Annotated in this window: 42 protein-coding genes (1 of these 42 running past the window's edge); 16 read left to right on the top strand and 26 right to left on the bottom strand. The window is 35.0% G+C overall.

What is annotated here, in order from left to right; genetic code table 11:
- Positions 1–410 carry the start of a DNA polymerase IV gene (gene dinB, locus G6053_RS11395; protein ID WP_206531929.1) on the bottom strand. 742 nt of this gene lie to the left of the window's left edge, so 410 of the gene's 1,152 nt are visible here — the first part of the coding sequence; it begins with the start codon at positions 408–410; its stop codon lies off the left edge, out of view.
- A 70-nt stretch (positions 411–480) separates the two neighbouring features.
- On the opposite strand from dinB, the gene G6053_RS11390 reads away from it, so the two are divergent.
- From G6053_RS11390 to G6053_RS11365, 6 genes are all read left to right on the top strand, one after another.
- Positions 481–1,284, top strand: a complete 804-nt coding sequence (locus G6053_RS11390; protein WP_165306503.1) for a LexA family transcriptional regulator — start codon at positions 481–483, stop codon at positions 1,282–1,284.
- Between the two features lie 63 nt (positions 1,285–1,347).
- Complete coding sequence (locus tag G6053_RS11385; protein WP_165306502.1) at positions 1,348–1,704, top strand: hypothetical protein; 357 nt, start codon at positions 1,348–1,350, stop codon at positions 1,702–1,704.
- Between the two features lie 66 nt (positions 1,705–1,770).
- On the top strand, positions 1,771–2,592 hold the full coding sequence (locus G6053_RS11380) for a hypothetical protein (RefSeq protein WP_165306501.1): 822 nt from the start codon (positions 1,771–1,773) through the stop codon (positions 2,590–2,592).
- A 192-nt stretch (positions 2,593–2,784) separates the two neighbouring features.
- Positions 2,785–2,988, top strand: coding sequence for a hypothetical protein (locus tag G6053_RS11375; protein ID WP_165309618.1), 204 nt, complete (start codon positions 2,785–2,787; stop codon positions 2,986–2,988).
- Positions 2,989–3,029: 41 nt separating this feature from the next.
- Complete coding sequence (locus tag G6053_RS11370; protein WP_165306500.1) at positions 3,030–3,803, top strand: DNA-formamidopyrimidine glycosylase family protein; 774 nt, start codon at positions 3,030–3,032, stop codon at positions 3,801–3,803.
- Between the two features lie 92 nt (positions 3,804–3,895).
- On the top strand, positions 3,896–4,105 hold the full coding sequence (locus G6053_RS11365) for a hypothetical protein (RefSeq protein ID WP_165306499.1): 210 nt from the start codon (positions 3,896–3,898) through the stop codon (positions 4,103–4,105).
- A gap of 30 nt (positions 4,106–4,135) precedes the next feature.
- On the opposite strand, the gene G6053_RS11360 is transcribed toward G6053_RS11365, so the two are convergent.
- The 5 genes from G6053_RS11360 to G6053_RS11335 form a co-directional block, all read right to left on the bottom strand.
- A complete protein-coding gene (locus tag G6053_RS11360) occupies positions 4,136–4,963 on the bottom strand; it encodes an SOS response-associated peptidase family protein (protein ID WP_165306498.1) in 828 nt (275 codons plus the stop codon).
- A 1-nt stretch (position 4,964) separates the two neighbouring features.
- Positions 4,965–5,210: a hypothetical protein gene (locus G6053_RS11355; RefSeq protein ID WP_165306497.1), complete on the bottom strand. Its 246-nt coding sequence runs from the start codon at positions 5,208–5,210 to the stop codon at positions 4,965–4,967.
- Positions 5,211–5,671: 461 nt separating this feature from the next.
- Positions 5,672–6,226 (bottom strand): restriction endonuclease, encoded by a 555-nt coding sequence (locus G6053_RS11345; RefSeq protein WP_165306496.1) that lies wholly within the window; start codon positions 6,224–6,226, stop codon positions 5,672–5,674.
- A gap of 70 nt (positions 6,227–6,296) precedes the next feature.
- Positions 6,297–8,753, bottom strand: a complete 2,457-nt coding sequence (locus G6053_RS11340; RefSeq protein WP_165306495.1) for an AAA family ATPase — start codon at positions 8,751–8,753, stop codon at positions 6,297–6,299.
- Positions 8,750–8,944, bottom strand: coding sequence for a hypothetical protein (locus tag G6053_RS11335; protein ID WP_165306494.1), 195 nt, complete (start codon positions 8,942–8,944; stop codon positions 8,750–8,752). The genes G6053_RS11340 and G6053_RS11335 overlap by 4 nt, the downstream gene beginning before the upstream one ends.
- Before the next feature lie 349 nt (positions 8,945–9,293).
- Between G6053_RS11335 and G6053_RS11330 the strand changes: the two genes are divergently transcribed.
- The 3 genes from G6053_RS11330 (at position 9,294) to G6053_RS11320 (ending at position 11,744) form a co-directional block, all read left to right on the top strand.
- Entirely contained in the window at positions 9,294–9,956 is a 663-nt protein-coding gene (locus tag G6053_RS11330) for a hypothetical protein (protein WP_165306493.1), read from the top strand.
- Between the two features lie 197 nt (positions 9,957–10,153).
- Positions 10,154–11,149 carry an RES family NAD+ phosphorylase gene (locus G6053_RS11325; protein ID WP_165306492.1) on the top strand — a complete coding sequence of 332 codons (996 nt, stop codon included), beginning with the start codon at positions 10,154–10,156 and terminating at the stop codon, positions 11,147–11,149.
- A 376-nt stretch (positions 11,150–11,525) separates the two neighbouring features.
- Entirely contained in the window at positions 11,526–11,744 is a 219-nt protein-coding gene (locus G6053_RS11320; RefSeq protein WP_165306491.1) for a hypothetical protein, read from the top strand.
- Between the two features lie 172 nt (positions 11,745–11,916).
- On the opposite strand, the gene G6053_RS11315 is transcribed toward G6053_RS11320, so the two are convergent.
- Positions 11,917–12,159, bottom strand: coding sequence for a hypothetical protein (locus tag G6053_RS11315; RefSeq protein WP_165306490.1), 243 nt, complete (start codon positions 12,157–12,159; stop codon positions 11,917–11,919).
- A gap of 128 nt (positions 12,160–12,287) precedes the next feature.
- Positions 12,288–13,196: a hypothetical protein gene (locus G6053_RS11310; RefSeq protein ID WP_165306489.1), complete on the bottom strand. Its 909-nt coding sequence runs from the start codon at positions 13,194–13,196 to the stop codon at positions 12,288–12,290.
- A 781-nt stretch (positions 13,197–13,977) separates the two neighbouring features.
- Here G6053_RS11310 and G6053_RS11305 point away from each other — a divergent pair.
- The 3 genes from G6053_RS11305 (at position 13,978) to G6053_RS11295 (ending at position 17,679) form a co-directional block, all read left to right on the top strand.
- Positions 13,978–14,118 (top strand): hypothetical protein, encoded by a 141-nt coding sequence (locus tag G6053_RS11305; protein ID WP_165306488.1) that lies wholly within the window; start codon positions 13,978–13,980, stop codon positions 14,116–14,118.
- A 74-nt stretch (positions 14,119–14,192) separates the two neighbouring features.
- On the top strand, positions 14,193–14,582 hold the full coding sequence (locus tag G6053_RS11300) for a hypothetical protein (protein ID WP_165306487.1): 390 nt from the start codon (positions 14,193–14,195) through the stop codon (positions 14,580–14,582).
- Between the two features lie 139 nt (positions 14,583–14,721).
- Positions 14,722–17,679 (top strand): lantibiotic dehydratase, encoded by a 2,958-nt coding sequence (locus tag G6053_RS11295; RefSeq protein ID WP_165306486.1) that lies wholly within the window; start codon positions 14,722–14,724, stop codon positions 17,677–17,679.
- Here G6053_RS11295 and G6053_RS11290 read toward each other — a convergent pair whose 3' ends face one another.
- Together G6053_RS11290 and G6053_RS30585 are read right to left on the bottom strand one after the other, a co-directional pair.
- Positions 17,680–18,384: a LytTR family DNA-binding domain-containing protein gene (locus G6053_RS11290; RefSeq protein WP_277603211.1), complete on the bottom strand. Its 705-nt coding sequence runs from the start codon at positions 18,382–18,384 to the stop codon at positions 17,680–17,682. It lies immediately after the preceding gene.
- Positions 18,377–19,483 (bottom strand): histidine kinase, encoded by a 1,107-nt coding sequence (locus tag G6053_RS30585; RefSeq protein WP_206531928.1) that lies wholly within the window; start codon positions 19,481–19,483, stop codon positions 18,377–18,379. The genes G6053_RS11290 and G6053_RS30585 overlap by 8 nt, the downstream gene beginning before the upstream one ends.
- Before the next feature lie 577 nt (positions 19,484–20,060).
- Between G6053_RS30585 and G6053_RS11280 the strand changes: the two genes are divergently transcribed.
- From G6053_RS11280 to G6053_RS11270, 3 genes are read left to right on the top strand one after another with little or no spacing between them, the layout of a single operon-like run.
- Positions 20,061–20,759 (top strand): alpha/beta fold hydrolase, encoded by a 699-nt coding sequence (locus G6053_RS11280; protein ID WP_165306483.1) that lies wholly within the window; start codon positions 20,061–20,063, stop codon positions 20,757–20,759.
- Positions 20,740–23,199, top strand: a complete 2,460-nt coding sequence (locus G6053_RS11275; protein WP_165306482.1) for a penicillin acylase family protein — start codon at positions 20,740–20,742, stop codon at positions 23,197–23,199. Before G6053_RS11280 ends, G6053_RS11275 begins: the two co-directional genes overlap by 20 nt.
- A 6-nt stretch (positions 23,200–23,205) precedes the next feature.
- Complete coding sequence (locus G6053_RS11270) at positions 23,206–23,592, top strand: hypothetical protein (RefSeq protein ID WP_165306481.1); 387 nt, start codon at positions 23,206–23,208, stop codon at positions 23,590–23,592.
- A 218-nt stretch (positions 23,593–23,810) separates the two neighbouring features.
- Here G6053_RS11270 and G6053_RS11265 read toward each other — a convergent pair whose 3' ends face one another.
- From G6053_RS11265 to G6053_RS11190, 16 genes are all read right to left on the bottom strand, one after another.
- A complete protein-coding gene (locus G6053_RS11265) occupies positions 23,811–24,488 on the bottom strand; it encodes a 4'-phosphopantetheinyl transferase superfamily protein (RefSeq protein ID WP_165306480.1) in 678 nt (225 codons plus the stop codon).
- The gene (locus G6053_RS11260; RefSeq protein ID WP_165306479.1) at positions 24,478–25,425 is read right to left on the bottom strand and encodes an aminoglycoside 6-adenylyltransferase; all 948 of its coding nucleotides are present in this window, start codon (positions 25,423–25,425) and stop codon (positions 24,478–24,480) included. Before G6053_RS11260 ends, G6053_RS11265 begins: the two co-directional genes overlap by 11 nt.
- Entirely contained in the window at positions 25,426–27,486 is a 2,061-nt protein-coding gene (locus tag G6053_RS11255) for a TonB-dependent receptor (protein WP_165306478.1), read from the bottom strand.
- A gap of 307 nt (positions 27,487–27,793) precedes the next feature.
- Positions 27,794–32,194 (bottom strand): non-ribosomal peptide synthetase, encoded by a 4,401-nt coding sequence (locus G6053_RS11250; protein ID WP_165306477.1) that lies wholly within the window; start codon positions 32,192–32,194, stop codon positions 27,794–27,796.
- Positions 32,191–33,294, bottom strand: coding sequence for an ATP-binding cassette domain-containing protein (locus G6053_RS11245; RefSeq protein ID WP_165306476.1), 1,104 nt, complete (start codon positions 33,292–33,294; stop codon positions 32,191–32,193). Before G6053_RS11245 ends, G6053_RS11250 begins: the two co-directional genes overlap by 4 nt.
- Before the next feature lie 626 nt (positions 33,295–33,920).
- A complete protein-coding gene (locus tag G6053_RS11240; protein ID WP_165306475.1) occupies positions 33,921–35,111 on the bottom strand; it encodes a pyridoxal phosphate-dependent aminotransferase in 1,191 nt (396 codons plus the stop codon).
- Between the two features lie 151 nt (positions 35,112–35,262).
- Entirely contained in the window at positions 35,263–35,928 is a 666-nt protein-coding gene (locus G6053_RS11235; RefSeq protein WP_165306474.1) for a serine acetyltransferase, read from the bottom strand.
- 3 nt (positions 35,929–35,931) lie between these two features.
- Positions 35,932–36,585 carry a hypothetical protein gene (locus G6053_RS11230; protein ID WP_165306473.1) on the bottom strand — a complete coding sequence of 218 codons (654 nt, stop codon included), beginning with the start codon at positions 36,583–36,585 and terminating at the stop codon, positions 35,932–35,934.
- A gap of 24 nt (positions 36,586–36,609) precedes the next feature.
- Positions 36,610–37,296 carry a methyltransferase domain-containing protein gene (locus G6053_RS11225; RefSeq protein WP_165306472.1) on the bottom strand — a complete coding sequence of 229 codons (687 nt, stop codon included), beginning with the start codon at positions 37,294–37,296 and terminating at the stop codon, positions 36,610–36,612.
- A gap of 82 nt (positions 37,297–37,378) precedes the next feature.
- Positions 37,379–37,975, bottom strand: a complete 597-nt coding sequence (locus G6053_RS11220) for an NAD(P)H-dependent oxidoreductase (protein WP_165306471.1) — start codon at positions 37,973–37,975, stop codon at positions 37,379–37,381.
- Between the two features lie 218 nt (positions 37,976–38,193).
- Positions 38,194–39,204 (bottom strand): SUMF1/EgtB/PvdO family nonheme iron enzyme, encoded by a 1,011-nt coding sequence (locus G6053_RS11215; RefSeq protein ID WP_165306470.1) that lies wholly within the window; start codon positions 39,202–39,204, stop codon positions 38,194–38,196.
- Between the two features lie 12 nt (positions 39,205–39,216).
- Positions 39,217–40,938, bottom strand: coding sequence for a WD40 repeat domain-containing protein (locus G6053_RS11210; RefSeq protein ID WP_165306469.1), 1,722 nt, complete (start codon positions 40,936–40,938; stop codon positions 39,217–39,219).
- A 2-nt stretch (positions 40,939–40,940) separates the two neighbouring features.
- A complete protein-coding gene (gene ribA / locus G6053_RS11205; RefSeq protein ID WP_165306468.1) occupies positions 40,941–41,543 on the bottom strand; it encodes a GTP cyclohydrolase II RibA in 603 nt (200 codons plus the stop codon).
- 25 nt (positions 41,544–41,568) lie between these two features.
- The gene (locus tag G6053_RS11200) at positions 41,569–42,909 is read right to left on the bottom strand and encodes a pyridoxal phosphate-dependent aminotransferase (RefSeq protein ID WP_165306467.1); all 1,341 of its coding nucleotides are present in this window, start codon (positions 42,907–42,909) and stop codon (positions 41,569–41,571) included.
- A gap of 53 nt (positions 42,910–42,962) precedes the next feature.
- On the bottom strand, positions 42,963–52,934 hold the full coding sequence (locus G6053_RS11195) for a non-ribosomal peptide synthetase (RefSeq protein ID WP_165306466.1): 9,972 nt from the start codon (positions 52,932–52,934) through the stop codon (positions 42,963–42,965).
- A gap of 976 nt (positions 52,935–53,910) precedes the next feature.
- Complete coding sequence (locus G6053_RS11190) at positions 53,911–54,639, bottom strand: recombinase family protein (RefSeq protein WP_206531927.1); 729 nt, start codon at positions 54,637–54,639, stop codon at positions 53,911–53,913.
- Between the two features lie 170 nt (positions 54,640–54,809).
- On the opposite strand from G6053_RS11190, the gene G6053_RS11185 reads away from it, so the two are divergent.
- The gene (locus G6053_RS11185) at positions 54,810–57,551 is read left to right on the top strand and encodes a tetratricopeptide repeat protein (protein ID WP_165306465.1); all 2,742 of its coding nucleotides are present in this window, start codon (positions 54,810–54,812) and stop codon (positions 57,549–57,551) included.
- Positions 57,552–57,671 lie beyond the last annotated feature (120 nt).

Raw genomic sequence — 57,671 nt, 5'->3', positions numbered from 1 at the left:
ATAGGTAGCCCGGTTTCTTTAATGATAAGCTGTCTTAGTTCCTGGGTCATTTTCCAGGTACCAAAAAATTTATCCATACCGGACATGTCAATATAATGCTCGTCAATACTAGCTTTCTCGACTAGCGGAACCCGCTGTTCAATGATCTCTGTGACGATATTTGAGTACTTCGAGTAAAGATCATGGTCGCCCCTCACCAAAATTGCCTCCGGACATAATTGCCGTGCCAGCCGCATCGGCATAGCAGAATGGATACCATAAGTTCTGGCTTCGTAACTACAGGAAGCAACAACACCGCGGTCAGAGCTGCCGCCAATTAAAACCGGTTTACCGATAAGATCGCTATTTAAAAGTCGCTCGACCGATACGAAAAAGGTATCCAGGTCGCAATGTATTATTTGCCTTTCCATCTCCACAAAAATTTACTACATTTGTCATTATTAGTAACAAAATGAATGTCACTAATAATAACATTACAAAATGAAAGACGCAAAAGTTTTTTTCCACAGTAATTTAAAATTGCTACGGACACGCCGGAAATACAGCCAGGCGCAGCAGGCGGAACTGTTGGGATTCACCCGCGCCAAGTATACAGCGATGGAAAACGGTAAAACGGGGAATCCACCATTGGCAGATCTTTTAAAAATTGCTGCCTTTTTCAAATTTTCTTTAGATGACCTGGTCAAATCTGACCTTACCCAATGGAGTGATTTTGAATTACGGGAGCGGGAGACTGGCGGTTTTGAATATGTCTCAGGAAAGAAATTGAGACTTTTGGCGGTAACTGTAAATGCGGAAAATAAAGAAAACCTCGAATATGTTCCAATCAAAGCAAAGGCCGGATATTTAGCCGGTCATGCCGATCCGGAATTTATCGCGGCTTTACCCAAATTTACTTTACCGAATCTACCCGGCGGGACGTTTCGTATGTTTCCGATAACTGGGGACTCCATGCTGCCGCTTCCCTCCGGCTGTGAGGTAATTTGTAGGTATGTGGAAGATTGGCGCGAAATTAAGCCCCAAACGCCCTGTATTTTGATTTTAAATGATGCCCAGGACTTCGTTTTTAAATTTGTAACAATGGAAGAGCACCTGTTCTTGCTGGAATCCCTTAACCCGGAATTCAAGCCGTACACAGTGGAGATTCCCGATGTATTGGAAATATGGCAGTTCCACAGCTACCAGAGCAAGAAGATGCCGGAGGCGACCAGCGATATTAAACAAGTTCAGACGCTGATCAACGAGATTCGAAACGACGTGAAATATTTGAAAGGGAAAATATGAGTAGATCTTGGTTTGTAAGCTACTTAAGTTTCCTAAATTTGACTATCTAAATTATCGAGAAACGTGGGAATCCAAGACTATACCAAGCCAGATTTTTTACTTTGCGAAATCCCTGTAAAAGATGGATCGTTTCATGATCAACGTACCTGGGTTTACGCGGTAAATGCGCTATCCCTTATAGAGTTTTTACTTATTGATGATTTTGAGGATTTTGATCTGGACAAGAAGAGTAATCTTTTTATACACGCCAGGAATGACCAAGAAGAAGAGCATTGGGTCGGCATATTTACGCAAGACAATTGTGGAATTCTTGGACTTAATCCTACGGAAGTTATGAATGCAGCTTGGATATTTTTTAGTGGGTATTTAGCCTGGGAAAACAATAACATAGATAAAGACCATAGATCGAGAATAAATTAGTACATCTTCACTTGGAATTCCTGCACTTTCATTTACATTATTTTTAATCCCATAAAACTGTTAACGATGGAGCGCTACCTTTTTGTATTTCTTTTGTTTTTAACGGTTGACGTATACGGACAAAAAAGTTTTATTGTCGAAGGAAAAGCTATTCCTACAGGAAGTATTACAAAGTGGTATTCGTTTACCTATGGATACGGGGATAGCCTAATAGTATATTTTAAAGATAGTACGGTTGTCTTTAAGAACCCTAAAGCAACGATTGTAAAAAGTGTATCCAGATCAAAGTACAGCAATAACCAATATACGAACATTCAATATTTCGGTGATAAAGGAAAAGATAGTGTATCCAAACACTTTGATGGTAGAAAATTAAGTATGATTTACAGAACCCTATACGATAGCTTGGAAAGGCCCCGATATTATGGGATGAAAGATTACCGAGCGACTAATACATATGATGACAGTTTTGAATGGTTTTATGAATACAAAGACAGTGTAGTAGGTAATGAAATTATAGATATTCAAACAGTTTATATAAAGGATCGCGCTGGGCTTAAACGTTTTCATTTTAATAGGAAAATGAAGAGAAGCAAAGAGGGCAAAATAAGTTATCAGTACAAACAAAACTTACCATCATCGAAACCAGACAATAGTAGATGTTTCTTTGAAACAACAAAAGAAATAGGCGACCTAACTTTTTCAGCAGCTAAGAAATTGATCGAATCGTCAATAAAAGAAAATAAAAAGAAAATCGTTTCTGAAGAATGTCAAGATTTCGTGAGAACTTATTGTTCGGCTGACAGGAATTCCAAACTTATTATTACCAAAGTTAGGCCTTACCACGAAGGCAGAACTGCAAATTATACTTTTTCAAAAAATTTTTAAACAGTGGAATGATTTTTTGAGCGAATAATACAGTGTCGGTTTAAGGTCAATCAATAATGAGAAAATTTGTAGGACATTGGAAATTTGTAGGTACAATTTACGATTTCATGCTTACGGCACTAGTACACTATCCAACTACTATATTTAAACCAATCTTTATTGAAAGTTGTTCCCCTTAGAAAAGGAGGAACTATGCCTTGGTACAATGGAGATTATCCACCTTCCTATAAAAATCAGCCTTTGAAAATCCGGGAAAAGGCGACAGAAATTGCAAACGCATTGCTGGAGGAAGGTATGGAAGAAGGGATTGCTATTGCGACCGGTCTGAAAAGAGCAAGAGAGCATTTCAAAAAAGAAGCGGAAAACAATAAAGGGAGGCAGCAATATAAGGAGTGATTTTACGACCTACATTATGACCATATTTTAAACGAAACCCTATGCCAGAGTTACCAGACCTACAGGTTTTCAGCAAAAACCTTACAAAAATGCTTAAAGACAAAGCCCTTGAAAGCATCGTTCTCCATAACAAACAAAAAATAAAAGTGAGCGAAAAGGAACTGCAATCATTGGTCGATAAAAAACTGGCCAAAGTTTATAGGGAGGGCAAGCGGCTGTTTTTTGATTTTGGCAAAGATTCCGTTTTATCGGTGCATTTAATGCTACACGGAAAATTGGTTTATTCGGAGGATAAAAATCCAAAATACGCATTGGTATCGCTTAAATTCAAAGGCGCTCAAACGCTTTCCATTACCGACTTCCAAAAGATGGCCAATATTGAATTAAACCCGGGAACCGCAGAAGGTATTGATGCGCTTTCGTCTAAACTTACAGAAAAGTACCTTTTCGAAATTTTACAGGCGAGTAAAGCAAAAATAAAATCATTACTAATGGACCAAAATCTTATCGGCGGTATCGGTAATGCCTATGCAGATGAGATTCTCTATGCTGCGGGAATTTCACCGCTTTCGGTCGCCAACAAAATACCTGCAAAGCAAGTTCATAAGCTGGCAAAGGTGATGAAGGATGTACTTGAAAATGCAGAAAAACAAATCTTAAAAGAGCATCCCGATATCATAAGCGGCGAGATCAGGGATTTCATGAAGGTTCACAATAAAAACGCAAAGACTGATAAAAAGGGGAACGAGATTTTGCAAATGAAAGTTGGTGGCAGAAGCACTTATTATACAAGTGAGCAGGAACTTTTTAATTGATGCCATACCTGGCACGATCGCTGTTGTTTTTTTTGACATCACAGAATAAAACAATTCACAATCGAACAAAGTTATACTCAAAAAAAGAATCTATGGATTATTTTGAAGTAACCGTAAGAAGTACGGCCTATTTAATAAAACCACACATTGAAGAGGACAGCCTATTCTTTACAACAGAAGTTGAGGGAAAAGAAGTTCTTTTCGGCGGCACAGGAAATGGATTAGAGGCAATAGATCCTCCAGATGTAGAACAGGAACTTTTAGAGGAAATTGCTTCCGAAATTGATTCGTATCTGGCTTAACGCCGTGGCATAGTGCCACGGCGTTTTTATCTATACTTCATAAGTAAGCTCAGGTACTTCGGCGTATACAAATGCTTTCCCTGGAGTTCCGGTGGTTTTGAAATCTTTTTCAACAGTATAGGCCTCCATTTCTTTTGCACTGATCTGATAAGTTGCCAATTCCGTAATCCTTTCTTCCGATAAATCTTCCATCATCCATTCCCAGGCTAATTCATCCGGCAGCATGGTCGGCATCCGATTTTTGCTGTTATGAATTTGCTTCATTAATGAGTTCGCATCAGTTGTCACCAGAGCAACGGTATCGACGGTCTCGCCGGTTTCCTTATCGGTCCAATTCTGCCATATAGCTGCAATGAAAAAGTATTCCTTGTTTTTTAGCCCGATATGGTATGGATATTTGTCCGGTGTTTTAAGATCTTCTCCTGTACGTTTGTTTTTACGATAGATATGCTGCCATTCGTAGAATTCACTTGAGAGGATCAAGCATCTCCTATCTAAAGCAGCTTTCCTATAAACTTTTTCTTTACCAGTAGATTCGTCAATCTGCAGCAACTCATTTCCTCTTGCATTAAGTGTAATATAGGGTTTGTGCCATTGGCCACGAGTATCTTTATAGCCATTACGCATTTTTGCAACCTCCTCTCTGTTTTTAACGTAGGACGGGATGAACCCCCATTCCATCTGGACGATATCAAAGTTGCATTTATCTTCTGTTGGTCTTAACACTGCGATCTTACCATAGGAAAATCCATCATGTAATTCCTGATCTAAAAAATCGTAGTTCATCACAGCTTTCTCCAATGCCATCAGCCGAATAAACTCCGCGCGTGATACTCTTTGCCCGTTATAATAGCACATATTACTTTCGATTTAAGTATTCTGACACTAATTTACCAAATTTTTCCGCTTCTTCCTGTCTACCTTGTGGCAAACTAGTCCACAAATCTCCATGCCAGGTGACAGCTCTTGTGATAACCAAAGGAGAGCGTTTATCATCGAAGATCAGGCGGTATACCTGCTGATCTTGTACAGTGTGTTCCGTAACAATAATCTTTACCCCATCGACTTCTAATTCAAACCTTCCGTTACCGAGTAAATTACCCATTACATTAATATTCAAATATTTACCAATATACTATCATTTGGACATATTAGCAAGAAGTCTGATTTATTTATATTTACCACAATCTTTCTGTATCGGCTTGGCAAAATGGTTGAATCTTGGCTTGGAAGCAATAATTATCGCCAGTATTTGAAGATTTGGAAAAAATGGGAGTTTATATAGGGGAATACCTAAATTTCGAGTTGACTAAAATGCCTTACAATTCCGATTATTATATTTTTGCATATAGCATTATTTAGTATTTTTCGAGCCATTGTTTTAAATCATTGTAGTCCTTTAATGCTAATTGCTGTTCAATTTTCTTTGCCGCATCCTGCGCGTCTTTTGTAAAGAAGCTTGTCGTCACTATAATGCTTTTGGAAGGTTTTTCCAAGTAATGAACACCTGTTACTTGTCTTATAATACCAACGTCAATTTTGTTATCAGGAGCATATTTTTTGCACTCAACATACGCTAAAAAATCTGTTACGGCATTTTTTTATATGAGCAATAATATCCCTTCCTCCATCACGTGTTGCTTGAGTTAATTCAACGCTAAAGCCTAAATCTTCCAATATGCTAGCGATCAACTCTTCAAATTTTCTAGGAGAAATATCGTAGAGTTTATGTGGATATTTCTTGAAGAATCTTTTCACTTCCTCATCGATACTATTAATTATAATGGGAGATTTTTTATCAAATAAAGTTGAGTTATAGATATCCTTATTTATTTTCCCAGTCTTGGCAATCTCTTTCATCTTATCCTGAACCTTAGCTGTTGCTTCTTCCGCTGTTGCAAGTGAAACAGCAAATTCCTCCGGACGGTATATGCCATCTTCTTCGAGGGCCATAAGCATATAGCTCCAATCTTTATCAATAAGGTCGAGAAGTACCGTTGAGATAATATTCGCTTCGTCATCTGCAAACCAAAATTTTTCCTCAACAAGCCCAATCAAAGTTGGGGATTTAGTAAAATTATACCCTTCAAACTCAATTTCTGAAATTCTTCTCAGCGCCATAATTATATTGTTTTAATCAAAAACTATTTTACTATAAGCTATCATTGAGGCACTAGCCAACCGCTGACAGTTACTTCTTTTTTAAATTAATGCTGAAATTTCCGCAAGCACATCTTAGGGTATTCCTCTCACCTCGATCTGGGATTAAATACAATAATGAATTACAACTTTCATCCGTACAACAGAAACCAGCCACTAACGATTTGAATGATGCAGCTACAGGCTCAAAATCTTTTCTTTCAAAATTTGCCCATTCATTGTAGTGGATGGCTGCGTTAGTCTGCCATTGTTCAACCTGTGAGTTTGTAATTAAAGCTCTAAAGCCATTTTTTTGCAAAGTTATTTTTTCAGCTAAGTCAGACTTACCCCATGAATTTGCGGCTTTAATACCCTCGTCCAGAAGTTTCGTAAATTGAGAAGTGGCAGAAGGCAATAAGTCACCAAGCATAAATTGGGCATCGCCACGAAATTCAACACGCGCCCTCAATTTATGACAAACATCAGCAGATATATATTCAAGATAATGCCTAAGTAATGATGCTGCGCTTCTAACATCGTTCTTCACCAAATAGTCATCTATTTCTCCCCAAACATCTTTTTCGTTCCACTCATTTGGGCCATGATCAACATCCCATTTTCGAAATTGCAATTGACCATTTGATTGAATAAGTCCTGCCGTTCTCATGTGTTTCAGCCAAACTTCATCATGTGTAGTCAATATAAATTGAGTATCTGGAAACTTTTCGCGCAATAACCTGCAAACTTCACGACGATGCCCCGTATCAACCGACATCAATACATCATCAAGAACTGCAAATTTGAAATTATCACCTAAAATATGTTTCATTAGGGCCAAATATAAACATAAGCCCATACCGTCCTGATGTCCTTCACTGTGATAGGCACCTGGAGGGAAATAACCTCGACCATAAAAATCGACATTGAACCCTAATTTGCCGATTGAGGGAGTAAGTTGTGCCGTAAATGCAGATTCGTCATCGCTATTGATAAAGCGATAGAGGTCAATAAAATGAGATTCAACATCTCTATACAAATCCTCAAGCGTTTGAGTCACCACAATTCCATATGTATCAAAAACCTTGGAACTTAATGCTGATTTATCTTCTGCTTTTTTTAAACTGGCCGAAGCTGTACGGTACATTTCAAGTTTTTCCTGCGCAATAATTAGGTACTCTCGAGCACCATCCTGCTTGGAAGGGTCAGGAATTGCTTTAACTCTTTTCTCTAAATCAGAAATTAAATTTTCTACTTCGCCAGGAACTATTCCGTATGTTTCTAAACATTCAAGTAATTCTTCGATTGGTAAAAATATTTTGATTTTTTTTCCAGTTTCTTCAATTTTTGCGAGGTATTCATCGAATTTTAGTGTTTCTACAACCGGATTCAATAATGCTCCCAAATCTTTAACTTCTCTGATGTCCGTATGAAGTTGCCTCAATTCTTGAATATAACGTTCTAATTTTGTAACAATTGAAGCACGTTTAACAGTGATCCCCTCAAATTTTTTGAGTTTAGTCTTAAGAATCTGTGCCAATTCATCAATACCTATTTCTGTATCACATAATGGGCAGCAATCAGAGTCAATAAATGTCAGTGCTTCCCTTAAAAAACCTTCCTTATTTAAACTTTTTAAAACTTCATCATCATCTTTAAGAGCTTCAATACTTGAAGTAATCTCCTTTAAATCATTTTCAGATCTGAGATTTTTATATGCAACAATTGTGTTCTTTATTTTATTTATACTATTGATTGCTGCAGACTTAGCTAAATTTGAAGATTTGCCGGAAACAGATGTTGCTAACCCATCTCTCAATGAAGTTTTGGCATTAAGTTCTGTTAACGCAGATAAGCCTAATATTATACGTCGCTCATTAACAGCTTCCAATACTCTTTCGTAAGTAAATTCTGTAATGTTTAGAGCAGTTATTAATTGTGCTCTTGCATCGTCTCTCTGCCGTTTTATTGGCGCAATATCCTTTTTGTCTGCATTTGCTATTTTCTGTAAAGTAGACCTAAGGTTTTCTACCTTTTCCAATCTCAACAAGGCCTGTACCTCTTTAGCACGATCACCAGGTGTAGAAATAACATATTTGATGAGTTCACGCCGAGATAAGGTAAATTCCGGGTGATTTGCAACCTCTTTAATAACAGCAAGTATTTCTGGAGTAGCCGGTTTAATTAGAGGATTGTTTATGTCACTAACATTTCTTTCTATTAAGACATCTTTGTTCAAAGATGGAATATAGGCACTTATTTTGACCTTAGCCTTAGCAGGATTACTTCGGCTGTCAACATGCGGTGCATGCTCTTTCAGAGAAATTCCTCCAGTCCCGCTTCCAGCAAGTCTTGAAATATCACCTGTTAAGCCAAATTCTAAAGCATCAACAATACCACTTTTTCCTGTGCCATTTTTGCCACAAATTGCAAAATTCTTTTTCTTGAAATCAATTTCAAGGTGCCTAATACCCCGGAATTCAAATACCTCTACTTTATTTACAAGTATCATAATTCTGAATTAGATATTAATGCTAAACGAAGTGCTTTTTCTGAAAAATCCTGTTCAGTAATGATGGTTTTTTTCAACTGATCTATTACAGATTGTGGGACATCTTTCTTGGTTAGTTCTTGTATCAGTTGACTGAAAATTCTTTTAGGAATATCTATCTCTTCAGAATTAGATTGCACGATTTGTTCCATATACAATATTGAAGATTTTATTTTAAATATATCGGTTAAATGACTTTTAGAGCATTATCGATATAAATATAACGAAATTTAACTAACCTAATGATATGTGAATTGACTTCAATAAAATTTATAAAGCGGTACAATCTTTTGGAAAGGAATTATTCAAACTCCGAAATTAATTTAAGTGCATTTCCACCTAGATTTTAAACCTCTAACATTTACAACCAAACATACGTCCTGGCAGGCAATAAATTCTTTTTGTTACAGGAATAAGCAGAAGATGGCTACTACTTTTATTATATTTACCTGATGCCGATAAGTCAGTAACCATTAAGAAATAACTAATAAATTTGTCTGTATGAACGACCCTGGAGAAAACTTTGCAGCGGAAAGAAACCTGCCCCCTCAAAAGAATTATAGGCTGGTGTGCACTAATGAATCCGGAATTGATCAATACGTTTACATTTACCAGCGATTAAACGCACAACCGTATGAGATACATTCTCTAGCATGGTTAGCTTCACCTGTTAGATTACGCAACGGGTCGAGAATGGTATTTTCCTGGACAGATGAATTTTCATTTGTTTATAATAATCTCCCTTTCTTATCACAGGGAATAATTTGCTATACCGAAGATGGTGTTCCGTGTAGCCCTAATGATGGTAACTACACAGTATTTGATATAGAAAATAACCGCCCTTATTTCTCTGCTTCTATTAAAGATGCGAAAATTCACGATTTGGCCATAAAGGCCAGCCCCGGAATTCAGAAGAACAAATACAGTATTGGAGTTAGCAGATCCGGATCAGCTTTATTTATGCAACAAGCATTACCTGATACTACTACCATTTATAACCTGCTACCTTCCTTCTGGATTGCAGCAGCAGATAGGATCTCTCAAGGAGAGGTATTAACTAACCATCATTCTCAAGGAAGGAATTTTACTTTTCCGCCAAACGTTCGTACCATGTACGCAACGCTTCAGCACTCAAAAGAGTGGGATGTTACGGAAACACCTTAAAATAAGGCATTCATTCAACAAATTAATACTTATATAAATTCTTTATTTAATATTTTGATTCAAAAGTTTAAGCTAGATACAACAGCGGCAATTTTTGAAAAGTCTAATAAAAGTCTTGTTGAATACGCTAATTTTTGTAGTAAAATAGTTGATTTTACAGCATTTTATCGGTTACCTAAATTGTATTAAAATTAAATATGACGAATTCATTCTATGAAACTTTAATTTGTTCAAACTGCTTTATTGATGAAGGATTGCGTTTAGAAGCTGAACAATTAGGTAAGTCTGATTCTAAGACTTGTCCAAACTGTCAAAGCACATTAGGCAAAAAGCTCAATTACTCCAATCTAAATGAACTTGCAAACATATTTTTTGTGAATGGCTCAATTTTCCGGGCTGAATACGGCGCTTCAAACACCATTCAGTTCAATGAGCATCATTATAAAATGTCAGATTTGTCCCCTGCTAAATGGCTCGAGCAAGACTTAGAACTTATATCGGAAAAACTCAAAGTGGGATTTTTTCACTATGGGCCAAGATTATGGAAGGTTGGCGAGATAGAGCCGCTAAAAGATTTGCAAGACAAAAATTCAAGAGAAAAAGTGATTGGAAGAATAATAGAAGAATTTCCGAAAACAACGGTAGTTGACGGAACGAATTTTTACCGACTAAGAAAAAATCCTTGTATTTCTTCAAATTTTAATGAATACGATAGCCCACCTGACCGATATTTAGGATGTGGCAGATTCGATTCAAAGAATTTTCCAGTGTTTTATGCATCTCAGGACCTAGATATTTGCCTTCATGAATCTCGTGTTACCGTCGAAGATGAACTTTATCTCGCTAAACTAGCCTTAACAAAACCTATAACCGTTTTAGATTTATCGGAATCAATAGCCGAAAATGGGACTGAATTTGAAAGTCTTAGTATTGCTATTCATTTCTTATTCCGAGCGCCAAGTCATTCTTATGAAATTCTAAGGGATATTGCAATCTTCGTATCTAAGTGCAAGCTAGATGGAATAATATATCCTTCATATTTCAACCAAGTATCTACATCTTACGATACAATTAAGAATATTGCAATTTTTGGAAGACCAATCTCAAATGGGCTTCTTAGTATTGAATGCATAAACAGATTAATATTGAAACACGTAGAGTATAAATACAATTTTGGTCCAGCAGCTTTTTAATCAACCATTTGGAATAGCCAGCAAATGAATAAAACTTTAGCAAAAAAATCTTTCACTTGATTTTTTTAGTATTCGATTCACGGATTTTATACTGAAACTCCACTTTGATTTTCGGAATTCAATCACAAAAATTGTATCACGATTATTCTAAAAAAATTCGATTTAGAGCTTCTGCGAAGTCAAAAAAGTGTTCAAAGAATGTCCCTTGTACACATTCATCAAGGTTTGACACCTTAAATTTATGTTCAGAACGGATTCTATTGTCTGGTATTAGTAGAGTTTTACTTATTTTGAATGGAGCAGGTTATTACATGAAATTTAGTCATTAGTGACGTTGTTCAAATAAAATCTCATTTTTATAAACAAAAACAATAATATGTTTGAAAATTTTTCCAAAAAAGAATTTGAAATGGCAATCTCAAATCCGTTTTATTGCCTGGAAACTGTCGCAGAAATATTTACCGACCATCATGAACCGCTTATATCCGAACAGCAATGGATCTCTGCAAATGCTAATTTGATCCATGAAATTGGACCCGATCGGTGGTTAGCATTACTTCTCGAAAATTTAAAAGGAAACTATTTAACTTCATAAATCAACATTAGCAACCCACCTAAGTTTTACTCCTTACAAATTTATTAACGGCCTTTATAGCTTTTAAATCATGAAAAAAGTTCGACATTTCGCCCCTTGCTTGTACCCAATGTTCAAAAGAGGAATAATTCAGCCCAAGTTCTGGAATTCCTCTTTTTTTATTTGTTATAATTTACTGAAAATAAGAAAGATACAAAAAGAGCAAATTTATTCTCGTGGTTCGACACTCATCAGTTTTCTTGTTATAGCTTAGCCCTTTAGGAAAGAGCAGAAATTGGATACATGACTTAGCATTATTTTTTAGACTAAGTGAATAATCAAATGATTCCAGAAATTTTTCTACATTTGCGGTCAATACATGTGGATGTAAGTCCTCTTCCAAGACGTAAAGCCAGGCTACCGGATTATTGCTCATAACGCTGATTTTTGATTATTAATTACACGGAAATCAACTTCAGCATCAGCCGATACCATGCCTTCAAATGCAAAAATCGCGGATCATAAAAAGTCAAAAAGTCCTGAAAAGGTCTTTAAGGACAAGTTTTATAGGTTGGTTGTATCGATGTTTATTTTTTTATGGTCTTTAGGTCGTTTATCGTGTTTGGATGGCGTAAGCACAGTTTTTACTGTTTCGAGGCTTAAATCCCTACCGTCTTTATCCACAAAGGAATTTACAATAACGGTAGCTAAATCACTTATACTGCCTTCTATGATAGGTCTACCGTTGGTATGCATTTCCCTGCTCAATCGGTAGTATATATCCACCAATTGGTTGATGTTGCAGTTTATTTTTAGTTTGTTGAATGGCAGAGGGGTTGTTTTACTCTGCATCTGATCGACCGAGAATTCGTTTGTTAGGCAGTTCAATTGTTGTATATGATCAATTTCTTTCTGACATTGAATGGCGAAATCAGGTAATTTGGGGTTTATAAAATCAATAATAGCCTGTTCATAATCATATTTTTCCTTGGTCAAAAAGATGATCTTATCGGTGTAGTTCGATAACTCACTTGCCTTTTCCCTAGTTTCCTTGAAAGAAAAGCACCTTGCTTCGCATCCCGCATTGATATATTGTATTAGGAATTTTGTTGATTTTTTATTATTGTTTAGCTCGATCTCTTTCCGCTTCCTTTCGATGATCGTGTAACATTTTATCATTCGCCCCCTGTTGGTTGTGCTTATAAATAAGTATTCATTTTCGGCGATTAGCTTCTCGAATTTGTTAAGCCATTTTAAGGGATTTGAAGCGATCTGGCAGTGGTGAGAAAAAAAATCGGGCAGCTTTGCGTACGGAACCAAGAGCAATTTATTCAATAACAATTGACAATATTGTTTATTGTTGAGCACGTCTTCTTCTAAGATATCAAATAATTGAATACTGCTTTGTTCTTTCGAAACCGTCGTTCGTTCTGTAAATTGAACGGCGTCTTTTATCTGATGCTCCTTCGACATAAATAACTTAATTTTCAAAGCCCCCCCTAATCTTTAATAAGTCCATAGCAATTATCGATTCCGTCGAGCATCCACGATATCGAAAGTCTGGTTCTTATTTTCAACTCAAGAAAGCTACCAGTTGGCCTGGTTATTACCAACAGACTAACAAACTGCAGTTTAATCTGATAGCATAGTAAATCCACATATTATGATTTCCTCTAAAAATTCATTATAGACATACGGAATTCCTTAATTTAATTGACATTCATTAATTCAACTTGTTTATCATTTTGTGAATCAATACTTTCAAATAGAAATAGCTAATATCATAATATAAATATATGACTTTATCTATATCCTATTTTCAATAACCTAATGACTATTCGACCAAATGGTAATAAAACTGGTTGAAATTTTAAAACTTAAGCTTTAATCTAGATGAGTTTTTGTTGTACATCCCATAAAAATTGGAAGTTATGTAATGAAAGATCGACAAAGTTTCTCAACACAATTGGTATTATAAAATTGAATCCTATTTTGGATTTTTAAGAATAGTTTTTTCTTGCAATTCTCTTTTAAGCATGTCAAGTCTTTATTTCGACATACAATCATTTTGGTTGTTTTTTCTCAAACTTACAACTAAGAAGATTTAAATAAGTTATAACAGGCAATCTACCGTCCATAAAAGACCTTAACCCTGAGAAATCGCCACTTCACCCTAAAAAATCCCAATCCTATCGACAAAGTTATTTTACATCATATGGTTACCTGAATTTTGACTTGAATTAAAAATAAATTTATGGAAACAAAAGATTTGAAAGTATTTGAAAAATTTGAATTGGAGGTGCAAACCGTCTGTATAGTTGAAAACTTACCTTATGGTGATATCGGAGAAATGACAGGAACAGGTGTAACTGTTAGTTCAAGTATGATCTTCTAACTAGCAATATGTTTTTATCATTCTTTCATAATCGATTAGAAGATAAAAACATATTTGCTTTGTAATTATTAACAATGGAAACGCCTTTGAGATGCATAATCATAGAAGATGAACCTTTGGCAACTCGGCATCTTCAATCCTTAATAAAAGATCAAAAACTCTTAAAGTTACTTGGCGAGATTGATGATATTGAAGAGATTGACTCTTTTCTCAAAGACCTTAAACAAACAGATGTGCTCTTTCTAGATTTACGAATAAAGGGGGGAAATATCGAACTAATACAAGAGTACCTTACCTCTATTCCTTATATTATTGTGACATCTGCTCTTCTTCCAGAAGATTATCCAAATTTCATCAAACAGCGAGAACATTTTATACTTCGAAAACCGATAACAGATGAAATGTTTAATAAATGCCTGAAAAAAATATTCACTAGAAGAACTAAACTAAACGAGTATAATTAGTATGTTTCGATTCCAAGAATTAGATTTCTTCCTACTTCGATCACCAAAGCTGTCATTAGATCAAATTGAAGAGTTTCTCAAGATGCAGGACAGGTATCACTTAGAACAATTTTTCAAGTCTTTTTACAGGCAGGAATTTATGAAACAAGCCCTTTTTTTATCCAGTGAATCGCTTTATTTGGAAGTCGAAAAATGGTTATCTGGAGAAAAAACACTTTCAGAGAAGCTCGCTAAGACATTATATAAATATACAGTTAGACTCAGCTCCCGCTGTACTCCATATGGTCATTTTGCGGGAATCCGCATGGGGCAAATTTTGGAAACACAAAATAATACAATTGATATAAGAAGAAACCAGAAAGATATTGTTCGATATCGCCCAGATATGCAATTTCTTGTCCGAATAATGCAAAATTTATCAAAAGACCCACATGTAAAAACTCAATTAACATATTCATTTAACAGCACTATTTACCGTCAAGGCCAACACTACAAATTTTATCAACAGGTATCTAATGCTGATAATAATACGCATTACCTAAGCCAAACACCCACGACTCCTATTATAGATTATCTCGTTAATGAAAAACAAGATAGTAAAACATACCTTGATTGGGTATCCCTTATTCAATCAAAAGGTGCAGATAAGGATCAAGCCAGTAAATTCGTTGAAAACCTAATTGAAAGCCAGATTTTAGTATCTGAATTGCATTCTCAGCTCACTGCTGAAAACAATTTCGACGAAATACTGAAAATCATGCAAACTACAGACACAAAAAATATTTATCTTCCTACCTTAAACAAATTAAATAAACTCCTGACCTCCAATTACCCGGTAATAGAAAGGCAGCGAAGGATAGAAGCTGTTATAAATCAGAAAATTCCGGAAACAAAAACCAAGAATCTATTACAAGGAGATATGTTATTGGGTATAGAAACCAATACTATACCCAAGAATACCATAAAGCGCTTTCTTAGCCAATTTGAAGAGTTAATTCCACTAGCGATCTCTATACACTCAAAAGAACTTGAACAATTTAAAAGAAGCTTTATAAACAAATATGAGGGCCAAATGGTTAGATTACTTGAAGTTCTCGATCATGACACTGGCGTGGGATATGGTAGTAATCCCGTTGCATATTCTACACAGGACAACTTATTAAAAGGAATAAATACACACCCAGTCCAACAAAAACAAACACTAAATAATCCCCTTGAAGATTTAGTTTATAGAAGGTACCATATAAACTGTGTGAAACAGAATAATCGGGAAGTTAGGCTACAGGAAAATGATTTACAAAATCTAATTAGCAACATTGACATAAACACTTCATCCCCTACTTTCTATGCCATTGGTAACCTGCTCTTCGAAAACAGTACAACTGCCCCAGTTTTTTGCTTACAAGCCTGTGGAGGAACTTCCGCCGGTAATCTTATCACCCGTTTCAGTTATCTAGACAATCAACTTAAAACAGAACTAGAAAAACTAGGAGCTTTAGAACAAGAATCATATCCCGGGGCAATCGTTGCTGAAATTGTTCATCTTCCTGAAAGCCGGACTGGAAATATTCTTCAACGTCCTAATATAAGAAAAGCAGAAATCGTCTTAATGGCAAAAGCAAATAAGGACGTTATACCTATCAACCTTAACGAGCTATATCTTTTTGTTAAAAAAAATAGGATTGTATTATGGTCAAAAAAATTAGATACAGAAATTATACCAAGACTGTCGTCAGCGCACAATTTCCAAAACGGCATCAATCTTTATCGTTTTCTTGCAGATCTTCAGTTTCAAGATCAACCAATAAGTGTTAAATGGGAATGGGCAAAATTAGCTAAATTACCGTTTCTACCTCGAATACGCTATAAAAACATAATATTAAGCCGTGCCAGATGGAATATATCAAAAATCGAAAACACTCCATTTTGTTTTAAAGAAAAGAAAAAAAAATTGGCGGGTCTTAAAAAGATATACGATCTTCCAGACAAAGTAGTTCTTGTAGAAGGAGACAACGAACTACTTCTTGATTTCTCAAATCCGATAGCAGTTGACATTTTCTTTGAAAAAGTTTCTAAAGAAGACATAATGCTAAACGAGTTTATTTTTTCTGAGTATCAGTCCCCCGTTAAAGATGATGAAGGAAATTTTTATAGTAATGAGGTAATAATACCTATTGCTATCGATATGAAACAAACACAAAATAATATTACTCCTAGACCGACCTGTAAACAAAGCATTTATGCTTTGGGAAGTGAATGGATATATGTAAAAATATATTGCGGTATCCGTTGTGCTGAGAATTTATTAATGGATTCCATTCCTAAGTTGATTCAAACATTAAAAGATAAAAATCTTCTCAAGAAATGGTTTTTTATTCGCTACAAAGACCCTGCCCCTCATCTACGTCTAAGATTTCAAGTCGATTCTCCGGACAAATTCGCGTCAATTGTCCGGCTAGTAAACGAAATATATTCGTGCAAATTGTCAGATCATAGTATATTCAACATTCAGTTTGACACATATAAGAGAGAGATCGAACGCTATACTCCAGAATATATGGAATTAAGCGAGCAACTTTTTCACAAAGAAAGCGAGTTTGTTCTCTCCACAATAACGCAAACCCCAACGTCATCAGACAGATGGAATATCTGCCTAAAATATATGGATGGTCTTCTTAATCATGCAAGTTTGACGTTATTGGAAAAAAATGCTTTTGCTGAAGAAATGCGTTCGGTATTCGCACGTGAATTTGGGAATGACAAGTCAAAAGAGAAAAAACTAAATCAAATATTCAGAGAAAAAAAAGCTAATATTGAACTTACAATCTCTACAGAATTATCAAATTCAAATATAATTATCCCTCTACAGCATTTCAAAGTAATTTCCAAAAAAATCGGATGTGAGGAAATATCTGCTGATGCAATTTTAGATAAAAAATCATCATTATTATCTAGTTATATTCACATGTTTATTAATAGATTGTATCCTTCGGATCAGCGACTTTATGAATACGTTTTTTATCACCTTTTAAACAATTATTATCAAATGCTTATTGGTAAGAGGAAATCATTAAATGAGAGTCAAGCTAAAAATTAATTAATCAATTTTTAATCCCATCCGATTATAAAGATTTGATCTGTACTTTAGTCCGATATCTAATTTCTCATTATTTTTTAAGATCACTCTCACAGCATCCACACTCTTAATCTGATCAATTTTAACAATATGTGATCGATGAATTCTGACAAACATATTCCACGACAGTTTTTTCTCCAACTCTTTTAGGGTTGAAGAAATGGTAAAAGTTTCCTTTTCGGTTATGACCGTTGCATAGTCCCCAAATGCCTTAATATAATATATGTCAGCTGGATTGATAAAAATCGTTTTTTGTGCGTCTTTAAATTTCAAAACCTGATTTTTTGGAGTATTACGTCGTAACACTAGTGCATTTTGAACTTTATCTATGGCCTTTAATAACCTCTCCTGGGTTAATAACGGCTTTAAAATATAATCCAATACATCCAGTTCAAATCCTTCACTGGCAAATTCCCGGTGAGCTGTAATAAAAATTACAAAAGGAGGATTGGGTAAGGACCTCAAAAAAGAAACACCATCCATTTCAGGCATTTGAATATCTGATAACATAAGATCGACATTTCCGGATTTGAGTATTTCTTTTGCATCAATAGGATCTTCATAACTACCCAATAGCTCCAATTGTCCTATCTTTGCCACCATTCCTTCCAATCGTTTTCTGGCGAGCGGTTCGTCTTCTATTATGATTGTATTTACCCTATGCATAATTAACAATTTTGGTAGTGCTGTTTCGTGTATATGAGCTAAGATTCAATTCCAACCTCACGGTATAACATTCTCTCGTTTCATTAATTTCCAAGTTATACTGATTAGGATAATTCAATTCCAATCTCTTCCTAACATTGTCAACTCCAATTCCACCAACATAACCAACGGGTTTATCCACGCGTTTATACCCATTGGAAATATTCACGTTTAAACCACCATCTTTCGCAAACACCTGGATATCAACCCATGCATTTTTATTGCTGGACATTGGACCATGCTTAAATGCATTTTCTATGAGAGGAAATATGATCAAAGGAACTACAAAATAATCGTTTGAATCTGTTTCAATATAGATCACAGTCCGGACTTTGTTACTCAATCGTAGCTTCTCCAGTTCGATATAACTTTCCAAAAAAGCAAACTCGAATTCCAACGACACAACCGGCTTATCGCTCTCATAGACGAGATAGTTCATGATACCACTTAACTGTGTTAAACTCTTTTCAGCCCGCGGAGGGTCCACTGATACTAAGAAAATAATATTATTGATTGTGTTGAAAAGAAAATGAGGATTGATCTGAGCTTTAAGAAATGCTAATTCAAGTTGAACGTTGCTAAGATCAAGTTCGAGGTTCTCCAATTCTAATTGTGTTTTTTCATTTCTTATATCAAGAATAGCCTTTGTCAATTTAATTCCTAACGGAAAGGATATAAAATATATAAAGTCTAATAAATAAAACGTAAAGGTAGAATAATTAAACAGCCCGCTTAATCCGATTTTCAAAACATGGTCAACGTATTCTTGCAAACGCTTGCTAGGATTGATGTAAGAATTAATGCCCCAACAGGTTAGGTAAGTCAGTAATCCCCACCAAGTGTAAATTACAGCAAGCCATAGAAGACAGATAGTATATCTACCTTTCAAAAGATACTTTGGGATAATAAAATAGGATGTAAAATAAAAAATTGATGTAATCACTATAAGTTCTTTCACAGCTAGTAGCCAAGAGTAGGTTGCGTCGAATCTTTTGTATGAAACCAGATACATTGCAAACAAGCTACTCCAGAACATTATATGAATAATAGTACGTTTCATAGCTGTATTACTTTTTTGAAAAAATCTTGTTATGTACATCTTTTAACAATAATTATTGAATCAAAAAAAAATCCCTAGAATAGGATTAAAAAAATAACACCAAACTAGTACGTAAAGATAAAAATTTGTTGTTTTTATTATTTAAAATCCATTTAGATTTAAGTTGGAAAATACAAAAAAGTTATGAAATATCACTTAAAAAATCGACAATTGACTTTTATCTACATTATGCCTATAATGTGCTCGATATAACTATATACTTCCAAGATATTGACACGCAATGATATAGTTTATATAAACTTACTCTGAGAAATAAATTCAATAGATTTTCCAAAGTGATTGCGTTAAAGATCGGAAAATCTAACAGTTTCACAGCATTAAAATGTCGATCATTAGAAAAAAGGTAGTGGGCATTCGTAGTAAAACTGCAATCGACAAATTTATTGTTATCTATATCAAAATAAAACTTAATCCTATTAATTCCCGATTTCATCGATTTTTTTTAGTTTTCATCTTAATTCATAGTACTTTGTTGTATATCACCGAAACAACGGTATTTCGTTGTTAACATAGTATAATGAATAAAAAAAAACAACTAATTCTACTCCATTTTGCTGGTGGAAGTTCCTACTCCTATCAATTTATGAAACCATATTTAGATGGTTTTAATTGTATCAGTCTCGAATTACCAGGCCGAGGACGTAGAATGGAAAATAAATTATTGATTGATTTTGATGCCGCCGTTTTTGATTTATACCAACAGATTCTCTTAAACTTAAAAACGTCCCCGTTTGTTGTTTATGGACACAGCATGGGGGCTTATTTAGCATTTCGATTAACCTATTTATTAGAAAAGAACGGTACCCCTCCTACTTATCTATTTGTAACAGGAAGTGCAGGACCGAAAGTCAAATTTGAAAAGAAACGTTATCTTCTGGATGACAAAAACTTACTGAATGAAATAAAAGCAATGGGTGGCCTACCAGAAGAGATTTTGAAAAATAAAGATTTTACAGATTATTACCTTCCTATTATTCGGGCAGATTTTGAACTTATTGAAAAAAGTAACTTAATCAATGAATCTCCTGTTAACGTGCCTATTTTTGCCATAATGGGGAATGAGGAAGAACGTTATAGAAAAATTTCTGAATGGCAGATCTATACGACAGCTCAATTTAATTATGAAATTTTAGAAGGCAATCATTTCTTTATTTATAGACATGCCCAATATATTGCCTCTAAAATAAAGTACATATATGAAAAAAATATCACTTAATACCAATAAAGAAGCAAAAATAATGAGAAACAAACTATTATATTCGATAATTGCATTTTCAACGCTTATTATATTAGTCTTTATCTTATCAAGACCGATGTTCGGTGTTCCCGCCATAGGAAAAATACTAAACCCATTTACAGGTGGTGTTCAAAATGGTACCGATGAGAGACTGGAACACAGCATATTACTTAAAAACTTAAAGAGTCTAACAGACTCGGTAGAGATTTATTTTGATGAACACCAGGTTCCCCATATTTACGCTTCAAATACAAAAGACCTATATTTTGCTCAGGGTTACGTTACTGCCTATTTACGCCTTTGGCAGATGGATTTGACGTCTTATTCTGCTGAAGGAAGATTATCAGAAATATTCGGAAGTAGTTTTTTGGAATACGATAGAATTAAGAGAAGAACTGGTATGCTAGCGGGCGCAAAAAAAACACTAAAGATGATTGAGCAGGATTCCGAAACTTCCGTTATCCTAACCTCATACACAAATGGGGTAAATGCATATATTAAGGAGTTGGGTTACAAAAACTTACCTTTTGAGTACAAACTTTTAGATTATAAACCTGAAAATTGGTCAAACTTAAAAAGCATATTAATTATGAAATATATGTCTAATATGCTAACAGGGTACGAACAAGACGCAAATATGACTCAAATGATGATGGCCCTTGGAGAAAACAGATTTAACATATTATTTCCCAACTTTAATGCCAATGTTCCCCCTGTAACTAACGTCCCTATAGACAAAGAGAATCAATTTCTTGAATATGTAAAAAAACCAGATTATTTGACAAATATCTTTTTATCCTCAGATACAACTCCAAACGAATACAATCCTCATTTTGGCAGTAACAATTGGGTAGTTTCAGGGACTAAGACAATTTCAGGTTTCCCAATTCTTTGTAATGATCCACATTTGAAGCTAACGTTTCCAAATATTTGGCTACAAATGCAATTAACTTCCCATAACATGAATGTATATGGTGTTTCGATACCAGGAGCACCAACTATAATCATAGGTTTTAACGAGAATATAGCTTGGGGAGTTACCAATGGAGCAACAGATGTAAAAGATTGGTATAAGCTCAAAATCTCAAAAGATGGTAGACACTATGAATATGACGGACATTTGCTAGAATTTGAAAAAAATATAGAAGAGATAAAAATAAAAGGTAAACCAAGCTTGTATGATACTATCAGATCTAGCATTCATGGGCCTATCGTATATGACAGGAATTTCCAAAAATCTCCTGAGTTAATAAACCATGCTTTGCGTTGGGAACTTCAGAATTCTTCTAATGAATTTCTTTCTTTCTATAAAGTAAATAAAGCAAAGGACTTCAGTGAATACAAGAATGCAATAAAGCATTATTGTAGCCCAATCCAAAATTTCGTTTTTGCAGGGAGTGACAATACAATCTCAATTACTCATCAAGGAAAAATTCCCATTCGTTCAAACGGGCATGGAAAATTTATCCTTGATGGAACAAATAGCGAGTATGTCACAACTAAATATATTCCCCTCGACAGTCTACCTGAGGAAACAAATCCAGAAAAAGGATATCTTTTTTCTGCCAATCAACAACCCACTAACAAAAGCTACCCATACTTCTATAGTGGATCTTATAGCAAGTCGCGTGCGATACAAATCGATAAGCTTTTGAAAGATAGGGACATATTTGATCTGGAATCAATGAAGAAGATTCAACTAGATAATACAAATTCCTTTGCAACAGAAGCCTTACCAGTTCTGATAGCAAAAATAAGTGGAAATTCTCTTTCTCATGAAGAAAGAAGGATCTTAAAAGATTTTGGAAAATGGAATGGCGCATACAATTTTATTGACGTCCATGCAAAACTATTTGAACTCTGGATGAGTAAGATCAGAGATCTCACGTGGGATAAACTAAAAAAATTCTCATTTTACAAAATCACACCCGATGACTATGTAATATTAAATCTAATTCAGCAGAATCCCGATAGCGACTGGTTTGATAATATAAAAACACCAGAAAAGGAGCATGCTGGACACATTATTACCCAAGCATTCCGGGATGCCCTCACTGAGTTCAAGTCACTTAAAGAACAAAAAGGCGTTAGATGGGGCGACTTAAATATCGTCAATATAATGCATTTAACAAATATCAAAGCTTTCAGCAAAATGGGCATCCATTCTTCTGGTCATCCTTATGCGATCAACGCTATTTCTAAAAGTTGGGGACCATCATGGAGAATGATCGTAGAACTGGGAGAAACTCCAAAAGGATACGGTATATATCCCGGAGGCCAATCTGGTAATATCGGCAGCAAATACTATGACAATTTTGTTAAAGATTGGTCGGAAGGTCGATATTATGAATTACTCTTTTTCAAGAATAAACTCGAGGCAAAGAACAAATCTTACATTAAATGGACACTGAGAAAGTAAATAAACATGAAAAAAAATAGAAAAAAACAGATCGTTATATTAATAATTATTATAATAATTGAACTTCTTGTAGGCAGAATCGATACCTTACCTTGGTGGTTTTTTGTAGTTCCGGTAATGATATTTGGAATTTTTATCGCTTATAGAAAAGTTAATATTGGAACTTTTACAACGGGTTTTATAGCAGGCTTTGTTGTATGGTATTTGGGAAATATTTATTACGATATTTCAGGTTCTGGATTGATGTTAAAAAGGATGGCGGATCTTTTGTTTGTACCTAAGACAATTTTCCTATTGGCAACAGGACTTATTGGCGGGGTAATGACAGGACTTGCTCTTTACACAGGGAAGAAAACTCTACAGGCTTTTCGCGTCAACCACACTAAGGATTAATTAGGGTGTCTTGTCCTGAAATAGCTTTACCCTGGGTCTAATACGGTTCTTACTTTACAGTGAAATTCGCTTAATTTTTGTATCTTTCGCATATCTTTTTAATTACCGTTACCCCGATTTTGGCGTCCAACTGATTATTCGAAGGAATACACGAAGATAAGAAACCCTCAACTATTTATTATCAAATAGTTGGGGGTTTTTCTGAATATCCCTAATTATCAAATTTTTAACAGCTCACACATATTAATCGAATTTGTATTGATTACGAATTCAATTGAATTGTTAAACAGATCGTAAGGCACTGCCAGATTTAACACATAGTCTTTTGCCGATATTTTTACATTCAATAACTTTAGCTTTCTTGCTTCGATACAGGCAGCATTCTCTTCAGTAATTTCAAAGCTTTTCAATGAAATCGATAATCCCTTTCCTATTTGTTTTATACATGCTTCTTTTTGGGTCCAGTAATTATAGAATGCCGTAAGTGGATCGGATGAATTAAAAATACGCTGTTTTTCGACCGGCGAAGCGACTTCGCTCAATAGGGATTTATAGTCATATTCTTTAATCAATTCAACATCTATCCCAATTTCAAAGTTTGCCACCGATAAAACCACCAGGCTGCCAGAATGAGTAGTGTTAAAAAATGGGCCGTCTTTCAGATACGGTTTACCGTAAGGATTTGTTTGAAAAGCTGCCCAAGATTGATGACCTCTCAATACATAACTCTCGATCAACTTGTACCCGATTAAACATGAATATGCATCTTCCCAACGATGAAATCGCTGGATTCGATTAACAACACCTATAGGGAGTGTTTTTAATAGCTCTTCAAAAGATGCCTTTGGAAGTCTCTTCTCTACCCAGCAGTAAAAAATATCCACATTACTTCTCATGTGTATTTAACATTGCTTCTTTAATAAAATCGATAACAAATTGTTCAAACTTAATATTTCTCGAGAACTTAAAGTTCTCAGATACCCGCCGGGAGTATTCTTGATAAATTTCAATCATATACAGAAGAGAGCGTTGCATTTCGATGAGATCATTAGCCAATAATGTACCTTTCAATGAATCGTATAGGCGGATGCCTCCCCAGCTTTTTATCTTGTAGGCATTATAAAAGAAATCCAAATGATCTCCTTGTGCAATGCACTCTCCCCATTCAATCATTTTGATTAATTCTCTTTTTAAATAATGATCATAAACAAGGATAACATAAAAATAGTCGCCACGTATCAACTTTATAGAGGCAGTATAGCAGGATTGCCAAAAGAAATTATAGGAATTTTCAAATTGCTTCTTTGTCAGCGAAAATGTAGATTTATTTTTCTTTTCCGTATATTTTACGGCTTTATTCAAGATCTTACCGATCCCGATCTTATCAAGATGGATCTCATATCCTCTCCTAATAGTTTCGTAAAATGTATTGATGTTGCTTTCCATCAATCGAGATACTCGCTTTGGAATTATCCCATTCAAGCCCATATTTATCAATTTTAAATACAGCCCAATTAGACTGAATTTCCTACCACTCACTATTGTTAGATCAAACATCAGTCCACCGACAATGATTAATTTAATCTTATACACTCCTTCCTCAATGTTGTTGAAAATCCGAATGTACATTCTCTCTCCAAGTGCGTCCAACCAATCATTATTGTTCTCGTCTGAGAAATCGCTTACAGAATTTGTAAAGATATATAAATCAATGTCTGAATATTGATCCATATCATCTCTTGAAAAACTGCCGCAAGACACTATACCTAGTATACTCCTATTGCTGTTAGCCAATTTAGCTATACCAGAATAAATAAGCGCTTTTCTATTCATCTAATCTAATCTCCTTTCAATATCACTAACACTTGACTCTCGAGTCGAATTCTTTGAAGTATTCTTTCCGAACTTCTTTATAAATGTAAACCTGAACACCCGCGATTCTAGATTATTTGCTAAATAAGCATAATTACTCCCTTGCATTGATTCTCGGGAAAAATCATTCCCAAAAATCGTATTGTAGCTAACTTGAAAAGTACTGTTCCATCTTTTGATTTCCTTCTCCAGACTCAAATTCACCCTCTGAAAATCGTTCAAGGTACTTATGCCTAGTTTTCTTTCTGAATTATATGCAATGAATAATTGTCCAAGAATGTCGTAAGGAAAAGACACGTTTTGCGTTGTTCTTGCTGTATAGAACCAATCGGATGTCTTCATTGATGCCATTTTCTGATCCAAGAAACTCAACTGAACATTATTCTGCATGTTCCACCATTTTGTAATTTTAATCGGAATATTCATATTCAACGACCACGTGTTTAATCTATCAATGTTAAGCGATGTAAATACAATGTCTTCTTCATCTTCAATAAAAACAGTCTGTGACCTCGCAATAGCATCTTTTTCTGTAGAATATGAAAGTCCAAATAGATAGGATCTGTATCGATAACTCAAGTTTAAATTATTACTAAATCCAGATTTTAAGTTTATATTTCCAAAAGAAGAAGTATTCGGATCTAAAAAAAGAACATAAGGTGCGAGGTCAAAATACGTAGGTCGGTTAACACGTCGTCCATACGAGAACTGTGCACTACTATTGGTACTCATTTTATGATTGATAAAAAGTGTGGGAAATAGTTCATCCATAGTTTTGCTGTTTAGTTTATTATTAGATTTAGTTGTCAAGTCATATTTCGAATTCTCATACCTCAATCCGATTTTCAAATCAGTATTCTTGCCTAGTTTAGAATCGAAATTACCATACATCGCAAAAATGCTCTCATCGTATTCTGAATATTCACTTAACATTTCATTTCTTATATTCACATAGTCTTTCAAACTGTCTACAATTACATTATTTGTCATCATGGATTTGGTAAACTTCGCCCCAAAAGTTAAACTACTGTTACTTCCAAATCTTCGAGAATATTGAAAATTAGCACCCAGTACGTTTACGGGAGTTTCTTTCAGCACATTAAGCTCCTCCAAAGTACCATCCTTTTCATAGGAGTTACTGTAGTATATCGGCGCCTCGTTATAATAGTATAGATAGTCTACGTCCCAAGAAAAAGCATTTATACTATCAAATTTCCAAACCGTATTGAAATTAACAGAAAACAAATCGCGCTTGCTGTCCTCATCGCTATATAAACTAATTTCACTATCACCAACTATACTGCGTAAGCTGTGCCCAACAGTCTCTTGAACAAAGCGATTTGTATAAGCATTGGCTATAAACGACATAGCTAACTTTGGAGAAAGATCGTAGTCCAATCCAATACGTCCCGTGTAACCCGTTATGACAGGATCTCTATAAGTAGTCGTATACAACTCTACCTGTTGTCCACCTATAAACTGCCTGCTTGAATTAATAAAATTTCGAGGCGTATGGTTTCGGTCATAGTTTAAGTCACCAAATAGGTTAACTCGATCTTTTTGATAACCCAGATTAACACCCACTTTTTCCTTATCTTTATCACCATACCCTATGCCTAATAGAATACTTCCATTGACCCCCACACCTCGTTTTCTTATTCGTTTTATATTGATGACTCCTCCTGAAAAATCCGCATCAAATTGTGAGGGAGGATTTTCAAAAACGTCAATACTTTCTATGTCCTGGGCATTTGTACTCGAAAGGATTTGCAATAACGATGAAATAGGTATACGAACTAATTTACCGTCCATCAATATTCCAATCTCACTTCTTCCATTAATTGCTAAAGAAGTACCATCCGGAGAAACTTCTACGCCTGGCAATCTTTGCAACACCTCTAAAGCTGATCCTGAGATACCAATAGGTGTGCCTCGAATATTATACATAATATGGTCTATCTGTTGAACAAATTGGGGTCTACTTGCAACGACTTCTACTTCTTCGAGTCTATGGTCTGACAATTCTAGTACGATTTCGTCAATTGCAACTTGCGAATTGAATAAACTAATAATTTGGCTAACCCCGCTATACCCAATATGGGTCACATATAGCTGATAATTGCTATTGGGGAGATTCTCAAATTTGAATCGACTAGCTGAATCTGTTCGAGCTACCCTTGTTTTCGATGAATCACCTAAGTCTTTTAGATAGACATAAAATGTAACAGGTAAGCTATCAGCTAGATTGACTTTTCCAGTTATACTGCTTTGTGCAAATGCTGAGTTTAATACAACGCAAATCCATAATACACAAATACTGAAAAATAGCTTAAAAAATAAAATCAAAATCTTCATCAAATTTGTTGGAATAAAAAACATCAAAGTCTTTAATCGGTCTTTCGGGACTTTGAATAAAGCTCATTATCAAGTTGTAAAATGATGTTAACATAAAAGTTGTAAAAGGTTGACTGTACATGGAACCTGCGGTTAATGAAACGACCAATTTATCGTTATATTCATTTACTGTAAAAATCAACGGAACCCGACTCTCATGGTATGGAACGTTTTTGTTTGCTAACAATCTGCACTCTTTTAAATGCAATTCATCGCTAAACAAAGAATCTACTTTTTGATTGGCTACTAAGACTTCAAAGGGTAACCCTTGTTTATAGAATTTTCGGGATAGCGGAAAATTGCTATATCTATAACTATCAATTATTTTTCCTTTGAGAAAGTCGACGTGGTCTAAGATATTGGTTTCCGCATCTATCTTGATCTTTATAGGGATTGTATGTACAAACATCCCTAGTGTCTTAGAATAACACTCTTGCTCTCGCCCATGATATGTTATACCAATCATAAATTCAGAATTCGCAGTAATTCTATTAACAAAAACTGCAACTAATAAAGTTGTCAGCGTGTTAATCGTAACATTCTTTTCCAAAGCTAAATCTTTCAACCACAAAAAATTACCGTTGCCTATTTGCTCTCTGATTTCAATTTTGTATTCGGTAGAATCTTCAAATTTATCCGCTAGAGGTAGCAGTATCCTTTTAAATTTAAAATCATCGAACACTCCCTTCCAATATTCATGGGCTCTGTCATCCTCTGTAGAAGACGCTAATTCACTCAAATATTTCCGAAAACTAGAACTTTTATCGTTATCATAATCAATCTGCGAAATCCCCTGAATTCGCTTTGCTAGTTGGTCAATCAATAAATCGACTGAATACCCGTCCATTATTAAATGATGCGTACTGAATAATAAAAAAACATCTTGATCTTCTTTGTAAATACCTCCTCTAATTAATTGATCTTGTTCGAGATCAAATTCGTAATTAAAGAAATTGAAACAAACATCATTAAATTCATTCCCAAGTAGATGACAAAATTTAAATCTTTCCTTCTTTTGAAAGACCTGCATAGGCACATTATCAATCAGCCGAAAGTTCATATTTAACGTATCATTGAGATCTATTATTTCTTGAATATATCTTTCCATTTCATCTATGTCAAGATAACCTTCTACTGCAAATGCTACCTCCATATTATACAAAGTTTCCTTACCGATCTTTTGGCATTCATACCAGATGTTTTTTTGCGATTCCGTAAGTGGAAAGGTCTCATTCCCGAAAAAATGTTGATTATCTGACCTCTTACGATCACTTTCCAAAGATTCGATATGAACGCTCAAATCTCTAATAGACGACTTTTCATAAAAGTCTTTAAGGGAGATATCTACTCCGAATTGTGACTTGATTCGTCCGATGACTCCAGTCATACTCATCGAATGTCCCCCTAAGTCGAAAAAATCAGCGTGCTCATTCAATCCTGAAATGCCCAACTCATTTTCATAAATTTTCGCCAACTTTTTCTCAACAGAGTTCATTTTAGAGATAAGCTTGACATCATTAGTTAAAGGCATGTTTACCAGAATCTTCCTATCAACTTTACCATTCGCAGTTTTGGGAAAGTAAGGCAAAAAGATAATCCTATCCGGAACCATATATGAGGGTAACGCCTTTTTTAATTCTGATTTGATCTGATATTCATCCAATATTGAACCTACGACATACGCGATCAACCGGTTAAATCCATTCAGCTCTTTAGCAATAACAATTCCTTGATCAATCCCCGAAATTTGAGATAATGCGTTTTCTATCTCAGTAATCTCTACACGAAAACCACGTATTTTCACTTGATAATCATCCCTCCCTAGTAATTCAACTTCGGAAAGATCATTCCATCTGCCAAGATCTCCTGTGTCGTAGATACGTTCCTTTAAGTCTTGATGATATATGAATTTTTGCAGCGTCAAATCTTCATTATTATAATATCCCTTCGCAAGTCCCTCTCCGCCTATAAAAATCCTTCCTACTGTACCCAATGGAAGTATTTCGTCGGCCTTGCCCAATACATATAGATTAGTATTGTAGATCGGCATTCCAAGACTTCTGACATCTTTACGGGTTTTTATTTTTTTTACGGTTGACCATATGGTCGTTTCGGTCGGTCCATACATATTCCATAAAGAATTGCAGCGTTCTAACAATCTTTCCGCCAATTTCTCGTTAAGGGTATCACCTCCTGACAGAATTGCTAGGTGCGAAGAACCTGGCCAGCCTAGATCGATCAATCGCTGGAAAAAACTTGGTGTAGACTGCATGATTGTCGGTTTCACCTTTTGTAAATCCTCAATTACAAGTTCTGGATTTGAAAGAATCTCATTTCTAGCGATATATAATTCAGCACCGTTAATTAATGGCAACAGAATCTCTAAGTAAAATATATCGAACGAACAGGTGGTAACAGAATACAAAAGATCCTCTGCTGTCATCCCGGGGGCAACAGACATACTTGTCAAAAAATTCGTAAGAGACCGATGCCCTATTTCTACGCCTTTCGGATTACCAGTAGTGCCAGAGGTATAAATTAAATATGCTGCTTGTTTCTGATTAGGTTTGTATGTTATACGCTCATCAGAGTCCCCTTCTTGAACGTTTTTTACTATGAGTGTTTCAAATTCTGAATCATTTACAAGATTCAATAAATCATTATCTAACAGAACTAATTTGCTTTGTGAATCGCGAAGGATGAAATCTATCCGTTCCTTAGGAAAGCTTGGATCGATAGGAACAAATGGATATCCTGTTTTTAAAGCTCCGAAAATTGCAACAACTAAATAGCAAGAACGGTTCATTAAAATTGCCACTGGTTCTTTATTTCCAGTAGCGTTTCTTATAGCAATTATTCTAGATGCAAGGTTATTAGATTGACAATCCAATTCTGAATAGGTCAAAGCGTCTAAACCGTCCTGCATTGCAATTTTCATTGGGAATTGGCTTGCTGATCGTTTAAAAAAGGAAACAACGGTATCACTATAGTTGATGATCTGCTTATCTTGCTTACATTTATTTATAATTTCATGCTTATATTGCTCACTCAAAATTTCGATTTCTGAAATTTTCATATATGGATTGGAAACAGTTTGATTAACAACGAATTGAAAAGATTTAACAAAATCTTCAACCATGGTCATGGATAAATAACTTAAGTTATAATCAAAATCTATGACAATGTCACTTTTATCATCAAACTCCCTTATATATAATGCTAAAGCAACTCTTTCTTGCTCATGCGACAATGGGCGGACAATTGTCTTCGTATTCAAAAAATCGTCAGAATAATTTTGTTTCTCATATGAAACCGTGACATTTAGGAGTCTCTCAGGTGTTCTTGAACATCCTAATTCTTGAATTAATCTTCCCACAGGGTATCTTTGATGTTTATATATAGCTCTTAACTCCTTCCGGATTTCCTTTAATAATTCTGTAAAGCCGAGGTTATCGTTAACTTGAATTCGCAACAGATTTATACCCATAAAAAGTCCAACTGTCTTTTTGAAGTCAGAGTTTGTCCTATTAAGAATTGGCATCCCAATAGTTAAATCATCTTGTTGGAAGTACTTTTTCAACAAGATATAGAGTATGCCCAATAAGAAGTGAAATTGCGTGACCCCAGAATTTCTAGCATGATCCTGTATCTTGTTAAAAATCTCCCTCGACATCTGCAGTTGGTATCTTGAACTTCTGGCTTGTTTATTTTTTAGAAGAGGTATAAAACTCTCCGGAAGTTCAATAAACCTTTCCAGCCAAAATTTTCGATCTATATCTAGAGTTTCGGAGTTCAAATACGTAAGATCGTCCTCAACAAATGCCTTATACGAATAATTAAACTGCGGCAGCTTTTCATTTTTTATTAAACAATTGTATGTCTCTACCAGCCTTTGAAACATAAGTGATGTTCCCCAACCGTCAACGATTATATGATGATATACAGAAAATAGAAACCATTTTTCATCACAAATTTTAATAAGGCAAAACCTGTAGAGAGGAGTACCGTCACCTAAATTAAATGGTTTCAAAAAGTCACTCCTACTATAGTCGGTTGCCTTTTGAAGAGAATCTTCGAAAGAGCTAAAATCTAAGTATTCCAGATTTACATTTTCGCCCAATTGAAACCGCATTGATTTGAAATCTTCATCTAACACCGCTTGGAAAGCGTCCGTACTTCTTATCAAGTGCTGATAGGCTATGTTCAGGGAATTGTAGTCCAGAAGGCCTTGTATTTCTATCAGCGCACCTATATTATATATTGAACTACCCAAGTATATAATTTGCTCCTTCAGAACATCTCTTTGGGGCAAAGTTAGATCTATCTTCTCCATCATAATATTTCTTTATATTTATACCAATCTGCTGCATTGAGGTCTTGTGCGATCTTTCCCTCTTCAAATTTTACAATTCTGTCCGCTACATCGAAATACTTATCATCGTGACTTACAGCAATAACAGTTTTACCTTTTGACTTGAGGAGTGGCACAATGACTTCATAAAAGTATTTCCTGAACTGCGGATCTTGATCTGCAGCCCATTCGTCCAATACTAAGAACTGCTTGTTCTCCAACAAGGCCAGTATTAACAATACTCGTTTTTCCTGCCCTTTGGAAAAAGAACGTCTTAGAGCGCTTTCAGTAAAATCTCTAACGACATTATCCATCTTAAATATTCTCAGCCAACTCTTATAATCGTCATTGTCTGCGAGTAAAAAATCGCCATAATTAAACCTAGATATTTTCGAATCGATAAAAACGGCCGAAAAACTATCTCGATAATTGCCAACCCTACTTATCTTATGACGGTCATTAATAGTTATATTTCCGGCACAGGGTGTATATAAATTGGTCAGAATATTTAAAAACGTTGTTTTCCCACTACCATTTCCTCCTATTACAAAAACCACTTGCCCTTCCTCTATATTTAAGGTTACGGGTCCGAATTTGAAGTTTGCATGTTTGTATTCTATGTTTTCTAATTGGATTCTTGCGATTCTCTCTTTTTTGTTGATCTCTATTTCAACTAAAGGTTGTACATCTTTGTCTGTGACTACAAGAGTAGTGAATAGTTCTTTAACACGAGTAAAAGATAACTTCATACGATGATATAGTTGTTGCTGTACTAACAGTCTTTGGATGGGTGCTGATATAAACAATAATATAAAAACAATAGAGAAAATTTGCGGTCCTGTTATTCCGAACAATATAGGGAATAAGAACATTGCTATTCCTAACAACATGTATACACCGAATTGATTGATAAGGTTAATCATATTGAATTTATTTGACAACACGATATCCATCATCTTTGTGTTGATACGATTTTTTGTTACAAATCCATTAACGAGTTCATTTTTCTTATAAGAGTCCAATTGAAAATTTTTAAAACCGTCAAACAAATCCGCCACATGAGAACTATAGTCTTCATTCTTCACTTTTATCGCTTTTAAAGTTTTTCTGTATTTCCTAGTGTAAAAAATGAAGAATCCTATTAAAGAGAGTACTGCAACCAATATACCTAAAGCCACAGCCCACGACTGAAAAACTAGATACAGAAATGTAACGCATATTAAACCGCTAGAATTTAAAACGTTAAGAAATAATGAAGGAAAAAAAATAAATGACCGGAGGTCTTCAAGACACAAATATATTTTCTCTCTATTGATTTTTTCAAACTCAGCTAATGTTAGTCCTGATATAAGTTTGACCAATATTATTTCTAGATCATATATTTTGCTATAGACATATTTAGTAACACACCTATAAAATATAACGTTGATTATATAAAAGGCTAAAACTAGCAGCAAGAATAACATTCCCAATTTCCCGAGTTGATTCGCCGAGAGATTCTGACTAATGGCCATATTTATAATCTTCAGTATTGTCAGCGTAATTAAGCTGTTGCCTAAAGTATAGGCGACGATGGCTATGATGTGATATTTTTTTATATTGATTATTGACATCGTTCTATAAGATTATGGAAACATTATATTACACAACAAACAAGTTAATTATATAATAACAAACATAATTTTCTGTTTTACAACCACTTAAAACATTTCTAAGCTAATTGTTCGAGAGCAATTTTAATTCTGCGCCAACCTTTCTCAATTCTTGGCAAACTGTTGGCAAATGAAAAACGAATGCAATTGGGCTCACCAAATGCGTCGCCCATTATCGATAAAACGTGGGCTTTTTTTAAGATATACATACATAAATCATCAGCATTATTTATTATATTTTGCCCATCTGATTTTCCATAATAATAACTCATATCAGGAAAAACATAAAAAGCCCCATCAGGTTCTGAGCATTTAACCCCCGGAATGTCCTTCACTAATTCCAAAGTGCGTTTTTTTCGATAAGCAAATTCCTCAGTCATTGCAAAAGTTGAGCTAAGCCCCTCTGTTAAAGCAATTATTGCTGCCCTCTGAGCAATTGAGCAAGTTCCACTAGTAAAGAGCCCTTGTATTTTTTCCATTGCTTTAGAAGTATATTGTTCAGTAGCAGTATAACCAATGCGCCAACCTGTCATAGCAAAGCTTTTGCTTAATCCGTTTACAATTATTACTCTGTCCCTTAACTCCTTAAACTGTGCAAAGCTTTGGTGTTTACCGCCATAATTAATATATTCATATATTTCATCTGAAATTATAACTATATTCGGGTATCTTTTAAATACTTCGGCAAGATTAGCTAATTCCCTCTGGTTATAAACTGCTCCAGATGGATTGCACGGCGAAGAAAACAAAAATGCTTTGGTTTTAGGTGTTATGGCCTGTTCTAATTCGGCAGGGGTTATTTTGAATCCATTTTCTACTGATGATTGAATTTTTACCGCCGTACCTTTTGCCATCTTTACCAGCTCTGGGTAGCTTGTAAAATATGGTGTAGGTATAATAACCTCATCTCCAGCATCAACAATTACCATAATAGCATTTGCTAAACTTTGTTTGGATCCGGTTGAAATTACAATCTCTTCTGGCCTATAATCTAAAGCATTATCTCTTTTTAATTTTACACATACGGCTTCTCGTAGATCAAGAAAACCCGGAACTGGAGAATAATGGCTCCAGTTATCATTAATAGCCGTAATTGCAGCCTCTTTTATGTGTTCTGGGGTGTCGAAGTTAGGTTTACCCAAGCCAAGGTCAATTATATCTATCCCTTTTCCTCTTAACTCGTGGCCCAATTTAGCCATCTTTAGGGTCTCTGATTCATTAAAGTGCTCTAATAGCGAAGATAAAATCATTTAAAAATATTTTTTATTGAAAATTAGTTATTGCAAATCAAATAGTAACACCATTTCGAAACCGAAGTTTTATGACAGTATTTTGGTCACTAAATATATTCTACTTTTATTATTTTTTGACAGTCAATCTCTGAGTCTACACCACTTTTTCTTATTTCTTAACTGAAGAAATCACCATCTGTGTTTTTTTCAGTTTTACAATTTTATCATTAGGAATATTTTCAGTAATTACACAATCAGGCCCGATTATAACGTTATTTCCAATACAAATTGCGCCAAAAATTTTAGCACCACTTGAGATGTGGACATTGTCACCAATTGTTGGATGGCGCTTTTTATTCTCGTTGTATGTTATTTTTTTGCTACCAAGAACAATATTATTTAAAAAAGTACAATTATTCCCAATTTCGCACGTGGCGCCGATTAAAGTATTGACACCATGATCTATCACAAAAGAATGCCCAATTTTCGCTTGTGGATGAATTTCAATCATTGTTCTTGCTGTAGCGTATTCTGAAAGCCTGTAGGCACAAGATTTGAAAAATAAATCTTCACTGTCCAAACAATAAAGATAATTAGCGAGTCTATAAAAAAAAATTGCCTTAAATGACCTTGAAATAGTATATATATATGTTGTACTAATGGCCGTCGGATCCTGAAGCACCCTCGCATTGAGATCTAAAAGAAGATTTTTCGAAATCCCCTCTAACGCTGACTCATTGAGGAGCTTAAATTTCATCTTATTCTGGATAGCTCCTTTTAAAGTACGATGCACATCAGTATAAATTCTGGATAAAGTAATTTCTTGTTCTTTCATCTGTTAATTTAAAGTCAATGTCCCAATTTCTGTATCTATTATAATTTTCGATTTAACTGCCCTTAAGTTAGAGGATGGAAACCAAAGTCGGTCTGTTTTTGAAAGAATTAGTAAGCCATTGCTATCCCCAATACACACAAATGCTTTATTCTGCGGTCCATTATCATAAATTTTAACATCAAAATGTTTAGTTAAAAACTCAGCAGAAGAAACAGGATCTTGAACCCCTGTTCCCACCTCGCTTAACCTAACTATTTCATCAGGGCCAAAATGATCTGCGTCTGAAAATATATTATTATCCACTCTTACAATAAACTCTATTAAATTACCCAAAACGTCATAGAAATATATTGAATAAGCATTCCAAACTTCATGATGAACAATAATTGTAGACTTGCCAGACGGTTTAACAAGATTCAATCCTTTTTTTTGAAGCCATAATGCCGATTTTTCAAGTAAGTTGATTGGAATTTCGATTGCAAAATGATACAAATGTTTTTCATTATTATTTAAAGAAAAATTCAAAATTGATGAACCAATTTTTAGACTAATAAATTCTGAAGATTTGTATAAACTAGGAAATCCCAATAACTTTATATAAAATTCATATAAAAGCTCGATTTCGGTTGCCAGTAGGCTAACTTCTTTTAAATGCATTTTAACAAGTGTTTAAAAATTTTTTTATTTGTTTCTCCCTGGTGATTTAGCAATGCAGATAGATCTTTTTCTTGTTCCACTTTTAGGTCTTTCATAAGTATAATAATAATCTTCATGGATTATATAGCCGAAACGCTCCAAAGACTTTTTAATATAGTTTGTTGACAATAGCCAAAAGCCATTTACCATCTTATTTGGCATAACAGTAGTCTCATCCTCTAAAGGGGCATCATTGGAAAGAACAATCCAGCTTTTATAAGTAAGTGTTTTCAATTTATGAAAGAAACGATCCAATCCACCTTCATTTTCGTATAAATGTCCGATTAGCCCATCAGCATAAACCACGTCAAAATCAAAAAGACTTTCTTTCTTAAGATCGTAATAATCAGATACACAAGCATCAACACCTTTAAGCGCAGCTAATTCTACGGCCTCTTCATTAAAATCAATGCCGCTAACACTTAAGCCTTTATTTACAAGTTCTGCTTCAACAAAAGCATTTCCACATCCTATTGAAAACACCGACCCTTTATCTTCTACCAGCGAAGCAATTTTATTAACCAGATGCTCTCTATATGGTTTACAATAAATTGAAGGTGTAATCGAATCTCCAACAGCCTCCCCCCTCTCCCAAATTTGGTATCTTGTTTCTTTGTTCCCATTTTCGTTAATTATTGGTGTACAATAAAAGTCGTGTAATTGATGTGGCATATTAAGATTATAATTAATTAGATGTAAGTGTCCAGAATTTGGCCTTGAATAAGTTAATTTAGTTTTTGTATTAAACTGTAAATTACATTCCATATGCAAACTTTGAGAATTCGAGTTCTAATTTTCTAATTGGTTTAAGGCATTCAGAATAGTTTTTCAAGAGTTCTATACAAAATTGAATACGGGTGTATAATAATTTATTATTATCTGAATAAAAATCATCAGTAAATGAACTAACATTTCTAATAATAATATTTTCTGGAATAAAACAAATCTTCGTATTCTTATACCCACTGGATCTGAGCTCCATAATTGGATAAGAACCTCCGTTTCCTGCTGATATGGATACAATTAGAGCCGGTTTATGCGCCATACACATTTCGCCGGCTATTAAGAAATAATTTTTAAGGTTCGGAGGAACCATTCCATTGTATTCAGGAACAATAAAAATAAATGCGTCAGCCTTGCTTAAGGCAGATCTTACACTATTTAAAATCGGTGTCCATTTGGTATTATTTAATGCCCAAGCCTCTTCGTCCCAAAATGGAATCTGTACGTCAATTATTTTTTGTATTTCAACATTCGTAAACGGATCAGAGCACATATCCTTTAACAGTTCGGCTACTCTGTGACTTTGTCCATTTAATTTGTGACTTGCACTAATTATAAGTAAGTTCATATTTTCTTGATTTATCAATTTCTATAAATAAAATTCTAGATTTAATCATTCTTGGTACTATCCTGTTAGATATCATAGTTTTATTTCGATAAAGATTGATTCGATTGCAACATTTATTAAAATAATTTTCGATTGATCCTTTATCATTTAAGCTTTAATTTTTTTAATAAGGCACATCAAACTTAGATACGACATATCGGAAAATAGTTGATTTGCATCTAAACAGATTCTGCTAACCTAAATCCCATTGCGTATATTTCTTTAGGGTTATATCCATGTCTTCTTTTACACCTGGCCAGATCTCTAAACCTCGTAAAACTTCCACCTCTCGCTACCCGATATTCCCCATTTATCGTTACTAAATCATCTACGATTGTGTCAATTTGATCATAGCCTTTATAGAAGTCGGAAACATATTCTTCTATATTTCCAGCCATATCACAACATCCGAAAGGTGAGTTTCCTGCTGGAAAAACACCTATCGGGGTGGTTTGATATATACCTGATTCTACGGTGTTAGCTCTATCTATTTTAAATTCATTTCCCCATGGAAATTCATATTGACCAGAACTTGCTGCATATTCCCACTCTGCTTCTGTAGGAAGACGAAATTTTCGTTTCGTTCTCATTGAGAGCCATTCGCAGTAACTTAATGCAGCATGTTCTGATACAGTATATACCGGGTGATTAGCCATATGATGTGGATACTGTCTAAATTTCCATGAGGTAGGAATTTCAGAATATTTTGTATTTTCGAGAAAAACTAAATACTCTTTATTGGTTACAGGATATTTCGCGAGTTTAAAAGGCCTTATTTTTATTGAGTATTCTGGACTCTCTTTTGCAATCCAGTTTTCGAGTACCCCTAATGATTTATATTCCTCAACTACTTCGGCAATCTTCGACGAATTTAACCCAAGTTTTCCCTCCCAAGAAGGAATGTAGTTCATAATCGGGTCATAGGTAGAAATTCTAGGATCGCCAGTTAGGGCCAAGATGTTACCAGCAAAGTATCTCTTAATAAAGGCTACTTCCGAGTTTTCAATTAAATTAACTAATTCCATTTTAGACAGAGAGGTTAACTCTGTGTAAAACGACTCATACTGTTCATCAATTGTACTTCGCTCATAATATTCCGGCATCCCCATTGCTTCCCTATCCGATAGTATTGAAACTCCTTTGTTAATGTCTATAGGTAAAGGTTCTCTTTGTACTAGTGAAAATATCATATATCTTTAATTTTAAAGCTCAAATAGATTATCTTTGCAGTTGATTAAGGGCTCAATATCAACTTGATACACTTTACCATTATAACTGCTAGCTAAAAATTTTCCCGAGTCTGAATGAAAGCCGATATTAGAAATTCCAAAATCACTCAAACGAATGTGTTTGGTAAATCGACGTTCTCCGTTATCAAATAGTGAAACAAATCCTACGTAACTTCCTAGTAACAAGTACCGCCCTGTATTATCAGCTCCAATACACTTTATAGAGTTTGTATGAGGTGTTTCGTAAACTGATACGTCATCTACATTCCATACCCTTAACTTTAAATCCCGGCTTACACTTGCAAAAGTATTTTTACCTAAGCTTGTACATCCATTGGCTATCTTATCATGACCATTTTTGATATATTTTATTTCCTTGTAATTTTCAATATCATGGAATGCTGCTGCGCCAGTAGCACAAACGGTAAAAATGTAATTTTCAGATACAGAAACTCCTTTTATTGCGTTTTGATGAAAACGGATAACCTGATCTAAAAAAACTTCATCATTAACGGATTGCAAAATGATGACCTCTCCTGTATACGAACCCACAACTATTTTCTTAACACCATTAACTTCAAACTCTGCTGCGCAATTCAGAGGACTTTTGTGCTGATAGTAGGTTTCACCAGTTAGGGCATTAAATATACTTCCAGTTTGACCACCGGTAATCAACAAATTACCAAAAGGAACAATAAAATTGCATAGGCTACCCAGCTCTTTTCTAACTTCTCCATTTTGTTTAACATATCCCGAATCTCCTACAGTATAAGTTGATCCGTTTAATTCACAAACGGCATTTACTCCCAAAGTAGACTCAATACCATTATCTAACCATACCTCCTTTGACAAATCAAAATGGGCATAACGGTCTCCGAAAGAGGCAAACACAATTTCCGTTGTATTTAAAAATGCAGCCGATCTTGGCCAAACAACATTATTGAATTGCTGAGTAGATTTTAGTTTTAACCCCTTGTCAATATAATCCCAAACTTTAAAAGTACGGTCATAGCTTAGACTAATTAATCTTTTTTCCTGCTCTGAATATACCAAACGTTTAATCCCAGCATTATGACACTGAATAACAACAGGTTCTACATTGTCTTCAATAATTATAATTTCTCCGTCGTCATTCCCCGCAAAAATGGTGGCTTCAGAAGTTAATGCAATGGTATCAGTTTCTACATCATTAAAAGAAAGGTCTTTTACAATTTCGCCTGTATTGGCATCCCAGAATTTTACGGTACCGTCATCAGAACTACTGATAATAATGTCTGAATTATACATCCATTCTACTGAGATAACATCTTCCTTATGACCATTCAAAGTTTTGATTAATTTCCCATCTATTTGAAAAATGCAAATCGTTTTATCCCTCGAACTTGTAGCAATAATATCCCTGGTATGGTGAAAAGACAATCCTTCTACATCATCCTTGTGCCCTTTAAGAACAGAAACCAAACTCATATCTGGGACAGACCAAATTCGGGTTGTATAATCTGAACTTGATGTGGCCAAGTATTTGCCATCCGGGCTAAAAAGACACTGGTTTACCAAATGGTCATGGCAACCTCTTCCTAGCGACCTACCATTATCGGCATCCCAAAGTATAACAATATTATCATAACCTGCAGTTGCGATAAATTTTTGATTAAAAGTAGCAATGCCACTGATTGGAGATTTATGTGTAATCATGATTATAAATTTAGTTTATGATTTCCGCTGTTTTTTTTTGCAATCAAATATTTTTGATTATACTCATTTAGATAGACACCTGTTGATACCATCTCGTTAACTTCGATGCCTGCTTCCTCAAGAGCGTTCCTTTTTCTTATATTATTACTTAACAAGTTTATTTTATTGGCACCAAGAGCTTTCAAAATATCGGCAGCAATGTCAAAGCTCCTGTGGTCACTAATAAACCCTAGTTTATGATTAGCTTCATAGGTATCAAATCCCTCATCCTGCAATAAATAGGCTTTGAATTTGTTAAACAGACCTATGCCTCTTCCTTCTTGCCTTAAATAGATGACGTACCCTCCTATATTTGAAATTGCATCAATTGCCTCTGTTAATTGTTTCCCACAATCGCAACGCATAGAATGAAAGGTATCTCCGGTAATACATTCTGAATGTATTCTTACCAGCGGAATCTCAGCAGATTCAAAGTCACCTAATCCAATTACAAAATGTTCTTTCGTTTGTATTTCTTCACTATCATAGAATGAAATAAAAGTGGAGTTTACTTTCGTTCCATTAAGATCAATGGGGATTGTAATCTTATCTAGTATTTTACACATTTTTTATATTTTATTAGAGTTAAAATCATTTGTTTTTATAAAATCGATACAAAATGTCAATCCCCTTAGTAAACATTTGTGTAGGGATGGATAAGCCAATCCGTATAAAGTAATTCTCGTCATTATTCGGAGTTGACCTAAAACAGGATTCGGATAAAACCCCCACATTAAACTGTGATGCTAACTTGTTAACATCGTTAAGTTCACTATCAGCCTTCATTTGATCTAAAATAACTGCACTGCTGAGGCCTGCTTCAAGGCTAATTGGGATAAGAGACTCTTTTTTAAATTTGTTTAGAAGATAATCATAATTAGACATCACAGTTTGTTTTCTCTTTTCTGTTTCCTCCAGGTATAGTTTAATGTTCTCATGCTCAAATAATGGAACCAGTGCTTGTTTATTTAAAATGGGATAATCGATCTCAACAATTTTATTAACTAAATTTTTCATCCTAGTGTACTTCGCCCCTTCTGTATCTTCTATTGAATAATTTAAGTATGATAGTACCCGACTAATTGCCAAAGTAATTGTCCCAAACGATCTGGGATTCAAATACTTTATCCTTATTAAATCTGTAAATCCTTCTTCATTAATTTTGTTAGTTAATAAAAAACCTACCCTTAAACCACTTACACTTTCTGCTTTTGAAAAAGAATCAACGACGAAGACGTTACCACGTTCAATTCCTGAAAAGAAAACATTGCTATTCTTACTAAAATCATCCCAAGGCATCATACAAACTCTATCAACAATTAGAAAACTATCCTCTTTTAAAACACACTCTTGTAAAGTTGATAGGTCTTCTTTGCTATACTGTTCTCCAAATGGATTATTAGGTAAAATAAGATAAATCAATCTGGGCTTAATTTCCCTTATTTTATCTACCACCTGACTAATGGGAGTTAGATACCTTTGATTCTTTATTAAACTGGCTTTAGGAAGTAGGCATTCGGAATATTTTAATCCGAAAGATTCGCTTAACCCACTATAGAAAGGAAAACCATGATTGATCATCAGGCTATTGTCTCCCCGCTTAAAACGATTGTTTTTTTTCAGAAATGAGCAGATTAAAAAACTGGCGTTGGCTGTACCATTGGTCATTATAACACTAGGTTTAAAAGCCTTACCACAGATATCGCTTTCCAAGTGTGAAATAATATCCGTAATAAACTTAAAACCACTAGATCTTCCATATGATTTATGAGTCAAGCCGGAATCCAATTCCTCTTTTAAAAGATTAATAATAAATTTATTTGAATCCATCCAATTTACTCCAGCAGAAAGTGCTATGCTAGGCTCATTTACTTCTCTAGCAGAATTACTATGCAAAGCAAACATTTCATACATTCTATTTAATGACGACATAAATTATTTTAATTATTAAACAAATTACATTATTTATCTCACATATGCTGCGATCAACCAATCAATACATTAATATTTTTAATTAATGTATTCAGAAAAAGCTCCGCATCTTTTATATTATAAACTTCTGGTTTGAAGGCACATTTAATTTCCAGTATATTGAGTTGTAAATGGACATGGAATGTCATATCGTTTCGCATTACAACAGCACTATTATGCCCATAAATAGGCTTTACCGGATACAGATACCCTAAATCATTGTTAAGCACCTCTGCATTAATTACCGAGACAAAGGAGAAACCGTCTGTTAAGGGGAATAATTCTGGCCTTCTATCTAATAAATATCCAATGGGTATATTCTGGTATTGGAGAAATTTTTTATAAAGCGCTTCAAAGTGTTTAATGTTTGCCCTAATTTTCCATTCATCAATGAGATAAAATTCAGCTAAAATGGTATTCCTAATCAAACCAATAGTGGTATTAAATTCTTCTAATACTCTTCCAGTAAATACAATATTGGTATTGTATGTTTTTTCACCGGTGATATTGTAGTAAGAATAAGTTATTGCCAATAAAATCAAGCTGTTTAATGATATTTTTTCACGCTCGAGCAATTGCTGTACTTTTAACAGGGTTTCACCGTTAATTATCCTTGTTAAACTATTAGAAGCATCAGTTGTCATTGTTTTACTGAAGGGAATAGCTGGTTTTTTAACTGCATCATCATATTTTTCCCAGATATCAAAATATTTTGCGGAACTCTCTACTGTTAGAGATTTTCTTTGCCAATCTGCATAAGATTCGTAAGAATACTTTTCAATAAAATTTGTTCCTTTTAATATTCTATTTAATAAAATATTGGTAGACCAGCCATCAACCAATATGTGGCTAAAAACAATAAAAAATACAAAATCTGTATTATTAATTTCGTAGCATACGATCTTAATCAAATAATCGCAACCATCGATATCAAAGAATGTATTTAGTTCAGAATCATAAATATCCTCAAAATGCATATTCTTATCATGCGGTAAGATATTCATCTTTATAGGTGGTAAAGTTTTTATTACCAATTCAGAATCTTTTTGTACGAAAAACCCTCTTAATATCTTATATTCATTAATAATGTCTTCACATCTTTGAGCAAATAATTTTATATCAACATTTTTAATATGGTATCCGTTACAAATATTATAATCTCTGATATCAGCCTTCTGTTCCTTGACTTTATCCCAAATTCTTTTTTGTTCATAGGAGGCTAAATATTCATCGTTATTTAGCTGCATTGGATCAATAATATTTTGCTCTTTGACATTAGGAATGTTTTTAATAAAATTATCGATGGTTGAGTTATAATAGATATAGTTAAAGTGTAATTGAAAGTCAAAGTATTTTTTGATTTTAGGTATTAACTGTAATACAGTGATGGATGTACCACCTAATTCAAAAAAATCATCTGTAACTCCAACCTTCTCTACTTTTAAAATTTCCTCCCAGATTTTGACAAGCTTTTCTTCAGTTTTATTTCTTGGAGGGACATATTCTCTTTTTATTATAGTCTCCTCAGTCACATCAGGCAACATTCTGCGGTCAATTTTACCATGATTTGTTAATGGAATACTTTCTAACTCTACAAAAAAACCAGGAATCATGTAGTAAGGAAGCTGCTCCAGCAAATATTCTCTTAATTTGACCTTGTCTATCTTATTTTCTTTATTACAACTGTAATAAACAACCAGTACTTTTTCGTCTTTTATCTGTTTTGATTCTGCTACCACTTGATTGATACTGTTACTATACTGATATACAAACTTTTCAATCTCACCAAGTTCTACCCTAAATCCACGGATATTAGCCTGAAAATCTCTCCGACCCCAAAACTCAATGTTCCCATCACTTTGCCATCTACCTAAATCACCAGTTTTGTAAATCCTTTCTTGTTCTATAAATGGATTGGGTATAAAATTTTCTTTTGTAAGATCTGGCCTATTAAGATACCCCCTTGCTAATCCAGAACCTCCCACATATAATTCGCCAAGAACACCAGTAGGTACAACCTGAAGGTTCTCGTCAAGTATATATATTTTTGTATTTTCAATTGGCTTACCTATAGGAATACGCATATTAGCAGAAAAATGGTCTTTTGCCATCCAATTAGTAGAATCAATAGTATTTTCAGTTGGCCCGTAGGTATTATACAAGCTAATAGAAACCTTTGAAAAATACAGATTGCATAATTTATTTGTTAATTCATCGCCACCGGATATTATATGATTAAGAGAAGATATCTTTTCGATTGCATTATCACCAACAACTTTAATAAAATCGCCCAATAAGACTGGAGGAATATTTATCTTACTAATTTTATTGTCGTATATGAATTTAATCATATTATTTATCAGATCTTCTTTAAAATTTATGGGAGCGATAAAAGACCTTGCCCCAACAATAAAAGGAAGAAGGTATTCTTCTATTGTTCCATCGAAACTATAAGACCGATAAAAAATTAAGTTATCATCGGCGTTAAGATTATATTTTTGCATCAAATAATGCATCCGTGCTCTTAAATTCCTATGTTCTATCATTACGCCTTTTGGGTTCCCAGTTGTTCCTGAGGTATAAATAATATGAGACAGACTATCGGGTTTAATTACTATATCAAGATTTGCTTTGGTATAATGATCCTTTGCTTCGATAAATGTTTTTAAAAATTCAGCATCTATAATAGCTTTAGCTTTAGTATCATTTATCATATAATTTATCCTATCTTCCGGATATTCAGGATCTATCGGTACATATGCAGCTCCCGATTTCAGAATCCCTAGTATTGCCACTATCAACTTCTCACTTCGAAAAAGTTTTACTGCAATAAGATCATCCTGTTGAATTTTATAATTTTGTTTTAGGTAATCACCTAATTGATTGGCCTGCTCGTTTAGGTCTTTATAGCTAAGTTTTTTATTTCCAAAAACAATTGCTATGTTATCCGGTTTTTTTGAGACCTGCTCTTCAAAAAGCTGAATGATGCTTTTTTCTTTAGGATATTCAACATCCGTATCATTAAATCCAAATATAACCTGACGCCTCTCATCCTTTGTTAAGAAATCTATATTTTCAATAAAATCAGAATCAGCCTTAACCATTTGAGTTATTAAATTTTCAAAATGGCTAAACATTCTATTGATTAGAGGCTCATCGTAAATATCAGTATTATATATTATATCAAGTTTTATTTGCTCATCGGCTTCAGTAAAGATACAGCTCATATCAAATTGAGAGGTTTTTCTAGGATAATTGTATTCCTCTACATGTATCCCTCTTAAGTCTTTAACTTTGTTACCAAGCTCAAGTTGATTTTGGTTTTGAAGCACAACCAAAACATCAAATAAAGCAGATCGGCTTGCATCCCTCTTCAAGTTCAACCTGTTTACAAGCTCATCAAACGGGTAAATCTGATTTTCATATCCAAAAAGCAGGGTATCTTTTTCTTTTTGCAACAATGAAATAAAACTATTATTACCGCTTTTTAGTTTCGTTCTTATCGCAAGGGTATTCAGATATAATCCTATCTGATTTTCCAAATCAGGATGTTCTCTACCGGCAATTGGTGTACCTATTATAATATCCCGCTGTCCTGTGTAACGGTAAAGCAAGGCCCTCACACCCGCCATAAGCGTTATAAATAAAGTAACACCGTGTTGTGTTGAAAAAGATTTAAGCGTTTCTGTAAATTCTTTTGAAAAAACGTGAAAAATATTGTTTCCATTGTAAGTTTTAACTAATGGTCTTATTTTATAACTTGGTAATTCCAATACAGGAAGATCTCCATGAAATTGTTCTAACCAATAGGATTCAGCTTTTTTATATTTTTCGCCTTTGATTTCGTTCTGTAACCATACGGCATAATCCTTATACTGAATAGCCTCAGGATCAATATATGCTAAATCGTTATTTTCTTCTCCTAAGCAAAGTTTGTTATAGTTCCCTACTACCTCTGCTATCAAAAGTTGGGTTGACCATCCGTCACCGATAATGTGATGCATCGATAGAAAAAATATATATTCGTCGCTTTTTTTCTTTAGCAATGAGGCTCTTATCAGTGGGGCCTCATCCAGCCTAAAAATCGCTTTGTTAGCTTGATAAAGATAATCTTCTATGTCGAAATCGGTCTTCTCAATAAAATCTAAAAGGTTTATCTGAAAATTAATTTCTTCTTTTGGTATAATGTACTGGTAAATTTCCCCGGATTTTCTGTCTGCCCTAAATAAGGTTCGGGTAATTTCGTGCTTATCTATAAATAATTTAAATGCTTTCTCGAAGTAATCCTTATTTAATTCTCCTTTAAGGGTAACAACGGCAGGCATATTAGAAGCCTTCGCCCCGCCCTCTAATTGGCTCAATACCCAAAGTCTTTGTTGGGATGGAGTTAATGGATAATTCTCTTTTTTTGGTGCCTTGGGTATAGAGGTATACTTTTTTTTCACAAAATTTCTTGTAATACTTTCAATCGTAGGGAAAGCAAAGAAGTCTTTGACACTTACCTGCATCGCTAGATTTTGGTAGACTCTATTCAACACTTGAGCAACCATCAAGCTGTGGCCACCCAATTCAAAGAAATTATCCGTGATACCTACTTTCTCAATCCCCAGCACTTCCTGCCATATGTCCACTAAGGTTTCCTGGGTGAAATTCCTCGGAGCCTCATATCGCCGTCTAAGCAAATCTTGATCCGTCACAATTGGCAGTGCTCTTCTGTCAATTTTCCCATTAGATGTTAAAGGAATCTTATTTATTTGAACAAAATAGGAAGGAACCATGTATTCTGGAAGACTCACTTCAAGGAAAGTTCTCAACTTTAACTTATCTATTTGGTTATTGCCACGTGTGGAATAATATATAACCAAAACCTTGTCTCCGTTTACCTCTTTAACATCAGCAACCGCGTGAGAGATTCCTTGACCAAAAAGCGAAACGTTCGATTCTATCTCTCCCAGCTCAATTCTGTGCCCTTGGATCTTAACCTGAAAGTCCTTTCTTCCCAAAAATTCTATCTGACCATCAGGCAACCAGCGCACAATATCTCCTGTTTTGTAAACTTTAATTCCATTAAATACAATAAACTTTTGAGCCGTTAAAGAAGAATTGTTTAAATAACCTTCTGAAACCCCATCACCGCCAATTAATAGTTCTCCGCTCACTCCAATTGGAACTAATTGCATCTTTTCATCAACAACAAACAGTGACGTATTAGAGAAAGCATTACCTATAGGCACTTGCTCACCAGAATAATTAGAACCAATAATACTCAGAGTCTTTCCAATTGTTGTTTCTGTAGGGCCATAATGATTAACAATTTGGATCTCTGGTCTAACAGAATGTAATCGAGTTATTATCTCCTGTCCTAACGCTTCACCTCCAAAAATTACTTTCTTACAGGGAGACTTGATATTATCATCCAGATTCAGTGCTTTCCAAAGAGATGGAACTATTTTGATACAGTCAATTGAATGTTTATTGAAATACGTTTTGATATAGTCAAAATCACGTAACTGGTTCTTAGTAAATAGATGGAGTGTTTTCCCTTCAAAAAGTGATGAGAATAAGACGGTATTGCCTAAATCAGTAGCAATAGTCGACATCATACCATAAGAATTGATTTCCGTCAAATTTATTTTGTTTTTTAAACCATAGAAATAGTCTAAAATATTAAGTGAATTTATCTTTACTCCTTTAGGTTGTCCTGTTGATCCAGATGTATAAATAACATAGGTTAGACCCTCTGGTTGACTATATGGCGGAAGATTTACCTGTCTACAGTTTACGGCGCTAGAATCAAAAGCTAGCAAGAAATCGTCATCTATTACAATTTTAGCCTTTGTATCATTTAAAATGTAGTCGACCCTCTCCTTAGGAGACTCAGGATCAATAGGAATATATCCAGCTCCCGACTTTAGTATGCCTAAAACTGTCTCTATCAAACGCGACCCATTCTCCAATTTAATCGCAACTAAACTCGCCTCATTAATTGAAAAATTTGTGCGAAGATAATAGCCAAGTTTATTCGAACGATGATTTAATTCTCTGTAACTAATCTCAATACCTTCAAATACTACAGCGATGTGGTTTGGAGTTTTCATCGCTTGTCGTTCAAATAATTCTACAACGGAAATATCCTTCGGGTACTCTATTCTATTGTCGTTGAATTCTCTAAGGAGGCGCAAACGTTCCTGACCTGAAAGAATTTCTATTGTGCTAATATCGATTTCATCGTTTTCAAAAGATGCATTAAGCAAGTTTTCAAAATGGCCGAACATTTGATCAATGAAAAAACGATCATATATATCAGTATTGTATCCAATTGTTAGAGATAGTCGTCCAGCCTCTTCCAAAAAACTATAACTTATATCAAATTGCGAGGTATTTCTGAGATAGTCATACCTCTCTACCTGAATACCTTCTAAATCTTCTTTTTCAAGGCCTAGCTGAACTTGATTTTGGTTCTGCAACACAACGAGAACATCAAAGAGTACTGAGCGGCTCCGGTCGCTTCTAATGTCCAACTTGCCCACTAACTCATCAAAAGGGTAACATTGGTGTTCATAAGCCGATAGCAGACTTTCTTTGACTCTCTGTAGCAAGGAAGCAAAACTATTCTTCTGTCCGTCGAATTTAGTCCTTATTGCTAATGTATTTAGATAAAGTCCTATTTGGTTCTCTAAGTCTGGGTGTTCTCTTCCGGCTACAGGCATGCCGACGATTATATCTTCTTCTCCGGTATAACGGTAAAGTAGCCCCTTTATTCCTGTCATTAACGTCATAAACATAGTCACTCCGTGCCGTTGGCAAAACACAATCAGCCGGGAGGTAAACTCTTCCGAAAATATATGCTTGACGTGGTTGCCATTGTATGTCTGGATCAACGAACGTACCCGGTAGCTAGGAAGATTCAACACTGGTAACTTTCCATTGAACTGATCAAGCCAGTACGATTCTGCCCGTTTGTAATTATCCTGCTCCTTTCCCTCTTCAAGCCATCCAGCATAGTCTCTATACTGGATGGGTAGAGGAATATCGCTGCCCCACGGCTCCTCACCTCTCAGTAGCAAGTTATAGGTTCCTACAACCTCGGACACAAGAAGTTCCGTCGACCAGCCATCACCTACGAGGTGGTGTATGGATAGGAACAATATATACTCCTCGTCATATCTCTTCAGCAATAAAACCTTAAGCAAAGGTGCATTTTCTAAATCAAACGGTTCCTTATTAGACGCATTTAGGTATTTTTCTATTTCGTCGTTCGATTTCTCGGTGAAATCAAATTCTCTTATATTAAACTCTATATCTCCGACCTTTGAAATATATTGATTTACATCCCCCGACAGACTCCCAGCCCGAAAGGATGTTCGAAGTATTTCATGTCTATCAATCAGGTGTAGAAATGCTTTCTCCAGTAATTCTATTTTCAGATTCCCTTTCAGCTTAACTGCCGCCGGCATGTTATAGGCCTGAGATCCACCCTCAAGCTGACTCAAAACCCATAGCCTGCGCTGTGACGGAGTAAGCGGATAGCTCTCCTGTTCAGCTACTCTAGGGATAGGCCGGTATTCCTTTGCCTTTAACTTTTCCGAGACCCCTTCAATAGTGGGCTTTTCAAAGAAATCTCTGAAACTGATTTCTCGCGAAAGCCGTTGCCGGACCTTGTTCAATACCTGTGCCACCTTAAGGCTGTGCCCACCCAAATCAAAAAAGTTATCATTGGTTCCGACTTTCTCGACACCAAGTACTTCCTGCCATATGTCAACTAAAGTTTCTTCGGTGATATTTTTCGCTGCCTTGTACTCCCTTCTGATCAAATCCCCTCCGATTACCGAGGGCAATGCTTTCCTATCTACCTTGCCGTTTGCTGTCAATGGAATGGAATTAAGCTCAACAAGATAGGAGGGAACCATATACTCCGGAAGCCGATCTTGGAGAAATGACCTCATAATAGCTCTATCTATGGTATTTCCACGACTCGTATAATAGCCTATAAGAATCAGACCTCCCCCGCTTTCGTTAGCAATGACAATGGCCTGAGAAATCGTATCGCAATAGGATAGCATCGTATTTTCGATATCGCCCAATTCTACCCGGTTTCCCCGGATTTTGATCTGAAAGTCACTCCTTCCAATGAACTCGATATTCCCGTCTGGTAGCCATCTGGCAAGGTCACCGGAATTATATATCCTACGTGAAAATTTTGGATTATCTATGAACTTATCCTTTGTTAAGTCTTCTCTATTCAAGTAACCTCTTGCCAGTCCGATGCTTTCAATGTATAGATTACCCACCACCGCCACTGGAACAGGACGCTGCTGGTCATCCAAAATATGGACCTTGGTGTTCCAGATAGGCTTTCCAATTGGAATAGAGTTCGATCCGGCCACATCATTCCTACAATCGAAAGAGGTCACATCAATCGTAGCTTCTGTGGGACCATATAAATTCTTTAAAGAAATACTAGGAAGCAGTTTGAAAAAATCATCTCTGACTTTATTTGGTAGCGCTTCACCACTTACATAAACTTGCTTAAGGTTTCCTAATCTCTTTAGCACTTCCATGTTCTTAAACAAATAGTCCAAGAAAACGGCAAGCATCGAAGGAACAAAATGAATAACTGTTATATTCTCTTGGTGTATGTTTTCTACCAATACTTTTGGATCTTTTTCAATGCCGTCAAGTGGAATATATAATGAGGCTCCTAACAAACTCCACCAAAACATCTCCCAAACTGACACGTCAAAAGCATAGTTAGTTTTTTGGATTAACACATCTTTATCTGTCAATTTGTACGAATCTTGCATCCAGAACAATCTGTTTATTAATCCACCGTGTTCCAACATTACCCCTTTTGGCCTTCCCGTAGATCCTGACGTATAAATTACATAGGCTAAATCGTTGATACCAGACCTTATGGAAGGGTTGACAGATGAGAATTTGTGTGCTGTAGTATTGAATGTGTCCATCACCAGATCATCCACAATTAATTTTGCCTTAGAATCCTCTATAATAAAGTCCTTACGAGCTTGGGGTAGCTTCGGATCTATAGGCAGATAAGCTGCTCCGGCTTTTAATATCCCAAAGATACTTATAACCATCTGTTCGCTCCTTGAAAGGTCTAACCCGACTATATCACCCAAAGACGTTCCATATACTCTTTTTAGAAAATCGCAAAACTTGTTGACCTGTTCGTTAAAATCCAAATAGGTTAAATGGAAACCTTTACACTTGATAGCAAGACTATTAGGATTAACTTTAACCCGATCTTCAAAAATTGTTATTACAGTTTGATTCTTAGGGTAATCATGCGTTGTAGAGTTCGTCGATGCAATCAGACTCTCATCTTCAGGTATTAAAAAATAGTGTATCGACTGCTCACCTGTAAAAAAAGCTTCTAAATGGGCCAATATATAGCCGAAATACTTTAAAAAATGATTGGCAAAATAAGATTCAATTTTGCTTTCGTCATAAAGCAGACACAACGAAATCTTATCCTCCGAGAAGAGCATATTTAGTTCAAAGCTATCAAATGGGCTTCTAAGAGAAGGACAATCAAAACTGAAAGTGCAATCAGAAAATGCATCCAACGATATTTCATCTCTATCATATCCAATATATTTCATCACTTCCAAAAATCTCCCTTTCACCCCTAAAAGATATTCTTTCAAATCATCTGAGCCCGCATCTATAAATGGATACAACAGTATATCTGATTGTGTAGAATATATTTTACAGATAGTTCTATCCACAAAAAAACGCTTCACAAGTGACTCGAATATTGTTAAAGAAACAGTTTGTAGAGCCCGTTCATTGCCAGATGTTAGTGCTTGAAGAAATGAAAGGCTCCCACGATCAATACATAAGTTAGTCTTCTTTCTCTCTCCAAAATTTGACGAGAATAATTGGTAATTGCTGATAACACCTTTCCAATAAATTGTGGATGGATAAGAGTATATCTCTGTATCTATTGTATGTTTATTTGCCATGTATCCTCTTTTGATCTAAATAAATTCAAGTATTTCTGCCCCAACATCAACGAGATGCCTGTAAAAATATATCACTAAACGAATAATTGACATTTTTTATCTCTGCGTATAATAAATAACCCGTATACTTAGGCACATCAATTTTTAACAAGTATTTTCCTGGCTTAAGTTGCTTTACCATGAATTCACCATTTTCATGTCTTACGGTATCAGTCCTTATTAAATTAATATATTCACGTTTCTCATTAGATTGATAGGTTTTGATAATAAAATAATCAATAGGGCTATACTCATGGTTTACTAATCGACCGTGGATATAATAATTTATATTTAATGAAAATAAACCCAGTACAGTAATAAAGAAATTAACCATATAATTTTTATATAAATATTCTTTGCTAACGTAACTTAAGCAAGAGATTCTGCAACAAAAAAAATATTCGGTGAAATGGGAATTTTTCAGGATTAAAAATAATTGGAGATAAAAAAATCTGACTCAAATTGTTTGCACTCGATCATTTATAGTTCGATTTTTGTAGCCAAAAATCTTCCGACATTCGTAGAGGACCGCTCAAAAACCTATCTCACACGGTAGTTATCACATTTTTTTGAAAGTTCGATTCTTCCTTAAGGGATTCGACAGTCTGATCCTTTTCGGATTTATTATAATTCTTACAGAAAACCTAATATAATAATCGTTTCGCCTTGAGAAAGCGTCAACTCCTGCTCATTTAATCTTCTTATTATGTGTTGTCGTTCACATACGTATGGTCTTTTTTGTGTACTCGTATTCCAATCCTGTAAAACACGATTGAACAGATCGGTTGCTCTGCTTGAGAGTATCAACTGCTGAAATTTCTCCACATAACGCTCGTTGAGCACATCTGCGTTTATTCTTGTCTTACACCTTCCTCTACAATGATAATATCGATATTTTTTTGTTGATCCCTGAGAAAAGCTTCCTGTGAGCTTACGTTTACAATGAGGGCATATTAAAAATCTCAAAAAAAAATGTTGCTCTCCGATCTTCTGTCTTAGCCGTTATTCTCCGCTTGCTCGTAATAATACGTTGCACCTCGTAAAACAATGCTTCGGTGATCTTTCGCACATCCTCTACCCTATATACATTTTTGGAGAGCTGGCGGAAAGCCCAACGTATAATGCCTGCTTCGGGTTCCTTGAGAGCGATAATTTTTCTGCCATCTACAGCTGTTAGGTTAACGAATCCTAATGGGGCCTTACTCGGATATCTACCCATTTGTTTTGCTCTGCGTATACCTTTCGCCGTATTCAGGGCTCTTCTATTGTTTTCCGCTTCGGGTACAGAAAGGTACACAGCAAGCACAACCATACTTTCCGGCACCGAAAAATCTATCGGCTGGTCGATGGCCATTGCCGTAGTCTTATATCTCCGAAGCATGCCTATCATCTCGTATGCGTATTCAATATTTCGACTAAATCGATCCCACTTGATGAACAGGATATTTTTATCATCTTTTGGTTTGTACTTGATTGTCGTAAACAGTTTTTTCCATTCGGGGCGATTAAAGTTCTTGGCCGAAAAATCTTCACGAAAAATACCTTTGACCTGTATATTGTTGTACTCACAATATTTTAGCAACCTATCCCCCTGCTCTGGAAGGGAATACCCTCTCCTTTTTTGTTCGTCTGTGCTTACACGGACGTATAAATAAGCTGTTTTCATATGATATAATGTATTCATTGATTCCAAGCCTAACGTTTATTGTTGATTTTTAAACATTTAAATAGCAACAAGAGAGTGACTTTATTGATTTAACGATAAAATAATCGCTAAAATTTTGATGATAAAATAATCGTTTGTATTTTTGACAATAAATTTATCGTTATATAGAAATGGAAGGTCAGGATATATTTTTAAGAAACAACACAGGAAGTAAGTCAAAGTCTTCCATAGTAAATGGATTTGTTGTCAGAATAAGTGAATTTGATAACATCAAAACTTCGCTAATGGAACCTAAAACCATTAGTGACATTCAAAACACAATCGTCATTGGACAAAGGGGGGCTGGTAAAACAACGTTAATGCACCGTCTTAGTTATGCCATTTTGGACGATAAGCATTTATCCAACCGGTACCTGCCAATTTTATTTTCGGAGGAACAATATAATTTATCTGACTTAACCAATTTATGGGAAGCTGTAGCGATAGGAATTGAGGACAACTTCTATAATGAAAAGTTGGCTGCTAAAATAGAGGACATAATAGAGGCAGATGGCGAGTATGAAAAAGAATCCTTGAAATTTCTACAAGACTTTTTAATTTCAAAAGACAAAACAGCTATTCTGTTTATAGAGAACATAAACTTTTTCCTGAAGAAGCTTTCCGAATATGAAAAAAAACGCTTTAAAAAAATCTTTACCTCCGATTCGCCTTTCCGGATCATAGGTTCATCTACTTCATACAATGATGGTAGTATCGACTTCGGAGATTCCTTTTACAAATTCTTCAACATAGTTCAATTAGATAGTTTGACTCAGGAAGAATGCGAAAAGCTACTCATTAAAATTGGACAGCAGTATGGAGAAGAGCAACAGATTAGAGACGTAATTGCTAATTTTCCAGGAAGAGTAGAAGCTTTAAGAAGATTGACCGGAGGTGTACCAAGGATCATATCATACCTTTTCCAGATTTTCCTGGACAATGAGAACGGCAAAGCTATTAAAGACCTCTATCTTTTAATAGACACCTTAACATTACTATACAAATCGGAATTAGACCAGTTGTCAACGCAACAACAAAAGGTGGTTGATGCTATAGCAAGGAAATGGGATGCAATATCTGTGAAAGAAATTGCTAAGCGAACCAGATTGGAAAGCAAAAATATCTCATCAATCCTGTCATACTTAGAAAAAAACCAACTGGTCGAAAAGGTACCGACCTCAACAAAAAACCATCTGTACCGAATTAAGGAAAGGTTTATGAATATCTGGTACCTGATGAGGTTTGGCAGAGCACACGATAAGGAAAATGTAAAATGGCTGGTTCGTTTTTTTGATGCATGGTGCGATGAAAGTGAGTTGACTAAACGTTTAAGAAAACACATCAGTAACCTGAAAGATGGCAAATACGATGTCGCAGCGGCTATTGATATGGGGAACACCTTTCTGTCTTGCGAAAACATCCCAGATACCTTAAAGGAAGAACTGATTAAAACTACCAATTCAATCCTTCCTGATAAACTTCTAAAAAATGCGAAGACGGCAAAATTGGATGCGTTAGCTGAGATAGAAAAACTCATAAAGGAAGATAAGGTTGACGAGGCTGCCGAGTTGCTTGACAATGTTGTTGAAAAGAGCATTGACTACTATATACTTGCTATATCCGTCTATTTAAAACAAAACAACAAGGACAAGATTATAGAAGCGGCAGAAACAGCTTGGAGATTAGACAATCAAAATTCATCTGCTGCCATTACTATGGGGTTGATTTTTGAGTCCTACTTAAATGATGTAGATAAAGCAATACAGTTCTATAAGAAGAGTCTGGACTTACCACATCCGCACCCGTACGCAGCTAGTAGATTGGGAGATATTTATATAGACAAAAAAGAATACGAAGAAGCAATTAAGTATCATACGCAGGCTGCTTCTAAGAATATCAAACCTTCCTTAAAATCATTAGGAGAAATTTATGTTAATCTGGGCCAATTGGAAAAAGCGGAGCAGTACTTAAAGGATGCTGCTAGAGCTAAAGTTGAAGGAGCTAACACCTCTTTGGCTAACGTTTTAAGAAAATTGAAAAAAAGAAAAGAAACAGAAGCTGCTTTACAGCAAGCCGTCAATGCAGGTGAGGGAAATGCAAATATCAATTTAGGCAGATTTTATTTGCTTCAAAAAAGACCAAACTACAAGAAGGCGGAAGACCTGTTTAATCAAGCTATAGAAAAGGGCGAAATTGAAGGATACAATCAGCTTGCCAAGATATATGTAAAGAAGAAGCAAATTGACAAAGCAATTAGTATCTATGAAGATGGCTTAGCTCATGGTAGTGCAGAATCTGCGCATCAGCTTGGTCATATACTAAACATTAAAGAAGAGTTTGAGAAGTCTGATGAAATGTTTGCCAAAGCAATAGAACTGGGTGATGATTCCGTTGTCGGATGCTGGGTACAAAGCATTTATAGCACTCAGAGAGAAGACAAAAAAAATCTTGCAAAAGAATTACTTGAAAAATATCAACCAGATGTTGACAGCATTGGCTTCGATTTGTTATACGCAAAAATACTTTTGTGGAATGATGATTTATTAAACTCCTTAAACATAATCCAAGAACACACAAAAGGTATCGCTGAGATTTACAATGATGAGAATGAAGACAGGCATTCACATAGATTACTTTCCGACCTCGTAGAATACTTCCTTCTCCTCATAGCAAAAAAAGAATATAAAGTTGCATTGGAAATATTTGAAAGGAAAGATGATATCGATTACAAGTCGATGCTTAAACCAGTGTATTACCTGTTAATGGAAGAATTAAAAGAAGAGTTCCCTACCGAATATTTAAAAGCCGGGAAAGAATTAACCGAAACAATTAATGATTTAAAAAAGGAGGTGGAATATTTGAGAAAGGGGTAAACAATAAATAATAAGAAAATATTAGGTGGGATAAAAACATAGTGTAAGAGTAGCTACCTCCTACACTATGCTTAGAATATCACTTAATCTCCGAGGTATGAAGATGAGATAAATGATGAT

Source organism: Sphingobacterium sp. DR205 (genome assembly GCF_011064245.1).
Classification (GTDB): domain Bacteria; phylum Bacteroidota; class Bacteroidia; order Sphingobacteriales; family Sphingobacteriaceae; genus Sphingobacterium; species Sphingobacterium athyrii.
This window is presented reverse-complemented; position numbering and strand designations above follow the sequence as displayed.

Bases quoted from the DNA above. Each gene is read 5' to 3' on its own strand.
- G6053_RS11365 (WP_165306499.1), top strand. From the start codon at position 3,896: ATGGATTATTTTGAAGTAACCGTAAGAAGTACGGCCTATTTAATAAAA.
- ribA (WP_165306468.1), bottom strand. From the start codon at position 41,543: ATGTGTAAAATACTAGATAAGATTACAATCCCCATTGATCTTAATGGA.
- G6053_RS11360 (WP_165306498.1), bottom strand. From the start codon at position 4,963: ATGTGCTATTATAACGGGCAAAGAGTATCACGCGCGGAGTTTATTCGG.
- G6053_RS11190 (WP_206531927.1), bottom strand. From the start codon at position 54,639: ATGAAAACAGCTTATTTATACGTCCGTGTAAGCACAGACGAACAAAAA.
- G6053_RS11390 (WP_165306503.1), top strand. From the start codon at position 481: ATGAAAGACGCAAAAGTTTTTTTCCACAGTAATTTAAAATTGCTACGG.
- G6053_RS11290 (WP_277603211.1), bottom strand. From the start codon at position 18,384: ATGCATAGGGTAAATACAATCATAATAGAAGACGAACCGCTCGCCAGA.
- G6053_RS11330 (WP_165306493.1), top strand. From the start codon at position 9,294: ATGAACGACCCTGGAGAAAACTTTGCAGCGGAAAGAAACCTGCCCCCT.
- G6053_RS11345 (WP_165306496.1), bottom strand. From the start codon at position 6,226: ATGGCGCTGAGAAGAATTTCAGAAATTGAGTTTGAAGGGTATAATTTT.
- G6053_RS11380 (WP_165306501.1), top strand. From the start codon at position 1,771: ATGGAGCGCTACCTTTTTGTATTTCTTTTGTTTTTAACGGTTGACGTA.
- G6053_RS11265 (WP_165306480.1), bottom strand. From the start codon at position 24,488: ATGAGAAGTAATGTGGATATTTTTTACTGCTGGGTAGAGAAGAGACTT.
- G6053_RS11370 (WP_165306500.1), top strand. From the start codon at position 3,030: ATGCCAGAGTTACCAGACCTACAGGTTTTCAGCAAAAACCTTACAAAA.
- G6053_RS11340 (WP_165306495.1), bottom strand. From the start codon at position 8,753: ATGATACTTGTAAATAAAGTAGAGGTATTTGAATTCCGGGGTATTAGG.
- G6053_RS11215 (WP_165306470.1), bottom strand. From the start codon at position 39,204: ATGATATTTTCACTAGTACAAAGAGAACCTTTACCTATAGACATTAAC.
- G6053_RS11375 (WP_165309618.1), top strand. From the start codon at position 2,785: ATGCCTTGGTACAATGGAGATTATCCACCTTCCTATAAAAATCAGCCT.
- G6053_RS11275 (WP_165306482.1), top strand. From the start codon at position 20,740: ATGAAAAAAATATCACTTAATACCAATAAAGAAGCAAAAATAATGAGA.
- G6053_RS11225 (WP_165306472.1), bottom strand. From the start codon at position 37,296: ATGCCACATCAATTACACGACTTTTATTGTACACCAATAATTAACGAA.
- G6053_RS11305 (WP_165306488.1), top strand. From the start codon at position 13,978: ATGGAAACAAAAGATTTGAAAGTATTTGAAAAATTTGAATTGGAGGTG.
- G6053_RS11295 (WP_165306486.1), top strand. From the start codon at position 14,722: ATGAAACAAGCCCTTTTTTTATCCAGTGAATCGCTTTATTTGGAAGTC.
- G6053_RS11260 (WP_165306479.1), bottom strand. From the start codon at position 25,425: ATGAATAGAAAAGCGCTTATTTATTCTGGTATAGCTAAATTGGCTAAC.
- G6053_RS11310 (WP_165306489.1), bottom strand. From the start codon at position 13,196: ATGTCGAAGGAGCATCAGATAAAAGACGCCGTTCAATTTACAGAACGA.
- G6053_RS30585 (WP_206531928.1), bottom strand. From the start codon at position 19,483: ATGAAACGTACTATTATTCATATAATGTTCTGGAGTAGCTTGTTTGCA.
- G6053_RS11280 (WP_165306483.1), top strand. From the start codon at position 20,061: ATGAATAAAAAAAAACAACTAATTCTACTCCATTTTGCTGGTGGAAGT.
- G6053_RS11185 (WP_165306465.1), top strand. From the start codon at position 54,810: ATGGAAGGTCAGGATATATTTTTAAGAAACAACACAGGAAGTAAGTCA.
- G6053_RS11335 (WP_165306494.1), bottom strand. From the start codon at position 8,944: ATGGAACAAATCGTGCAATCTAATTCTGAAGAGATAGATATTCCTAAA.
- G6053_RS11240 (WP_165306475.1), bottom strand. From the start codon at position 35,111: ATGATTTTATCTTCGCTATTAGAGCACTTTAATGAATCAGAGACCCTA.
- G6053_RS11300 (WP_165306487.1), top strand. From the start codon at position 14,193: ATGGAAACGCCTTTGAGATGCATAATCATAGAAGATGAACCTTTGGCA.
- G6053_RS11200 (WP_165306467.1), bottom strand. From the start codon at position 42,909: ATGTCGTCATTAAATAGAATGTATGAAATGTTTGCTTTGCATAGTAAT.
- G6053_RS11210 (WP_165306469.1), bottom strand. From the start codon at position 40,938: ATGATTACACATAAATCTCCAATCAGTGGCATTGCTACTTTTAATCAA.
- G6053_RS11320 (WP_165306491.1), top strand. From the start codon at position 11,526: ATGTTTGAAAATTTTTCCAAAAAAGAATTTGAAATGGCAATCTCAAAT.
- G6053_RS11355 (WP_165306497.1), bottom strand. From the start codon at position 5,210: ATGGGTAATTTACTCGGTAACGGAAGGTTTGAATTAGAAGTCGATGGG.
- G6053_RS11325 (WP_165306492.1), top strand. From the start codon at position 10,154: ATGACGAATTCATTCTATGAAACTTTAATTTGTTCAAACTGCTTTATT.
- G6053_RS11315 (WP_165306490.1), bottom strand. From the start codon at position 12,159: ATGAGCAATAATCCGGTAGCCTGGCTTTACGTCTTGGAAGAGGACTTA.
- G6053_RS11195 (WP_165306466.1), bottom strand. From the start codon at position 52,934: ATGGCAAATAAACATACAATAGATACAGAGATATACTCTTATCCATCC.
- G6053_RS11235 (WP_165306474.1), bottom strand. From the start codon at position 35,928: ATGAAAGAACAAGAAATTACTTTATCCAGAATTTATACTGATGTGCAT.
- G6053_RS11230 (WP_165306473.1), bottom strand. From the start codon at position 36,585: ATGCATTTAAAAGAAGTTAGCCTACTGGCAACCGAAATCGAGCTTTTA.
- G6053_RS11220 (WP_165306471.1), bottom strand. From the start codon at position 37,975: ATGAACTTACTTATAATTAGTGCAAGTCACAAATTAAATGGACAAAGT.
- G6053_RS11250 (WP_165306477.1), bottom strand. From the start codon at position 32,194: ATGATGGAGAAGATAGATCTAACTTTGCCCCAAAGAGATGTTCTGAAG.
- G6053_RS11270 (WP_165306481.1), top strand. From the start codon at position 23,206: ATGAAAAAAAATAGAAAAAAACAGATCGTTATATTAATAATTATTATA.